We start from the raw sequence: 57,671 nt of genomic DNA on the forward strand, positions 1-57,671 counted from the left end.
GGCACCATCAAACTGTATGAGGCGAAAAACCGTCTGTTCAGCTCCATCAACCGCACGCTGGGGGAGGGGATCGCCCAGCTTCTTTCCGCGCAAATTCTGGCCGGGCAGTATGAACGGCAGAAAACCCTGCTGACGCAGTCTGAGATTAAGCTGCTGCATGCCCAGGTCAATCCGCATTTCCTGTTTAATGCCCTCAACACGCTCAAAGCGGTGATCCGCCGCGACAGCGATCAGGCCGCGCAGCTGGTGCAGTTTCTGTCGACCTTTTTCCGCAAAAACCTGAAGCGCCCGTCAGAAATCGTGACCCTGGCCGACGAAATTGAGCACGTGAATGCCTATCTGCAAATTGAGCAGGCGCGGTTTCAGTCCCGCCTGCAGGTGTCGCTCTCCGTTCCGGACGAGCTGGCGCATCAGCATCTTCCTGCATTTACCCTGCAGCCTATTGTGGAGAACGCCATCAAGCACGGTACCTCGCAGCTGCTGGGGACAGGAGAGGTCACCATCGCCGCCAGCCGTTTTAATCACCATCTGGTGCTGGATATTGAAGATAACGCCGGGCTTTACCAGCCTTCCAGCTCAGGTGGATTAGGGATGAGCCTGGTGGATAAACGCCTGCGCGCCCACTTTGGCGACGACTGTGGCATAACCGTTGCCTGCGAGCCTGACCGCTTTACCCGTATTACCGTTCGACTGCCGCTGGAGGAAAACGCATGTTAAGAGTGCTGATTGTGGATGACGAGCCGCTGGCACGGGAAAACCTGCGCGTTCTGCTGCAGGAGCAGCCAGACATTGAGATTGTGGGGGAGTGCGCCAACGCCATTGAGGCCATCGGTGCGGTGCACAAGCTGCGCCCGGACGTGCTGTTCCTCGACATTCAGATGCCGCGCATCAGCGGTCTGGAGATGGTCGGCATGCTCGACCCGGAGCATCGTCCCTACATCGTGTTTCTGACGGCGTTCGACGAATATGCCGTTAAGGCTTTTGAGGAGCACGCGTTTGATTATTTACTCAAGCCGATTGAAGAGAAGCGGCTGGAAAAAACGCTCACCCGTTTACGCCAGGAGCGAACCGTCCAGGACCTGACGCTGTTGCCGGAGAACCAGCAGCCGCTGAAATTTATCCCCTGCACCGGGCACAGCCGGATCTATCTTCTGCAGATGGATGATGTGGCATTTGTCAGCAGCCGCCTGAGCGGGGTGTTTGTCACCAGCGCGGAAGGGAACGAAGGGTTTACCGAGCTGACCCTGCGCACGCTGGAGAGCCGCACGCCGCTGATTCGCTGTCACCGTCAGTATCTGGTTAACATGGCGCACCTGAAGGAGATCCGCCTGGAAGATAACGGCCAGGCCGAGCTGGTGCTGCGCGCCGGGCAGACCGTCCCCGTCAGCCGCCGCTATCTGAAAAGTTTGAAAGAGGCGATTGGCCTGTAAAACTGGTACACTGCGCGCCATTGCATCATCGACATTCGAAGGCTCTATGCTAAGTAACGATATTCTTCGTAGCCTGCGCTACACCCTGAAAGCAAACAATAACGACATGGTGCGCATTCTTGCGCTGTCCGACATGGAATCCACGTCTGCAAATTTTGATACCTGGATGACCAAAGAGGACGAAGAGGGCTTCGTCCGCTGCCCGGACATCATTCTGTCGGGTTTTCTGAACGGACTGATTTACGATAAGCGTGGCAAAGATGACTCCGCGCCCGAGCTGGCGCTGGAGCGCCGCGTGAACAACAACACGGTGCTAAAAAAGCTGCGTATCGCCTTCTCGCTGAAAACGGACGATATCCAGGCGATCATGACCGAGCAGAAATACCGCGTGTCGATGCCGGAAATCACCGCCATGATGCGCGCGCCGGACCACAAAAACTACCGCGAGTGCGGCGACCAGTTTCTGCGTAATTTCCTGCGCGGGCTGACCCACCGGGTGCATCACCCGAAGGCGTAAATGCGGCATGGGTGCGGCATGATGCCCTCACCCCGGCCCTCTCCCACAGGGAGAGGGAGAACAAAAAAGCCGGAGATGATCTCCGGCTTTTTTGTTATTTCACCTGCTGGCCCGGCTTCGCGCCTTCGTCCGGGCTTAACAGGAAGATATCTTTCCCGCCTGGGCCGGCTGCCATCACCATCCCCTCGGAGATGCCGAAACGCATTTTGCGCGGCGCCAGGTTAGCGACCATCACGGTTTGACGGCCGATCAGCACCTGCGGGTCCGGATAGGCAGAACGAATGCCGGAGAAGACGTTGCGCTTCTCGCCGCCGAGATCCAGCGTCAGGCGCAGCAGCTTGTCAGAGCCTTCCACGAATTCTGCGTTTTCAATCAGGGCCACGCGCAGATCGACTTTAGCGAAATCATCAAAGGTGATGGTTTCCTGAATCGGATCGTCCGCCAGCGGGCCGGTCACCGGTGCTGCAGCCGCCTTCACCTCTTCTTTAGAGGCTTCGACCAGGGCTTCAACCTGCTTCATCTCGATGCGGTTGTACAGCGCCTTAAAGGTGTTCACCTTATGGCCGAGCAGCGGCTGCGCCATTGCATCCCAGGTCAGTTCGGTGTTCAGGAACGCCTCCGCGCGGGCTGCCAGCTGCGGCAGAACCGGCTTCAGGTACGTCATCAGCACGCGGAACAGGTTGATGCCCATGGAGCAGATGGCCTGCAGATCGGCATCGCGACCTTCCTGTTTGGCGACAACCCACGGTGCCTGCTCGTCCACATAGCGGTTAGCCAGGTCAGCCAGCGCCATGATTTCACGCACGGCTTTACCGAACTCGCGCGTTTCCCAGGCTTCGCCAATGGCGGCCGCCGCGTCGGTGAAGGTTTGGTACAGGGCAGGGTCCGCCAGCTCAGCCGCCATTACGCCGTCAAAGCGCTTGGCGATAAAGCCCGCGTTACGGGACGCCAGGTTCACTACCTTGTTGACGATGTCCGCGTTCACGCGCTGCACGAAATCTTCCAGGTTCAGGTCGATATCGTCGATGCGGGAAGAGAGCTTCGCGGTGTAGTAGTAGCGCAGGCTGTCCGCGTCGAAGTGGTTCAGCCAGGTGCTGGCCTTAATGAACGTCCCGCGAGACTTGGACATCTTCGCGCCGTTTACCGTCACGTAGCCGTGTACGAACAGGTTAGTCGGCTTGCGGAAGTTGCTGCCTTCCAGCATTGCCGGCCAGAACAGGCTGTGGAAGTAAACGATGTCTTTGCCGATGAAGTGGTAAAGCTCGGCGGTAGAGTCTTTCTTCCAGTATTCGTCGAAGCTCACGGTATCGCCGCGCTTGTCGCACAGATTCTTGAAGGAGCCCATGTAGCCGATTGGCGCGTCCAGCCAGACGTAGAAATATTTGCCCGGCGCGTTCGGGATTTCGAAGCCGAAGTACGGCGCATCGCGGGAGATATCCCACTGCTGCAGGCCGGATTCGAACCACTCCTGCATCTTGTTCGCCACCTGCTCCTGCAGCGCGCCGCTGCGGGTCCACGCCTGCAGCATTTCGCTGAAGGACGGCAGGTCGAAGAAGAAGTGCTCGGAGTCACGCATCACAGGCGTGGCGCCGGATACCACGGATTTCGGCTCGATAAGCTCGGTCGGGCTGTAGGTCGCGCCGCACACTTCGCAGTTATCGCCGTACTGGTCCGGGGATTTACATTTCGGACAGGTGCCTTTGACGAAACGGTCCGGCAGGAACATGCCTTTTTCCGGATCGTACAGCTGAGAGATGGTGCGGTTTTTGATAAAACCGTTCTCTTTCAGACGGGTGTAGATCAGCTCCGACAGTTCGCGGTTTTCGTCGCTGTGCGTGGAGTGATAGTTGTCATAGCTAATGTCAAAGCCAGCAAAATCGGTCTGATGCTCCTGACTCATTTCGGCAATCATCTGCTCCGGGGAGATCCCCAGCTGCTGCGCTTTCAGCATGATCGGCGTGCCGTGGGCATCGTCCGCGCAGATGAAGTTAACCTCGTGGCCGCGCATTCGCTGGTAACGGACCCAGACATCAGCCTGGATATGCTCCAGCATGTGGCCGAGGTGGATTGAGCCGTTGGCGTACGGCAGGGCGCACGTTACCAGAATTTTTTTCGCGACTTGAGTCATAGTAGGCATTACTTCTTTTAACTGTGAAAAGGGTTTTCGATATTACCAAAAGGGGCATTATTAAGTAAGCACAAACCACGGCCTTTCAGGTAAACTTGTTTGTCTAAAGTCTTATTCACAAGAACAAAGGAGTCGGGATGAGTTCTCAATCCCAGGCCAAATCACCGGAAGCCTTACGAGCAATGGTCGCCGGGACGCTGGCTAACTTTCAGCATCCAACCCTGAAGCATAACCTCACTGCGCTGAAAGCGTTGCACCACGTCGCATGGCTGGACGACACATTGCACGTTGAGCTGCAGATGCCGTTCGTCTGGACCAGCGCTTTTGACGCGCTGAAAGAGCAGACTAGCGCTGAGCTGCTGCGTATTACCGGCGCGAAAGCGATTGACTGGAAGCTGAGCCACAGCATCGCCACGCTGAAGCGTGTGAAAAATCAGCCGGGCGTCAACGGGGTGAAAAACATCATCGCCGTGAGTTCTGGTAAGGGTGGGGTGGGTAAATCGTCTACCGCCGTTAACCTCGCGCTCGCGCTGGCGGCGGAAAGGGCAAAGGTCGGTATTCTGGATGCCGATATCTACGGTCCGTCTATTCCAAACATGCTGGGTGCGGAAAATCAGCGTCCAACCTCGCCGGACGGCACGCATATGGCGCCGATCGTGGCGCACGGTCTGGCGACCAACTCCATTGGTTACCTGGTGACCGACGATAACGCCATGGTCTGGCGCGGCCCGATGGCCAGCAAAGCGCTGCTGCAAATGCTGCAGGAAACGATGTGGCCGGATCTGGATTATCTGGTGCTGGACATGCCGCCGGGCACCGGTGACATTCAGCTGACGCTGGCGCAAAACATTCCGGTAACAGGCGCCGTCGTGGTCACCACGCCGCAGGACATCGCGCTGATCGACGCCAAAAAAGGCATCGTGATGTTCGAGAAAGTGGAAGTGCCGGTACTCGGCATCGTCGAGAACATGAGCATGCACATCTGCAGCAACTGCGGACACCATGAGCCTATCTTCGGTACCGGCGGTGCGGAGAAGCTGGCGGTGCAGTATCACACCCAGCTGCTGGGGCAGATGCCGCTGCATATTTCCCTGCGTGAAGATCTGGACAGCGGAAAGCCGACGGTCGTGAGCCGCCCGGACAGCGAATTCGCGGAGATGTATCGCCAACTGGCGGGGCGCGTTGCGGCGCAGCTCTACTGGCAGGGTGAAGTGATCCCGGGTGAAATCGCCTTCCGCGCGGTGTAACGCCACTGCGCTTTAGTGCCGGGTGGCGGCTTCGCCTTACCCGGCCTACGAAATACGGTTTTGTAGGTCAGGTAGGCGAAGCGCCACCTGACGTTACCCAAGCCGATAATGCATCAGATAGTACTCTCCCTCAGGAGAATTCCCCGTCGCCTCAATGTGCCAGCCGTGCCGCTGGTAAAACGCAGTAGCCCGCGCATTCTTCACCAGACACTTGAGTGAGCCCGTGCTGGTAAACGTCTTCTGTACGTGCTCAAGCAACACATGTCCGACGCCCAGGCTCTGATACTGCGGATCGACAAACAGGTTGTGCAGAAAATTATCGTTCGTCCAGACTGAGGCGAAGCCGAGTCGGTGCCCATCCTGCTCCGCCACCCAAATCTCTTCGTCCAGGGTTGCCGCGTCAAAATCTTCCAACTGCCACGCAGAACTGTCCAGCCACGGCCAGGCTTCACGCCGGGCGTGGAGGTAGAGCGTGCGCAGGAAAGGGCGGTCGCTCTCCTGCCACGAACGGATTACGATTGAATCAGCGATGATAGAAAATATCTCCATTGTAGGCTTTGTAGATTTTGCCATCTGCATCGCCAATCAGGACGTAGTTTTCGCCCATGTATGTCCAGTGGGTACCGGCATCCGGCGCCGGAAGGTTACGCAGCTGGTACTGTTTGATGGTGTACTCCGGCGTTTGATACTGCGCCGGTGCCGTATCGCCGATTTTAAACTTCGTGAAATCGGCGATGAACTCTTGTTCTTCATAGGCCTTGATGCCCGATGGCGCAGCGGCGGTTTGCGGGGCAGAGAACGCGGAGCCCGCCAGAGACAGTAATACACCCAGAAGCAGCAATTTACGCTTAGCCATTTTTTCTCCAGTGATATCGTTGCAGATACTTTCGTCTGCAGGGCACACAGCACAAGGCAGACAGTCTATTTTAAGTATCAAAGCATGATGCGTTTGATAAAAAATGTAACAAAAGTGGAGGGGTTTGGGTAGTCGATTACGGTGATGTTTATCATTGCGGTGAATGTTAGTTGTGCGGAATATTTATTATTTTTATCATTTTATTAATCTATTCTGAAAATAACTTTTTACGTCAAAATTGCACCGTTAAGCGAATGCTTTCGCGAGGGATAACATTTAATATCGCGGCGCATAAACTGTTATTACTCTCCGTTTTCTTGCGCAATTGTGTGCTGTGTTTAACTTTTTAAACAACAGCGGGTTTGCGCTTTGTACTATTACGGGAAAATAATAAATAACTATATTTCAAGGTGTTGCTTGTATTTTTTTTGCAAGTTAAATGCCCGACGCAACGATAAATCAACAATTTATATAAATGAAAAATACAACTGCTTTTTTACTGTCCTTTCTGACGCTCAGCCAGCTAACAGGATGTGTATTTTCACCAGGCCAGAACTTAAGTCTTTCCGGTAAAAAAGTCACTACCGGTGAAGAAATTAACGATCCGCTGGACAAACGCGTGGAGGTTTTTCCTTTAACCCCGGAATTAATTGAAAAACTGCGCCCACCCGTTTCTAAATCTCAGGCAAATCCTAATCTGGATGAGCAGCTCAAAAACTGGGAATACCGCATTGGCCCAGGGGACATTCTGACGGTCACCGTCTGGGATCACCCCGAACTCACAACGCCTGCAGGGCAGTACCGTAGCGCGAGCGACGCGGGTAACTGGGTTAACGCCGATGGCACGCTCTTCTACCCCTACGTCGGCAGGCTGAAAGTGGCGGGCAAAACGGTTTCGCAGGTACGTGAGGAGATCACCGCGCGGCTGGATAAGGTCATTGAGAGCCCGCAGGTGGACGTCAGCGTTGCCTCCTTCCGTTCTCAAAAAGCCTATATCACTGGAGAGGTTGAGAAATCGGGCCAGCAGCCAATAACCAATATTCCATTGACGGTAATGGATGCGGTGAACGCCGCAGGCGGTCTCTCTGCGGATGCCGACTGGCGTAACGTCGTGCTCACGCATGATGGCCAGGACTCGCGCCTTTCACTCTATGCTCTGATGCAACATGGCGATTTGACCCAAAATAAGCTGCTTTATCCGGGCGATATCCTGTTTGTTCCCCGGAACGACGCGCTGAAAGTGTTCGTGATGGGCGAGGTGGTTAAACAGAGCACCCTTAAGATGGATCGTAGCGGCATGACGCTGGCCGAAGCCCTGGGGAATGCAGGCGGGCTGAACCAGAATATGGCCGATGCAACCGGGATTTTTGTTATTCGCCCGGTTTCACGAAAAGGCGAGAAAGACAAAATCGCCAACATCTATCAACTCAATGCGGAAGATGCCTCAGCCATGGTGCTGAGTACAGAATTCGAGCTGGAACCGTACGACATTGTCTATGTCACGACGGCACCGCTTTCACGCTGGAACCGCGTGATCGCCCAGCTGGTACCCACCATCAGCGGCGTACATGACCTGACCGAAACCGTCCGTTACATCAGGTCGTGGCCGCAATAATGTTCAATTCAATTCTCGTGGTTTGCACCGGCAATATTTGCCGTTCACCGATTGGTGAGCGGCTGTTGCGCCAGCAGCTACCCGACGCGCAGGTGACCTCGGCAGGCATTTTCGGGCTTGAAGGACATCCGGCGGATGCGGCTGCAAGGGCTGTCGCCTTACGTCATGGCGTTTCGCTGGAAGGTCACGTGGCGCGTAAGGTCACACGTTTTCTGTTACAAAAATCCGATTTGATTCTGGTGATGGAGCCAGAGCATCTCCGTTTTATTGCCTCAATCGCGCCGGAGAATCGAGGGAAATCGCTGTTGTTTGGTCAGTGGCTGGAAACAAAGGACATTCCCGATCCGTATCGCAAAAGCCGGGAAGCCTTCGAATATGTTTTCGAGCAGTTAGGAAAAGCCAGCCAGGAATGGGCTCGTCGTTTGCGTCAACAAGGAATGAAGCAGTAATGTCGTCTCATAAATCAGACAAGTTTGGTGCTGCGACACCGCATAATAATGAAATTGATCTCATTCAGCTGATGGCTGAGATGTTTGATCATCGTGTAATGATAGCGTGCATCACGCTCCTGTTCACCGTATGCGCCGGGATCTATGCGTATAGCGTCACACCGATCTATCAGGCTGATGCCCTTGTACAGATAGAAGCGAAGCAGGACAACTCCTTGCTCAAAAGCTTAAGCCAGTTTGGGACCGATCTTTCACCTGATGTAGCTCCCGAACTCCTGCTACTCAAGTCGCGGATGATTCTGGGAGAGACCGTTGACAAGCTGGGGCTAACGTACAGCGTTAAACGGCGCGTGCTGCCCGTCATTGGGCCGCTGCTTGAACGAGGGCGTAAAGCCGGTGAACTGACAATTGGCGCGCTTACCATCCCCCTCTTGGAAGACAAGCCACAGGAACTTTTACTGACCGTTCAGGAGCAGGGCCGGTATCACCTCGAAGGTAAAACGCTTGAGGCTGATGGCGTTGTTGGGAAAACGCTGGTTAAAGACGGAGTAACGCTGCTTGTTACCTCCCTCAGTGCGGTGCCAGGGACCCAGTTTGCCCTCAAAACCGTCACAAAGCTTGAAGCGATTAACGCCCTTCAGCGCCGACTCACTGTTTCGGAGTCGGCGAAGCAGAGCGGAATTGTCACCTTAACGCTGACGGGCGAGGACCCTGACAAGATTGCCGTGGTGCTCAACACCATTGCTGAAAATTATCTCAGCCAGAATATTGCGCGTCAGGAGGCTAAAGATACCCGCAGCCTGACGTTTTTACAGGATCAATTACCTAAAATCAGCCGTGAACTGGATGAAGCCGAAGCGCGACTGAACGCCTACAGAGAGCAGCGCGATTCTGTCGATCTCTCCCTTGAGGCGAAGACGGTTCTCGATCAGGTGGTTAATGTGGAAAACCAGCTTAACGAGCTGACGTTCCGCGAAGCAGAAGTTTCTCAGCTTTTCAAAAAGGATCACCCAACCTATCGCGCCTTACGGGAGAAAAAACAGACCCTGGAGCAGGAACGTACGCGCCTGAATAACCGCGTCTCATCCATGCCTTCTACGCAGCAGGAAATTTTGCGCTTAAGCCGTGACGTTGAGTCCGGGCGCACCATCTACCTGCAGCTGCTGACGCGTCAGCAGGAGCTGAATATCTCGCGCTCCAGCGCCATCGGAAATGTGCGGATCATTGACCCTGCAGTAACGCAGCCTGCCCCAGTCAAACCGCGCAAAGTGATTATCATTGTGCTCGGTATGCTGGTGGGATTGATGCTCTCGGCAGGAACGGTGTTGGTGCGCTCTGCGTTTAAACGGGGCATCACCTCGTCTGAACCGCTGGAAGCGCAGGGAATGCCTCTTCTGGCTACGCTCCCGCGTTCGGTGTGGCTATGGAAAAAAACGCATTTGCGCAGGAGGACGCTGTTTGCTTCCCACTGGAAGCACAGGACGACAAACGTACCTTTCCTGCCCGTTGAACGTCCGGCAGATATGTTTGTCGAGGCGGTGCGCGGGTTACGCACCAGTCTGCATTTCACCATGATGGATGCCGCTAACCGGATAGTCGCGGTTTCAGGCCCTTCGCAGGACTGCGGAAAGACCCTGGTGAGCACCTCGCTGGCGTCGATTGCGGCTCAGGCCGGACAGCGTGTGCTGTTCATTGATGCGGATATGCGCAAAGGATATGTCCACAACATTTTCAAACTGAACAACCGCCATGGGTTGTCCAGCGTGCTGGGGGGAAATGTAGAGTGGCAGGATGCGATTCAACGCTTCGAGAAAGGTGGCTTTGATGTGTTGACCTGTGGACCTCAGCCTTCGCATCCTGTCGAGCTGCTTATGAATGAGCGCTTCCAGACGGTAATGTCGCGAATAGACAAAGAATACGACATCGTGATTGTCGACACGCCACCGGTGCTGGCCGTGACGGATGCGCTACTCGTCGCCAGAGCCGCGGCAACCACGTTGCTGGTTGCCCGTTTCGGTAAAACCAGCGTCAAAGAGATCGAGAACTGCCGGAAGCGTCTGCAGCAGATGGGCGTACAGGTTGAAGGTGCGATTCTCAATGATATTGTGAAATCCGCTGCGTTCTATTACCACTCGGGTTATAGCCATTACGACTACGGCTATACCCCGGAATAAAAGCGGCGCGACACTTCTTTACAGCATAACGCCGGATAGCCCGTTAAGATGACCTCCGTTAAATCGAGAGGTCATAATGGATAACCGTAAATTGAGTCGCCTGCGCCGCTGGGCGCGGGAAGGGATCATACTCATTCTGCTTACGCTGGCGGTCATGTGGGGTGTGGATCAATACCGAAAGCCGTCATTACCCGCCAGCTTTAGCGCAACGCCAATGCAGAGCATCGACGGTAACATTCACTATATCGCGGCGCTTAGCCAGCAGCGCCCGCTGCTGATTTACGTCTGGGCAACCTGGTGCAGCATCTGTCGTTATACGACACCTGCGGTCGATAAGCTGGCTAAAGAGGGCGGTAACGTCGTGAGCATTGCCATGCGTTCCGGTGACGATGCTAAGCTCGCCCGCTGGGCTGAAAAGAAAAACCTGAGTATGCCGGTGATTAACGATGCAAACGGCGCCTTGTCGCAGCAGTGGCAGGTGAGCGTAACGCCGACGCTGGTGATTGTGTCAAAGGGGGAAGTAGTCAGTACCACAACGGGCTGGACGAGCTACTGGGGATTGAAAATCAGAATGTGGTGGGCAGGTGTATAAAGATAACCCCTCTTCCGACGGAAGAGGGGTTTTGTATTACTTAGCCAGAACTTCCTGCGCGGTGCGCTCAACCAGCGACAGCAGGATTTTGATATCCTCCAGCGTCACGGTTGGGTTCAGCAGGGTCAGCTTCAGGCAGGTGATGCCGTTATGCTCGGTCACACCGACGTTTGCACGGCCGGATTCCAGCAGCGCATCACCAATTTTCTGGTTCAGCAGGGCGATGCCCGCGTCGTCCATCTGCACCTGACCACGGAAGCGGAACAGCACGCTTGCCAGCTGTGGCTGCATAACCAGTTCCAGAGCAGGCTGCGCTTTCACGTAGGCCGCAACCTGCTGCGCCAGCGTTACGCCGTGATCGATGATCGCCGCGTATTGCTCCTGACCCAGCGCTTCCAGGCTCATCCACAGCTTCAGCGCGTCGAAACGGCGGGTGGTCTGCAGAGATTTGGACACCAGGTTAGGCACGCCCGCTTCTTCGTCGAACTCAGAGTTCAGGTATGCCGCCTGATAGCGCATCAGCTCATAGTGGCGCGCTTCTTTAAGCAGGAACGCGCCGCAGCTGATGGTCTGGAAGAACTGCTTGTGGAAGTCCAGGGTGACGGAATCCACCAGCTCAATGCCGTCCAGGTAGTGACGATACTGCTCAGACATCAGCAGCGCGCCGCCCCAGGCCGCATCAACGTGTACCCAGATGTTCTGCTTCGCCGCCAGTTCAGCGATCGCGCGCAGCGGGTCGATAGCGCCGGCATCGGTGGTACCTGCCGTCGCGACGATGGCCAGAATCTGCTCGCCGTTCGCGTTGCACTGTTCGATTTTCGCCGCCAGATCGGTCAGATCCATGCGGGAGAACTCGTCGGTTTTCACCTGCACCACGGACTGGTAGCCCAGGCCCATCAGCGCCATGTTTTTCTGTACGGAGAAGTGCGCGTTTTCGGAGCACAGCACGCGGATCTTGCGCAGATCGCCCACCAGACCGTCCTGCTGAACGGAGTGGCCCTGACACGCGAAGAACGCGTCACGGGCCAGCATCAGACCCATCAGGTTGCTCTGGGTACCGCCGCTGGTGAAGACACCCGCGTCGCCAGCCTGATAACCCACGCGGGTACGCAGCCACTCGATCAGTTTGATCTCAATAATGGTTGCGGACGGGCTTTGATCCCAGGAGTCCATACTCTGGTTAGTGGCGTTAATCAGCACTTCCGCCGCCTGGCTTACCACCAGGCTTGGGCAGTGCAGGTGCGCCACGCACTGCGGGTGATGAACGGACAAGCTGTCTTTCAGGAAGAACTCTACGGCGCGTTCAATCGCCGCTTCGTTGCCCAGCCCTTTCGGGTTGAAATCCAGCTTAATACGGTCGCGCAGCTCCGCGACCGTTTTGCCCTGGTACATCTCAGGCTGCTTCAGCCACTGCATCACAGCCTGAGTGCTTTGTTCAATCGCCTGCTGGTAAGCTTCAATGCTCTGCGCAGAGGAGAACAAAATTGGGTTTGAATCTGACATTGTAATCAACTACTCCGGTTACGCCGGGCGAACGCCCGCAGCAAGCAGTGCCTGCTCGAATTTATCCAGGAAGATTTTCAGCTCTTCATCGCTGATCAGCAGAGAAGGCAGCAGGCGCAGAACGATACCGTTACGACCACCACGCTCCAGAATCAGACCGGCTTCGAAGCACTTCTTCTGAATCAGCGCAGACAGTTCGCCGTCGCCAGGGAAGCAGCCCATGTGGTCAGCGGCTTCGTGCGGCTTAACAATCTCGATACCGATCATCATGCCCAGACCGCGAACGTGACCGATTACCGGATAACGTTTCGCCATCTCTTTCAGCTGGCCTTTCAGCCATTCGCCCTGAGCAGCCACTTTGCCTGCGATGTTTTGGTCTTTCAGGATTTTCAGCGTCGTCAGACCGGTTGCCATCGCCAGCTGGTTGCCGCGGAAGGTGCCGGTGTGGTGGCCTGGCGCCCATGCGTCGAACTGCTTTTTGATGCCGAGCACGGCCAGCGGCAGACCGCCACCGACTGCTTTAGACATCACGATGATGTCTGGCTCAATGCCAGCGTGTTCGAAGGCGAAGAATTTACCGGTACGGGCAAAGCCAGCCTGAACTTCGTCGAGGATCAGCAGAATGCCGTGTTCCTGAGTCACTTTACGGATGCGCTGCAGCCACTCGGCCGGAGCCGGGTTTACGCCGCCTTCACCCTGAACGGCTTCCAGGATCACCGCAGCAGGCTTACGCACGCCGCTTTCAACGTCGTTGATCAGGTTGTCGAAGTAGTAAGTCAGCGCTTTCACGCCCGCTTCACCACCGATACCCAGCGGGCAGCGGTACTCGTGCGGGTAAGGCATGAACTGCACTTCTGGCATCATGCCGTCAACCGCTTCTTTCGGAGACAGGTTGCCGGTCACGGACAGTGCGCCGTGGGTCATGCCGTGGTAACCACCAGAGAAGCTGATGATACCGCTGCGGCCGGTCACTTTTTTCGCCAGCTTCAGCGCCGCTTCAACGGCGTCGGCACCGGATGGACCGGTGAACTGCAGGCAATATTCTTTGCCCTGGCCTGGCAGCAGAGAGAGCAGGTATTCAGAAAACGCGTCTTTCAGAGGCGTAGTCAGATCCAGAGTGTGTAACGGCAAGCCGCTGGTAATGACATTTTGGATGCTTTTCAGCACATCAGGATGGTTATGGCCAAGCGCAAGGGTCCCTGCGCCTGCTAAACAGTCAAGGTATTCTTTATTATCTGCATCGGTGATCCACACGCCTTCTGCTTTAGTAATCGCTAAAGGCAGTTTGCGCGGATAACTCCTGACGTTAGATTCAAACTCGGCCTGACGGGCCAGATAGGTTTCGTTGCTTTTGTGGGCATCTACGGTGTCAATACGGACTTTATCCGTCATCATATCACTCCTACAACCGCCGCTTCGCTATGAGCCACGATTGAATAAAAAGTTAAAAAACAGATGGGGGCCTGAAAAAAACGCCGCCAATATAGAGCCTTTTGTCACGGGGCTCAATGGTTAATTTGTTTACTGTTTTGTGACATGGGGCACAGGAAGGGCAATATCACCATTTTCAAAAAGAAGATTGTATTTCATTTTCAATAAAAACAAATGGTTATGTTAGGTTTGTTCGGGGTGTTAAATGACAGAAAAGAGTGTGACAAATCGTGCCATTGACTGACAAAAAAAGACGGTATGCTGGCTTCATACCTCCTTATTTTTCCATCAACGACAAAAAGCGGCAGTCACATGGCGCGCGAAAGAGAATCACGCATTAAAAATGGACTTTCAACGCGCGTCGTTTCCCGGTGTTGGTCACTGTTAATAATGTGCAGGGCGCTCAGGCGGCCAATTTCGTAGTGGGGCAACTGAACTGTTGAAAGAGGCGGCAAAAATAGCTCGCCAATGCCCACCATATTGTCGTAGCCGATAACCGCGACATCTTCAGGAATGCGAAGCCCTTGCGCCAGCAGCGTCTGGTACACCATAAACGCGATACGATCGTTACCGCAGATAACGGAGTCAAACCGCGGAATGCCGTTCTGGATGCGCGCCAGCAATGCGGACGGAATATCACGATAATGCTCATCCCCGAGCGCCATATACTCATGTTCGAGGCTGTCCGGGTCGACCCCGGCTTCACGGCAGGCGCGTTCCAGCCCCTGGCGGCGTCGGGTTGTGGCCAGATGGCCCACAGGTAAATGCAGGCACAGGGGTTTCCGATAGCCTTCCGCGAGTAAGGCCCGGACGGCGGCGTACTGCCCCTGTTCATCATCCGGGATATAGCTGGCGACCTTTTCACCGACACTCTCACAGTTGGCCAGCACGCAGGGAAGGGTAAGCAGCTTGGCGGGAAGAGGAACCTGACGTAACCCCATCGTGGTGTAGATAATCCCGTCTGGCCGGTGGGAGAGCAGAAGATCGACGATGGCATCCGGGTTGTCGTCAGCAAACATATTCATGACGAAGCTATTCCAGCCGTGCATCCTGGCCGTCTCTTCAATGGACAGCGTAATCTCCACCGAAAAAGGTGTCGTGACCGTATCAAGCGCCAGCACGCCTATGGTTTTAGGCGAAGCATTCGCGCCGCGTATTTTCTTTGCGGACAGATCGGGGACGTAGCTGGTCTGCTCGATAGCCCACTGCACGCGCGCCAGCGTTTCCGGCTTGAGGCGCTCCGGGCTGTTAAGCGCGCGGGAAACCGTCATCAGCGAGACGTTAGCCAGCTTTGCGACGTCCTTCAGGGAAGCCATTTTCTTACTCCGTTAATGCTCTGTGAGAGGGTATACAACTAAGTCGCTGATGTAAAAGGAAGGCTGATGATCAGGTTAAGTCATGCTTACCTCAGTGATGAATTTTTGATCTCGATCTCACTCTCTTAATGTTAACGTTAACTTTCGTGATTAACATCTTAAATCTTAATCAAGCAGCATGAGAAAGCATGAATGTTAACGTTACCATTGGGTCATTACTCCAACAAGAGAATGCCATGATGAAAACGCATCACTCTCACAGCTACCCCTTATTAAGCGCTTTACTGTTTTTCTTTTTTGTCACCTGGTCATCTTCCGGTTCGTTGCTCTCTATCTGGCTCCATCAGGAAGTGGGCTTAAAAGCGGGGGATACGGGCGTTATCTATGCCGTGCTTTCCGTCTCCGCGCTGTTTGCTCAAATCTGCTATGGATTTATTCAGGACAAACTCGGCCTGCGCAAAAACCTGCTCTGGTTTCTGACCAGTCTGCTTATTCTTTCCGGCCCGGCCTTTTTGCTGTTTGGCTATCTTCTGCAAATTAACGTGTTGCTGGGCAGTATTTTCGGCGGGATTTTTATTGGCCTGACGTTTAACGGTGGGATTGGGGTGCTGGAATCCTATACCGAACGCGTCGCCCGTCAGAGCCAGTTTGAGTTTGGCAAGGCGAGAATGTGGGGATCGCTTGGCTGGGCGGTGGCAACCTTTTTTGCGGGGCTCCTGTTTAACATCAATCCGAAGCTGAATTTCGCTGTCGCGAGCTGCGCCGGGCTGGTGTTTTTTGTTTTGCTCGCGCGCCTCAGGGTCTCTTCCGCACCGCACGCCATGCAGGAAGCGGTGTCCGGTGGCAAGGTGACGCTGGAAGACGCATTGCGCCTGCTGACGCTGCCGCGTTTCTGGGCGCTGGTGTTTTTCGTTATCGGCACCTGCATTTACGGTGTTTACGATCAGCAGTTCCCGGTCTATTTCTCGTCACAGTTCCCGACGTTGCAGGAAGGGAACGCCATGTACGGCTATCTCAACTCCTTTCAGGTTTTCCTTGAGGCGGCGGGCATGTTTTGCGCCCCGTGGCTGGTGAACCGCCTCGGCGCGAAAAACGGCCTGATATTCGCGGGAATGGTGATGGCAATGCGTATGGTGGCATCCGGGCTGGTTGAGGGGCCAGTGCTCATCTCCATTACCAAGCTGCTGCACGCGGTTGAACTGCCCGTATTGCTGGTTTCCGTATTTAAATACAACAGCTTACATTTTGATAAGCGGCTCTCCTCCACCCTCTATCTGGTGGGCTTTGCCTGTACAAGCTCGGTGATTGCTTCGGTTCTGTCGCCGCTGGCGGGCTACAGCTATGAGAAATACGGCTTTGCCCAATCCTATCTCATCATGGGGCTGTTAGTTTTCAGCACCACGCTCATCTCCATCTTCCTGTTGCGCTCGGGTAAGTCTTCTTCTGACCCGCTCGTGCCGCAGCCATCCACTGTCTGACTGAAAAGAGTAAAAAATGATGTATTCCATTGCCAAAGCTGAACAGGCATTACAGGCCAAACGCGGCGATCTTAACCTGCGCTGGTATCCCCGTTACCACCTCGCCGCGCGTGCCGGCTGGATGAACGACCCGAATGGCCTGGTGTGGTTTGACGGCTGGTATCACGCCTTTTACCAGCATCATCCGTACTCGACCCAGTGGGGGCCGATGCACTGGGGCCATGCGCGCAGCAAGGATTTAGTTCGCTGGGAACACCTCCCGGTGGCGCTGGCACCGGAAGGGCCAGAAGACAAGGACGGCTGTTTTTCCGGCTCGGCGGTGGTGGATGGCGATACGCTGGCGCTGATTTATACCGGACACAAATTTCACGGCGATCCGGGTGACGAGGCTAACCTTTACCAGGTGCAGTGCCTGGCAACCAGCCGTGATGGCGTTCATTTTGTGCGGCAGGGAACGATCGTTGATACGCCGCCTGGCCTGCATCACTTTCGCGATCCGAAAGTGTGGCGGGAAGGGGAGCGCTGGTACATGGTTGTCGGCGCACGGGATGGCGAGACGGGCCAGGTGCGCGTTTACCGTTCTGACGACCTGCGCGAATGGCAGGATATGGGCGTGCTTGCGGTGGCTGAAAAAGAGATGGGTTACATGTGGGAATGCCCGGACTTTTTCACCCTCAACGGCAAACGCGTGCTGATGTTTTCACCCCAGGGGCTGGCTGCGGAGGGATTCAAAAATCGCAATCTTTTCCAGAGCGGTTACCTGCTGGGGGAGTGGCAGCCTGGCCAACCTTTCGTGCGTGAAGGTGAGTTTGTGGAGATGGACTGCGGGCATGATTTCTATGCGCCACAAAGCTTCCTGACGCCTGACGGCCGCCGTATCGTTATCGGCTGGCTGGACATGTGGGAATCCCCGCTTCCGGAACAGCAGGACGGGTGGGCTGGCATGCTCTCTTTACCGCGCGAGCTGACGCTAAGCGCGGATAACCGCCTGCAAATGTGGCCAGCCAGAGAAGTCGAAAGCCTGCGGGGGGCGTGGTTCCCCTGGCCAGTGAGTACGCTCAACAATCAGCAGATCGCTCAGGTGGAAAGCTGTGATGCGATGGAGGTCATTCTGCAGTGGGATTGCGCTAACAGCAGCGCGGAGCAGTACGGCATTCGTCTTGGCGACGGATTCCGTCTCTACGTCGATGCGCAGATGCAGGGCCTGGTGCTGGAGCGGCATTATCCGCAGTATGGCCTGTGTGGTACCCGAAGCGTCGCGCTTAACCTGAACGACACGCTAAGCCTGCGCCTGTTCTTTGACAGCTCGTCAGTGGAAGTGTTTGTCAATGAAGGGGAGGCCTGCCTGAGCAGCCGCATTTACCCTGATGAAGGGGCGCGCGAGCTGGCGCTGTTTGCCTGGACGGGAACCGCATCGCTTATTGATGCCGGGGCGTGGCAGCTAGAGTAATACGTTAAGGCCTGCAAATGAAAAAGGCGACAGGTGTCGCCTTTGTTTTCTATTTAATCTTTGTTGCGTAGCCTACAAACTTTCCTTCTTTAGTCACCGCTAGTTTGCCTTTAGCAGGATAGTAAATGAAGGTGTATAGCCCTTGTGAATAAACTTTTGCCTGAGGCTCATTTTCATCCAGCGCGCCCAATACGCCATCGACATCCAATATCTCGCCTTTAATCGTGATCTTCATCCCTTCCCATTTAAAGGCGTGAACCGCTTTGGCTGCCTGAGCATGTTGTTTCGCGTCTTTTTTAGCCCAGATACCCGTACCCGCTGCGGCATCACGCGCGTTCGCCCATGCTGCATTTTGTGCGGCTTCATTGTAAGCATTCTGGCGGTTTTGCTCAGCCAGGTAGCAGGTATCTTTGCTGATCCCCTGGCGCTCGTAATCGGCCATGCGCTGAGCAGGTGAAGTACACGCAGAAAGCAGGATGGCAGCACCAGCTATTAATACCGCTAATAATGACTTTTTCATTACAATGATACCTTAGATGAAATAATTTTTATAAAAGGAGGTTTAATAGCCGCAAATATAATAAGCCTGATACATCATACCTAACCATGCGCCAACGCTAATAAGCATCAGGTATAATATTACAGAGATAATAATGTATTTTGTCATGCTGGTTATTTATTAAAAGCCGATCCCTACGCCGACTGAAGCCCCCATGTTATTCGCTGTGTCATCAGAGAAGCTCACTTTACCAACCATATGTTCGTTAAAGTTAACCGACGCCCCAACCGCTAAAGCGCTTTCACCGTTGTAAGTCGCACCGCCAGCCGAGAACATCACGCGCTGATTCGTTTGCACCTGAGGTAAACCGGCCATCGCCATCGCGCCACTGATACCCGCGTTTGCTTCTTTCTTGTTATTATCGACTTCCTCACGCAGCGATCTAAATTGCTGGTTAGTGTTATTATTCAGAGCCTGTAATGTCTGTTGGGTAGCCTGCAGTTCCTGAGCCTCGGCAGTAATAGCCTGGCTATTAGTGGCAACTTTTGCCTGGGTTGCCGTGTCTACCTGCGTGCGTGTCACGGTGGTCATCACGCCATTTTTTCCATCTTTGCCGTCTTTACCATTCGCTCCGTCACGTCCGTTAACTCCAGCAACGCCCTGTGCGCCTGTAGAGCCGGTATCGCCCTTATCACCTTTAGCGCCATCTTTTCCATCTACGCCGTTAGTTGGTTTTGGTGCATTCTCAAGAGCTAACAGGCGGCCATCTTGTATACCGTTAGTAGCTTCAACAGTTGCAAGGCGGCTATCCTGGACAGCGTTAACAGTTTCAATATTAGTAATTGCAGTTCCGTTAGTAAGGACGCCTTTTAACGCCACATCACCTTTTGTATTAGCGGTGTCGGCAAGAATGCCTGCTAATTTAGCTTCCTGATCGACATTAGAAACAGAGGTCTGAAGAGAGGAAATATCGTTGGCGTTAGTGCTGATATTATCTTTACTTACGTCAATCTCGTTCTGCATACGGTCGCGATCGCCTTGTAAGTTAATGATCTGTCCATGCTGCGTTACGTTTTCAGCTATCATGTCATCCAGATTATAAGCGGTATTATTAGTACCATGAATCTGAATGAAAGTGCCTGAATTGAATACGTTATCGTTAAGGTTTACGTTTACATCAGCTGCTTGAGTTACATTCATAGAGCCAGTGGAAATAACACCAAATACAAAAGCAGCAACGGCATTTTTAACAACTTTCATTTGAAAAGCACTCATCATTTAAAAAGTAAAATGGGCAAGGCTGGCTATCCTGGCGCGTTGATGTAACGTCTGGTTACGCCTGATTAAAATAACGGGCGTTACGGAGAATTTTGAATAAATCACTTAATTCGTAACGTGCAGTAACTATCAATTAATGTGAGTTTTTGGATATTGATCTAAATCATAAATGGCATAAATAGCTAAAATGATTTTTGTGGGTGTGACGCAAAATATCTTAATGTTTACATTAACTTATAAGAGGTGAGGCCAAACGCGTGTTTCGCGGTAACTCTTTGATTGAGAGGCTAAACGTTTAGCGGGGTTAAACGGTTTGGAGCTCACTTTATATTTCATTCGAAATAAGTTTTAATGATTAATGAAACACAAAATAGACTGACTGAAAGCGGAAAAAATTATGTTGGTAGAGCTATTTCTTAAACGCTGAAAAAAGTGAGTGTTTTTTGGACGTAATGTAATTGTTATAGAGAATGGTGTTGATTTAAAGAAGTGGCATAATAGTCCTGTAATTATCGCTGCTAGCCTTTTCTTTCGCACCACCCCTGCATGAAGAAGCGATCCCCGAAAGGGCGCTTGCGTCAGCATGAAACTTCCCCTAATCTGGCAAAAAGTAAGTCAATGCTTACCAAATGACTCGGGGTGCCCTTCCTTGTGAAGGCTGAGAAATACCCGTATTACCTGATCTGGATAATGCCAGCGTAGGGAAGTCAGATGCCTTCCCGGTCATCGCTTCTTCACGCAAGGCAGGAGCGAACCCATGCAGCCTGACCTGCTCGATTTACACGTTTTACACCACTTCCGAACCCGTTCTCCGCTGACCCATTGTATGACCAACGATGTCGTACAGACCTTTACGGCCAACGTTTTGCTGGCGCTTAATGCATCTCCCGCGATGGTGATTGAGGCCGAAGAGGCTGAACAGTTCGCCGCCATTGCCGATGCGCTGCTGATTAACGTCGGCACGCTGACCTCGCCGCGCGCGCAGTCGATGCGTCGGGCGATTGAAAGCGCGGTGGCGGCAGGCAAACCCTGGACGCTGGACCCGGTTGCTGTGGGCGCCCTGACGTTCCGTACCCGTTTTTGCCATCAAATTCTGGCCCTGAAACCGGCCGCCATTCGCGGCAATGCCTCCGAAATCCTGGCCCTTGCCGGAATGAGCGCGGGCGGGCGCGGCGTTGATACCACCGACACCGCCGCCAGCGCGTTGCCTGCCGCTCAGGCGCTGGCCCGCCAGACCCATGCCATTGTGGTGGTCACCGGCGAGGTGGACTACATCACCGACGGAGAGCGGACCCGCACGGTCACGGGCGGTGACCCGCTGATGACGCGCGTAGTGGGAACCGGATGCGCGCTTTCCGCCGTTGTGGCGGCAAGCTGCTCGCTGCCGGGCGACCGGCTGGATAACGTTGCCGCCGCCTGCGGATGGATGAAGCGAGCCGGAACGGTGGCCGTTGCGCAGTCACAAGGGCCAGGCAGCTTTGCCAGCGCGTTCCTGGATGCGCTCTATACGCTGGAGGAGCAGGCATGAAACGGATTAACGCTCTCACCATAGCCGGTACCGACCCCAGCGGCGGCGCGGGCATCCAGGCCGATCTGAAAACCTTCTCGGCCCTTGGCGCGTACGGCTGCTCGGTGATTACCGCGCTGGTGGCGCAAAACACGCGCGGCGTGCAGTCGGTCTACCGCATCGAGCCGGATTTTGTTGCCGCGCAGCTGGATTCGGTGTTCAGCGACGTGCGTATTGATACCACCAAGATCGGCATGCTGGCCGAAACGGACATTGTGGAAGCGGTGGCCGAGCGGCTTAAACGCTATCAGGTGCAAAACGTGGTGCTGGATACCGTCATGCTGGCAAAAAGCGGCGATCCGCTGCTCTCCGCCTCTGCCGTTGAGACGCTGCGCAGTAAGCTGCTGCCGCAGGTGGCGCTTATCACGCCCAATCTGCCGGAAGCCGCCGCGCTGTTAGGCACATCGCACGCGCAAACTGAACGGGAAATGAAAGAGCAGGGGAACGCGCTGCTGGCGATGGGGTGCGGGGCGGTGCTGATGAAAGGCGGCCACCTGGATGACGCTGAAAGCCCGGACTGGCTCTTTACCCGCGACGGCGAGCAGCGTTTTACGGCTCCGCGCGTGCAGACCAAAAATACCCACGGCACGGGGTGCACCCTCTCCGCCGCGCTGGCGGCGCTGCGCCCGCGGCATGACGGCTGGGCTGAGACGGTGCGAGAAGCGAAAATCTGGCTCTCGGCGGCGCTGGCAAAAGCCGATACTCTGGAAGTCGGTCACGGTATTGGGCCGGTTCATCATTTTCATGCGTGGTGGTAACCCAGTATACTGGCAGGAAACACCACGCCTGAGAAAACAGAGATGGAACAAGCGCATACCCGGTTAATCGCTCAACTGACTGAACGGATCGCCGCGCCTGACAACACGCCGCTGTACCTGAAATTTGCCGAAACGGTAAAAAATGCGGTGCGCAGCGGCGTGCTGGAGCACGGGAACATTTTGCCAGGCGAGCGCGATCTGAGCCAGTTAACGGGGGTGTCGCGGATCACCGTGCGCAAAGCGATGCAGGCGCTGGAGGCCGAGGGTGTTGTCACGCGAGCCCGGGGTTACGGCACGCAAATTAACAATATCTTCGAATACTCGCTCAAGGAAGCGCGCGGGTTCTCTCAGCAGGTGGTGCTGCGCGGTAAAACGCCAAACACGCTGTGGGTCAACAAGCGCGTGGTGAAATGCCCGGAAGAGGTGGCGGGCCACCTGTCGCTGGAGCCGAACAGCGACGTCTTTTTGCTGAAGCGTATTCGCTATGTGGATGACGATGCGGTGTCGATTGAAGAGTCCTGGGTGCCGGTCGGGCTCATTCCCGAACCGGATGCGATAGGGATTTCGCTGTACGACTACTTCCGCAGTCAGAATATCTTCCCGCAGCGCACCCGTTCACGGGTCAGCGCCCGCATGCCGGACAGCGAGTTTCAGGCGCACATTAAGATGGACGAAAAAATACCGGTGCTGGTGATCAAGCAGGTTGCGCTTGACCAGCAGCACCGGCCGATTGAGTACAGCATCAGCTACTGTCGCAGCGACCTATACGTCTTTGTGTGCGAGGAGTAATTCCTCACGAGTGGGCGCGCAGTCCCCGCCGCGGTGGCTGACCACCCAGGACGCCACGGCATTCCCCAGCAGAACGGCATCCGCCAGTGACCATCCCGCCGCCAGCCCGGCAAGCGTGCCGCCCGCGTGGCTGTCGCCAGCGCCAATGGTGTCCACGACCGTGGCGGGAAACGCCGGAACAACGCCCGAGGCACCACCGTCATACCACGTAGCACCGTCTTTATCATGGCGCACAATCAGCGCGGCGCCGAAGCGCTGCTGCCACTCCACACCCAAGTTTTCAGCCTCCACGCCCAGCCTTTCAGCAGCGAGCTCCGCTTCCTGACGATTAAGCGACACGATCGGTTTACAGGCCATAATCCGCGCCATCAGCGCGTCGGGAATATCCGCGATGCGCGGGCCGAAATCGATAAGCGCCGTCACGTCCCGCAGCCCTTCAAGCCAGCCCGTCAGCAGCTCGCCGCACGGCGAGGCCAGCTGGTAGCCGGAAAGATAAACCAGGCTGTTTCGCGGAACGTTTAGTTCGTCAAGCCAGCGCTGCTGCCACTGGTTCTCCACGCCGCTAAAGGACATAAAGGTGCGCTCGCCGTCAGGCTCCACCAGCGCCAGACACCAGCCGTTGTCGCCGGTTTCGGCCTCCACGGCGCTGTGCAGATCCTGCTTCGCCATCGCGTTACGAATAATATCCGCCCACACGCCGTGGCCGACGGGGAGGGCGTTTTGCGCCGCAATGCCGAGCCGCTTCAGGGCGATGGCGATATTCAGCGCGCAGCCGCCGATATTCACCCCCTGCTGTTTAAGCTCGATATCGCATCCGCGCCAGGGCAGGGCGTAGGCGTCGGCGATGACGTCAATTACCGCCGCGCCCAGCACCGTCACCGGGCGCGTGGCGTGCAGGGTGTCGAGACGTTGGGCAAACGAATTCATACGCCCTCCCTTTGCTCCCTGAAGTGCAGCAGTTTTTCGCAGTAGTGACCGAAATCGAGCTGATTAACGGCGTCGAGCTCGGCCTTCAGCGCCGGGTCAATTGCCTGCACGCCGTGGAGCGCACCGCAGATGGCCGTCGCCATCGCGCCAATGGTGTCGGTATCGCCGCCCAGATTCGCGCATAAAATCGCGCAGCGGTTCGGGTCGGTTCCCGCCAGCTCCACCATCGCGATGGCTGCCGGAACGGACTCAATGGTGCTGGTACCCGCGCCAGTGAGCTGATAAATCTGCTCGCTGGCGGAGTCGATGCCGTTGGCTTCCCGCACGGTCTTAAGCGCCAGCTCAATGCGCGCCGCCAGCGACGCGCTGAAGGTGGTAGTTTTCGCCTCCTGCGCATAGCGGGCGATCCCCGGCAGGGCATCGACGATGTTCTGCCAGCGTTCCCCGTCGATGGCGCGGGAAACCGCCCAGGCAATCACCACCGCGCCGGCAATGGCGAGATCCGATTTATGCGTCGGGCTGGAGGCCAGCGCTACCTGTCCCACAAAGTGCTCCAGGCGCGTCGCCGGGAGCAGGCAGCCCAGCGGGGAGGCGCGCATCGCCGCCCCGTTAGTTACGCCGTTGTTGTCCAGCTCGCTGACCGGCTTCCCGTCACGGATCGCGTTAAGCGCGATTTTTGAGGTTGGGCCGAGCACGTTTTTGTTAAACGCGTCGAAGTCGAGCGCCCAGTTCAGGATATGCTTGCCGATAACGTCCGCGTTAATCTCCCCGTCGCACTCAACGATCGCATCGGCCAGGCACAGCGCCATCGAGGTATCATCGGTGAACTCTGCCTGTTTGAAATAGCAGGCCGCGTTATTCTCTGCCGGACCAGGTAAAAAACGGTCGATCCAGCCGAAGTGCGCCTTGACGCGCTTTCTCGGCCACAGCTCCGACGGCATGCCCATCGCATCCCCTAACGCCTGGCCGTAAAGGGCCCCGAGAATACGGTCTTGTTTCATTTAACTTCCCCTTGTGTCAGCGCGGTATCGCCATCAACCACCTCAATTGCGGTGATCTCTTTATCCGATTCGCGGAAAAACAGCATGAACAGCACGGCAATCACGGCAATCATGACTGCACCAAATGTCCACATTCCGGCCCAGTTGAAGGTCAGCCCATTCACCGGCTCTTTGTAGGCGAACATTTTTTCCATCATCACGCCGCCCAGGCGGTAACCCAGCAGGCTACCAAACCCCTGACAGCACAGCGTAATCAGGCCTTGCGCGGCGGTGCGCATGTGCACCGGCGCTTTTTTATCCACGTAGATGTACGCGGTCACGTAGTAGAAGTCGTAGCTCACGCCGTGCAGCAGAATGCCGAGGAACAGCAGGGCGTAGGTGAAGTACTGCTCCGCACCGCCATAGACGAAGAACCCGTAGCGGATGGCGGCGGTTATCAGGCCCAGCAGTAAGACCTTCTTAATACCAAAGCGTTTGGTAAAGAACGGCAGGGCGAGCATAAAGAAGATTTCAGAGAACTGGCCGAGGGTCATCCAGCCGGTGGCGTTTTTCATTCCCACTTCGGTGAGATAGCCGTTGGCGAAGATGTAGTAGAAGGCCAGCGGCATGGCGAACAGGAACGAGCAGAAGAAGAATACCAGGAAGTTTTTATCGCGCAGCAGGACCAGCGCATCCAGCCCCAGCATGACTTTGAAATCCAGCTTGCCGGTACTTTTCGGCGGCGTGTTCGGCAGGAACAGGGCAAAGACGCCGAGCAGGGCGGAGCTGGCTGCGGTCATCAGCAGCGGAATATTGGTATCGGAAATATCGCTGTAGCCGAGCATTTGCGGCAGGAACCCGCACGCCAGCCCGGAGGCGATCCAGCCGATGGTGCCCATCACGCGGATGCGCGGGAAATCGGCCTCAACGTCGTCCACGTTCGCGAAGGCAATGCTGTTGGTCAGCGCGATGGTCGGCATATAGGTCAGGGAATAGACCAGCAGCAGCGGGAAGAAGGTGCTGAACTGGGTTTGCTGGGCGGCGAAGTACATCAGAATGGCACCGGCAAACATCAGCACCGACAGCACTTTCTGCGCGGCGAAGAAGCGATCCGTCAGCGAGCCGACCAGAATCGGGGAGAGGATAGCGGCAATCGCGGTACAGGCGTAAGACCAGCCAATTTCCCCGGCGGTAAACCCGCTTTTGCTCAGCCACAGCCACAATGGCACAAACCACGCGCCCCAGATAAACCATTCAACAAACATCATGAATGACAGTTGGACTTTCGTTTTCATTTTTTAATCCTGCATGTCAGATAAGGTACGCCTTTAACATACCACTCAATAATACCTTTTAAATACCTTTGTGGCGATTGTTTGATCAATGTAACAGTTTTGTTGTACACGAATCGAGCCAGCAGATTGTGCTGAAAAAAAATGCAAATGGTGGAAAATCTGTTAAGTCGGTACCAGGCTTAGTCTGCCCATAAAAAATGGGACTGGATAAACACACACCGACACGACGTCGGACTTACGGGAGTATCACATGACTGATATTGCGCAGTTGCTTGGCAAAGACGCCGACAGCCTTTTACAGCATCGTTGTATGACCATTCCAGCCGACCAGCTTTACCTGCCTGGTCACGACTACGTTGACCGCGTGATGGTGGATAACAACCGTCCGCCTGCGGTTCTGCGAAACATGCAGACCCTCTACAACACCGGGCGACTGGGCGGCACCGGGTATCTCTCTATTCTGCCGGTGGACCAGGGCGTCGAGCATTCTGCGGGTGCCTCTTTCGCGGCGAACCCGCTCTACTTCGATCCGAAGAACATCGTAGAGCTGGCGATTGAAGCGGGCTGTAACTGCGTGGCGTCCACCTACGGCGTGCTGGCCTCGGTGTCGCGCCGCTACGCCCACCGCATTCCGTTCCTCGTGAAGCTGAACCACAACGAAACCCTCAGCTACCCCACCGAGTATGATCAGACCCTCTACGCCAGCGTCGAGCAGGCGTTCAATATGGGGGCGGTGGCTGTCGGGGCGACGATTTACTTCGGCTCTGAACAGTCTCGTCGTCAGATTGAAGAGATCTCCGCGGCGTTCGAGCGCGCGCACGAGCTGGGCATGGTGACCGTGCTGTGGGCCTACCTGCGTAATTCGGCGTTTAAAAAAGACGGGGTGGATTACCACGTTTCCGCCGACCTGACCGGCCAGGCGAACCATCTGGCGGCCACCATCGGCGCGGATATTGTGAAGCAGAAAATGGCCGAGAATAACGGCGGCTATAAGGCGGTGAACTTTGGCTACACCGACGACCGCGTCTACAGCAAGCTGACCAGCGATAACCCCATTGACCTGGTCCGCTACCAGCTGGCGAACTGCTATATGGGCCGCGCGGGGCTGATCAACTCCGGCGGGGCGGCGGGCGGTGATACCGACCTCTCAGACGCGGTACGTACGGCGGTTATCAACAAACGCGCGGGCGGCATGGGGCTGATCCTAGGCCGTAAGGCGTTTAAGAAATCCATGGCCGACGGCGTTAAGCTGATCAATGCGGTTCAGGACGTTTATCTGGACAGCAAAGTGACGATAGCCTGATGACTTTAACTCCCTCTCCCCGTGGGAGAGGGCTGGGGTGAGGGCATGATCGCGCACTATGCGAAACATCAGCGCAAAAGCACACAGTCCGGCGGCAGCCTGCACTGCAGCGCGCCGGGCAACACTTCAATGCGGAACTGCGTCCCGCTCAGCGGCTCTCCGTCGAGGTTAAAGGTCATCCCGTGCGGAGCATTCACCTCAAACCACGCCGATTTACCGTCAATGATATTCGGGCTCTCTTCCGGCTGCGTCAGCGTGGTAAACAGCGCGGGCAACAGGCCATCGCCCGTGAAAATACGCAGCTGTAGCTGACCGTCGTTAATCAGCGCCTCCGGGCAGAGCTGCTGCCCGCCGCCGGCCTGACGTCCGTTGCCAATTCCAATCACCAGCGCGTCACCCTGCCACTGAAAATCCTCGCCGCGAATTTCGCATCGGTCCGGCTTGAGGGTGTCCATGCGCATCAAACCGTGGATCAGGTATGACACGCCGCCCAGCGCCGCCTTCAGTTTTTCCGGCGTTTCGCTGGTGATGCGCGTGCCGAATCCGCCCGTTGCCATATTGATAAAGCAGGTTTTGTCATTCACCTGGGCAATATCCACGGCGGTGGCTTTGCCGAGGATAGCCAGCTGGAGCGCCTTCTCTAAATCTTCCGGGATCCCGGCGCTGGTGGCAAAATCATTGGCGGTGCCAAGGGGTAAAATGCCCATCACCGGGCGGTCTGCTGTGGGCAGGCCAATAAGCGCAGAGGCGATCTCATTGATGGTGCCATCCCCGCCGCCGGAAATAATGGTGCTGACGCCTAACGCTAAGCCTTCGTTGATATAGCGTGCCGCGTCGCCTTTTTCCCACGTCACGCGTACGTGGATGCGCGCGCCGTCGTCACGCAAACCCATAATCGCCTGACGCAGCGGATCGTTACCTGCACTTTTGCCGTTGAGAATCAATAAACTGTCTGGATAGGTTGCCATCCGCGCTGCTCCCTTTTTTAGCGTTAGTAAGAGTGTATAGCAGAGAGGAAAAAAGCGGGTAAGAACAGGATGAAAGGTAAAAAATAAGCCCGCGCAAAGGGCATTTACCTCTTATCCATCTTCAACTGCTTACGCCAAACCCGATTATGTAGCGTTAGCGCAATTGAACGGTAAAAGACCGATGTATTCATCCACACGATATTCAGGCAGAAAAAAATCAACCCTAACAAAGAGGTTATTTGCGGTGTGTAATTTTCTACCGAGCTGAATAAAAGCGAAATCCACGTCCAGATAAAATAAACGATGCTCATCAAGCCAGTCAGTGCAATAGCGGAAATATGCAGTTTATATCCAGTTAAGGATCCCCTGGCAGTCAGAAACATAGTGCTCATCACAACCATGCAATACACCACTGCTGCAAGGAATACTCCGATCATTACCTTAAATTCAGGTAGGCCGAGCAGGCGAAATAGCAACATCCAGACAGAAACTTGCAGCATAGCGTAGCAAAAAATCGTGAGTAATGTACTTACTGCCAAAGGAATGCCAGTCATATGTACCCCCACGGGCACACCGAACTGAGCTTTTAAACGATTCTTTAATGATTCAAGGCGTTGGCGATCGTCAGTCGCCATTTCACCTGTTATCACGGTGCTTAATGCAAGGCTCTTCTTGATGTAATTTAACATGTCCGGGTCAATAACTTCCTGTAAATGAAAAAGACTGAATCAAACCAAAAATGTATTTACCAGATCGGGTAATATTCTGAGGATTCCGGATTGTACCCGAGACAGCACTTCCAGCAAATGCTGAGGAGTTTGAAATAGCATTCAATAGCTCACGCTGTAAGAGCAACTGCAGCGCTTCCGATGGATAACGTTTAGGGTAAACCCCGGCCTTCATCGCTGCTTTAATACCTGAATTCGAGATCCCAGGATTTTGGATACGGATGATTTCCTCAGTTAAACGCGTACGGTCCGCTCGGCTCATTTTTTGTAATAGAGAGAGTAAACTTTCAGACGTCGAGCGATTAAGTAGGCGGTAGGTTAATACAGCACTTTTTAGACCCGCAGCTGCCCCGGCAAGTGAAATTGCATCAAGAGCAGTATTGGTTGCGGTATACCACTCCTGAGAATCCATCCAGGCAACATAGTCGTTATGATTCATGGCAATAAGTGATAAGCGGCCAAGTCCGTTTGCACATTGAATTCCTGTTGCTACGCCACCGGCGACAATCACAGCGGCAACAGCACCGGAAGAACCAGCGGTGAGAGGAATGGCCATACCTGCACCTGCTGCAAGTACGACGGTGAGAATTGCTGCTCCGCAAGAAATCGCTGTAGAGCCGATTTCAGTCGCTAATGAAGGAGACTGAATCGTACTGGTCGTTGCCTGGACAGGATTACTTGAGGAGGAATTTACTTTAGTTATGACGACATGGCTTACCGAACTTTCGTTTGGCGTCGCAATCCGTCTTGATGGTCTCACTAACCACTGACGTGCACCGTCTGAGTAGATGATCCCAACCTGACTAAAGTTACGGCTACAGTCCAGCTGGTTGGCAAGGGCGCTGAAATTAATATCTCCGCCGGACGCAAGACCCAGACTGCGTGCGAGTTCGTAATCAGGAATATCCTTTGAAATCTGACCAGGAAATGTCATGTTGTTTCTCCATCCATGTGAAATCGTTTGTCGCTAAGTTATTAAGAGTAAAGGGCATGTTTTGGCTGGCAATTAGGAATACTCCGAATGACGTTCATCCCCGCCAGTGTCGTTAAAGGTTGTGATGTCTGTCGTATGTACGCACGATTTTCATAACGGTACTCCAGCAGATGCTATCGCGAACCTACACCCTTCATATGGTTGGTTTTTGCAATTTCATTTTCAAAAAGGGGACTGAATAGGGCATAAAAAATAAGCCCGCGTAAGGGAGATTACGCGGGCTAAGGAGGTGGTTCCTGGTACAGCTAGCATTTATGGGTTATGTTTTTCAGCGCTGGGGATAATACCCGTATTGAACGAAGCGGTATGTGATCCGATTCTAAGAATTATCCCAGCGCGAAAAAATTTCCCTGATTAACTATTTGCCGTGTGGGTTTCGGGTGCTTTCACCGTTGAAGTTACGCATCAGCAGCGCGAACTTCAGCTCCACCTCTTCCGGAACCGGCAGCCAGACGGTATGGCCATCACCTGGCGCAACGTCAATCGCTTCGCCTTTGCCGTTTTCCAGATGTTCCAGCGTGAAGTTCATGTTGCCCTGCGGGGTCATCAGCTCCAGGCTGTCGCCTTTGGTGAACTTATTTTTCACCGCCACGGCAGCCAGCGCGCCTTTGCGCTCGCCGGTGAAGTCGCCGACAAACTGCTGGCGCTCGGATACGGAGTAGCCGTGCTCGTAGTTCTGGTAGTCGTCGTGGGTATGACGGCGCAGGAAGCCTTCGGTATAGCCGCGATGCGCCAGCCCTTCCAGGGTTTCCAGCAGGCTGGTGTCGAACGGTTTACCGGCTGCCGCATCGTCGATGGCCTTGCGGTACACCTGCGCGGTACGCGCGCAGTAGTAATAGGATTTGGTGCGGCCTTCGATCTTCAGGGAGTGCACGCCCATCTGGGTCAGACGCTCAACGTGGGCGATGGCGCGCAGGTCTTTCGAGTTCATGATGTAGGTGCCGTGCTCGTCTTCGAAGGCGGTCATGTACTCGCCCGGACGTTTGGCTTCCTCAATCATAAACACGCTGTCGGTTGGCGCGCCGATGCCCAGCGTAGGCTCAACGTTGGTCACCGGAATAGGCTCATGCTTGTGGACGATATTGCCGATATCGTCCTCTTTGCCTTCCTGGACGTTATATTCCCAGCGGCAGGCGTTGGTGCAGGTACCCTGGTTCGGGTCGCGCTTGTTGATATAGCCGGAGAGCAGGCAGCGGCCGGAGTAGGCCATGCACAGCGCGCCGTGAACGAAGATTTCAATTTCCATGTCCGGCACCTGAGTGCGGATCTCTTCGATCTCTTCCAGCGAAAGCTCGCGAGAAAGAATGACGCGGGTCAGCCCCATCTGCTTCCAGAACTTCACCGTTGCCCAGTTGACGGCGTTAGCCTGCACGGAGAGGTGAATATCCATCTCCGGGAAGTTCTCCCGAACCAGCATGATTAAACCCGGGTCCGACATGATCAGCGCGTCCGGCCCCATATCCACCACCGGCTTCAGGTCGCGGATGAACGTTTTCAGCTTGGCGTTGTGCGGCGCGATATTCACCACCACGTAGAATTTTTTGCCCAGGGCATGCGCTTCGTTGATGCCGAGCTGCAGGTTCTCGTGGTTGAATTCGTTGTTTCGCACGCGCAGCGAGTAGCGCGGCTGGCCCGCGTAAACGGCGTCGGCGCCATAGGCGAAAGCGTAACGCATATTTTGCAGCGTTCCCGCCGGGGAAAGGAGTTCCGGTTTAAACATGTTTGTTCTCGTTCTGATGACAGGTCAGATCCGCATGCAGCAGGTGCAGCGGTAAGGGGAGATCCCCCACTTTAAGGGCGGGCATTGTAGCGCTGCGGAGAAGACAGGTAAAGCTTTGCCCCTCACCCTAACCCTCTCCCCAAAGGGGCGAGGGAACTCAAACACCCTCTCCCCTTTGGGGAGAGGGTTAGGGTGAGGGGGGGGTTATTTACGCAATCCTGCACGCATCCGCTTCCCACCGATACCCCACGCCATACACCGCGCGGATAAACGACTGTTCGGCGTCGAGCGCCTCCAGCTTGCGGCGCAGGTTTTTGATGTGGCTGTCGATGGTGCGGTCGGTCACCACGCGGTAATCGTCATACAGGTGGTTCAGCAGCTGTTCGCGGGAGAAAACTTTTCCCGGCTCGTGGGAGAGGGTTTTCAGCAGGCGGAACTCCGCAGGCGTCAGGTCCAGCAGCTTGCTGCGCCAGCTCGCCTGGAAGCGGCTCTCATCCACAATCAGCGGGCTTTCGGCGTCGAGCACCTGAAGCTCGCGCTGCGGCCTGCAGCGGCGCAGAATGGTTTTCACGCGGGCCACCACTTCACGCGGGCTGTAGGGCTTGCAGATGTAATCGTCCGCGCCAATTTCGAGCCCCAGCAGGCGGTCAATCTCTTCAATTTTGGCGGTGACCATGACGATCGGCACGTCGGAGAAGCGACGAATCTCCCGGCACAGGGTCAGGCCGTCGGTACCGGGGAGCATCAGATCCAGCAGGATCAGATCCGGCGGCGTCTGGCGCACGTAAGGCAGTACCTGGTCGCCGTGGCTTATCAGTGACGGGGCGTAGCTGGCCGCGCGTAAATAGTCGATCAGCAGCTGCCCCAGCTTGGGTTCGTCTTCGACAATCAAAATGCGCGGCGTGTTTTCGTCAATCGGTAACTCGGTCATGCTTCCCTCGATAAATCCCGTTCCAGAGGTAACTCTACTGTAATGCTAACCCCGCCAAAAGGCGAATGGGCGGCGCGAATGGTGCCATTATGCGCCTCGACGATGTTAACGCAAATCGCCAGCCCCAGGCCGGAACCGCCGCTGGCGCGGTTGCGGGAGCCTTCGGTGCGGTAAAAGCGCTCAAACAGTTTTTCCAGCTGCGCGTCCTGCACGCCGGGGGCGGAATCGGCGAAGGTGAGGGCGAAGCGTCCGTTTTCCTGTCTGCCGGAGATATGCAGCCCGCCGCCGCTGTCGGTGTAGCGCAGGCTGTTCTCCAGCAGGTTGTTGAATAGCTGCATTAGCCGGTCTTTATCGCCAAACACCACCGCGCTGTCCGGCAGGGAGAGGTCAATTTTCAGGTTGCGGCTGGCAAACCGTTCCCGGAAGGCGCCGCTGGCCACTTCGAGCACGTTAATCACATCGACGGGCGCCTTCTGGTAGGCCAGCGCCCCTTCGTCGGACATGGAGAGCTGGTGGAGATCGTCCACCAGCTTGGTGAGCGTGCCCACCTCCGCCTGCAGAGAGGCCACCGATTCGGGCGTAAACTGGCGCACGCCGTCCTGAATCGCCTCCAGCTCGCCGCGCAGTACCGCCAGCGGGGTGCGCAGCTCGTGGGAAATATCGGCCATAAAGTCGCGGCGCATCTGCTGGTTTTTCTCAAGCGTGCTGGCAAGCTGGTTAAAGTCCTGCGCCAGCTTGCCCAGTTCGTCCTGACTGCGAGTGTCGACGCGGGTGGTGAAATCCCCGGCGGCCAGCTTGTGCGTGCCTTCCACCAGCCGTTTCACCGGCGCGAGCAGACCGCGCGCCAGCGGGAAGGTGGCGAGCGCGGCGAGCAGGGTGGAGAGGGCGACGATCAGCCAGCTGGTCCGGCGCTGCTGGCGGTCAAAGTTAATGTCGGTGTTGCGCGTCAGGCGCTCCACCGGCGAGGCGATTACCCAGCCGACGGTCGCGTTATTCACCTTAATCGCCCGGCGGGTGCCGTCCGGCGGTATCGGCGCGCGCGGGCCCACCAGCGTGCGCATATCCTGATCGATTACCCAGAACTGGGTGCGCCAGCCGTGCGGCGGCATGCCCGGCCCCGGGCGATCGTCGCCGGTGTCGTGCTCCAGCGAGCGCAGGATCTGGAAAATAAAGCGGTCGTTATTGCGCAGAAAACGCCAGTTGCCGTGCTGGGCGTACTGCTCACTCAGCGCATCGCTTAAGCCCTGCAGGCGCTGCTCGTTGCCATGCTTGATGTAGTCAATAAAGCCGCGCTCGAAGCTGACCCGCACCGCCCAGTGCATGGTGATCAGCAGGACGATACAGGTGGCAAAAATCGCCACAAAGAGCTTGCCGGTAATGCCCGGACGCCAGAATTTCATGAGCCACTCCTTTTGCCGCGCTTAATCACGACGTTCTTGCTGGTATCATCCGGCACCCGGGCGAAGATGACGGCGGGCAGGGCGATAATCACCGCCATGCTGAGATAAGTGTATAAAAAGACCTGATGCGCCACGGGCGTGTCGACGCTGAGGTGATGCTGGCCGTACATGCCGAGCAGTAAACCCGCGATGGTCACGCCGACGCTCATGGAGAGCTGCATGATCATCGACAGCAGGCTGTTGCCGCTGCTCGCCAGCTCGTCAGGGAGATCCTTCAGCGTCAGGGTATTCATCGACGAGAAGCGCATGGAGTTGACGATCCCCTGACAGAACAGCACCAGCGGCAGGACGTAGTACCAGCCCATCAGCGCCACGGCCATAAACAGCAGGCTCACCAGCGCCAGCCCCAGCGTGGCGGCCACCAGCACGTGGCGGTAGCCAAAGCGGTTCACCACCTGCACCACGATGCGCTTCATCCCCATGCTGCCAAGCACCATCGGGATCATCATCAGGCCCGCGTGAAACGGCGAAAAGCCCATGCCAATTTGCAGAAACACGGGCGTCATAAACGGCAGCATGCCGCTGCCGATGCGTCCGGCGAAGCTGCCGAACAGGCCAAGACGGTAGGTGGGGTTTTTAAACAGATTCAGGCTGAACAGCGCCTGTTCATTCCCACGCGCATGCCACAAATACCATCCAACGGCGGTAAGGCCGAGGGCAACCAGAGCGCCCAGCGTCAGGGACGAAATGCCCAGCCCCTTTTGCCCGTCGAGCGCCAGGGTCAGCGTCGCCATGCCCGCCGCCAGCAGAATAAAGCCGAAGAAATCAAAGCGCCGCGTCTGCATTTTGTAATTCGGCATCAGCGCCAGGGTGGCGATAGCGCCGATGATGCCAACAGGAAGATTGATTAAGAAAATCCAGTGCCAGGAGGCGTACTCCACCAGCATCCCGCCGAGCGCCGGGCCCAGCAGCGGCCCCACCTGACCGGGCAGGGTGACGAAGGTCATCGCCGCCATGTACTGCTCGCGCGGCACGATCTTCATCACCGTTAAGCGCCCGACGGGCACCATCATCGCGCCGCCGACGCCCTGCAGCACGCGCGCCATCACCAGCTGGTCGAGGGTGCTGGCCTGCGCGCAGAACAGCGAGCCGGCGGTAAACAGCACGATGGCGGTAAAAAAGATATTCCGCACGCCCACTTTGTCCGCCAGCCAGCCGCTGGCGGGCAGCATCACCGCGACCGTCAGCACGTAGGCGACAATCACCATATGCATATGCAGCGGACTCTCCCCCAGGCTTTTCGCCATCGAGGGGAGGGCAGTGTTAACGATGGTCGTATCCAGCGACTGCATAAAGAAGCCGAAGGCGACTATCCACAATTGCCAGCGGACGTTGCTGGGAAGCTCAGTCATTTACCCGGTCACCGTGGTTCTGTTTTTACGCGCAAAGCGCAGCCGCAGGCGGTCAAAGAACAGATAGACCACCGGCGTGGTGTACAGCGTCAGCAGCTGGCTCATGACCAGCCCGCCGACGATGGTGATCCCCAGCGGCTGGCGCAGCTCTGAGCCATCGCCGCCGGATATCACCAGCGGCAGCGCGCCAAACAGCGCCGCCAGGGTGGTCATCATGATCGGACGAAAACGCAGCAGGCAGGCCTGGAAGATCGCCTCCTCCGGCGACAGGCTGCCGTTGCGCTGGGCGTCCAGCGCGAAGTCCACCATCATGATGGCGTTTTTCTTCACTATGCCGATTAACAGCATGATCCCGATGAGCGCGATCAGGCTGAACGGCGCGCCGAACAGCTCCAGCGCCAGCAGCGCCCCTACGCCCGCGGACGGCAGCGTCGAGAGAATGGTCAGCGGGTGAACGTAGCTCTCGTACAGCACGCCCAGCACAATATAGACCGTGGCGATGGCCGCCAGAATCAAAATCACCTGCGAGTTCATCGTCTCCTGGAATACCTGCGCGGTACCGGCAAAGCTGCCGCGCACGGTGGACGGCACGCCAAGCTGCGTCATCGCGCGGTTGATCGCGTCGCTGGCCTCGGAAAGCGACGAACCGGCGGGCAGGTTAAAGGAGATGGTCGACGCTGCCGAAAGCCCCTGGTGGTTCACCGACAGCGGCGCGTTGGCCGGCCGCCAGCTGGCGAAGTAGGAGAGCGGAATCGCCTTGCCGTCGCTGTTAATCACAAACATTTTATCCAGCGCGCTGATGTCCTGGGTGTAGCGCGGATCCACCTCCATCACCACCTTGTACTGGTTCATCGGCTGATAGATGGTGGAAATTTCGCGCTGGCCGAAGGCGTTGTTCAGCAGGCTGTTGGCGGCTTCAACGTTAATGCCCAGCCGCGACATGGTTTCGCGGTCGTAGGTGAGCGCCATCTCGGCACCGTTATCCTGCTGATCGGAGTTCACGTCCGCCAGCTGGGGCAGGGCAGCCAGCGCCTTGCGGATCTTCGGCTCCCACTCGCGCAGGGCGGCTAAATCGTCCGAGAGCAACGTGTACTGGTAGCTGGCGTTCGCCTGTCGCCCGCCGACGCGGATATCCTGAACGGCCATCAAAAACAGGTTTGCGCCCGGCTCTTTGGCGAGCTTTACCCTCAGGCGATCAATCACCTGCTGCGCCGTTTCGTTGCGCTCGCCGCGCGGCTTAAGGGTAATGAACATCATCCCGCTGTTAACGCGCGACCCGCCGGTAAAGCCGGTCACGTTATCTACGGCGTTGTCTTCCCGAATGATCTTCATAAAGTCCTGCAGCTTGCCGCGCATCGCCTGGAATGAAATGCTCTGGTCCGCCTGGATGCCGCCCATCAGCACGCCGGTGTCCTGCTCCGGGAAGAAGGTTTTCGGGATGGTGATGTACATCCAGACGTTGAGCCCAATGGTGGCGATCAGCACCAGCCCGACCAGCCGCGTATGGTTCAGCACCCACTTCAGCGATTTGCCGTAGCCTTCCTGCATCGCCATCAGAAAACGACCAAAGCCTTTGCGGCGCGGCTGCGAATGGGGTTTGCTGCGCTTGAGCATCCAGCCGCACATCATCGGCGTGAGCGTCAGGGAAATCACCAGCGAAATCCCGATAGCGACGGAAAGGGTGACGGCAAATTCCCTCAGCAGCCGCCCCGGCAGCCCGCCCATCAGCAGCAGCGGCAGGAACACCGCCACCAGCGACAGGCTCATGGAGAGCACCGTAAAGCCCACCTCGCGCGTGCCCTGCAGCGCGGCCTGCAGCGGCTTCACGCCCGCTTCAAGGTGGCGGGAAATGTTCTCCAGCACCACGATGGCGTCATCCACCACGAATCCTGTGGCAATCGTCAGGGCCATCAGCGACAGGTTGTTAAGGCTAAAGCCGCACAGGTACATGGCGGCAAAGGTCCCAATCAGCGACACCGGCACGGCCACCGCCGGGATCAGCGTCGCGCGGCCGGAGCGCAGGAACAGGAATACCACCAGGATCACCAGCGCGACGGAGATAATCAGGGTTTGCTCCACCTCTTCAAGCGAGGCGCGAATGGTCGGGGAGCGATCCTGGGCAATCTGCAGATCGATTGCCGCCGGGATGGTCTCCTGCAGCTCCGGGAGGCGGGCGCGAATGCTGTTCACCGTCTCAATAATGTTCGCCTCCGGCAGCTTGCGGATCATCAGCAGAATGGCCGGTTTGGCGTTGGTCATCCCGGCGTTGCGCACGTCCTGCACCGAGTCGGTGACGCTGGCAACGTCGCTCAGGCGTACCGCCGCGCCGTTGTTGTAGTGAATAATCAGCGGCTGGTATTCCGCGGCGGTTTTTAGCTCGTCGTTGGTGTGGATCTGCCAGCGATGGCTAGCGTCCTCAATCGCCCCCTGCGGTTTACGCACGTTGGCGTTGCTGATGGCGGATCGCACGTCGTCCAGCGACACGCCCTGGTTAAACAGCGCCTGCGGGTTCAGGCCCACGCGCACGGCGGGCAGGGAACTGCCGCCAACGCTCACGTCACCCACGCCGTTTATTTGTGAGATCGTCTGCGCCAGCTGGGTCGACGCAAAATCGTAGAGCTGCCCCTGAGAATAGGTGTCTGAGGTCAGCGTCAGGATCATGATCGGCGCATCGGACGGGTTGGCCTTACGGTAGGTCGGACGGCTCGGCATCCCGCTCGGCAGCAGGCTTTGCGCGGCGTTGATCGCCGCCTGCACGTCACGCGCCGCACCGTTAATATCCCGGTCGAAGCTGAATTCCAGAATGATGCGCGTGCTGCCCAGCGAGCTGCTGGAGGTCATCTCGTTGACCCCCGCAATCCGCCCGAGCGAACGCTCCAGCGGCGTGGCGACCGACGACGCCATGGTTTCCGGTGACGCGCCCGGCAGCGAGGCGCTGACCATGATCACCGGGAAATCCACCTGCGGCAGCGGGGCGACGGGCAGCAGCCGGAAGCCCAGCACGCCGCACAGGGTGATGGCGACGGAGAGTAAAATCGTCGCCACCGGACGGTAAATGAAGAGGGCGAAAAACTTCACTTATGCCTCCTCTTCACGCTTCGGGAAACGGCTTTTGGTCCACAGCGCCAGGCGGTCAAACAGCAGGTAGATCACCGGCGTGGTGAAGAGCGTCAGCACCTGACTCACCAGCAGGCCCCCGACCATACCGATACCCAGCGGGCGGCGCAGCTCCGCGCCGACGCCGGTGCTGAGCATCAGCGGCAGCGCCCCCAGCAGGGCGGCCAGCGTGGTCATCAGGATCGGGCGGAAACGCAGCAGGCAGGCCTGGAAGATGGCATCGCGCGGCGACATGCCCTGTTCGCGCTCGGCGGCCAGCGCAAAGTCGATCATCATGATGGCGTTTTTCTTCACGATCCCGATAAGCAGAATAATGCCGATGATGGCTATGACGTCCAGCTCGCTGCCCGCCAGCATCAATGCCAGTAGCGCCCCCACGCCCGCCGTCGGCAGGGTAGAGAGGATGGTGATCGGGTGGATAAAGCTTTCGTACAGCACGCCAAGCACGATGTACATCGCCACGACCGCCGCGACGATCAGCCAGACGGTGTTACCCAGCGCGGCCTGGAACGCCAGCGTGCTGCCCTGGAACTGGGTCTGAATATCGGACGGGAAGCTGAGCGCTTTTTCAGCAGCCTGGATGGCTTCCACCGCCTCGCCCAGCGAGTAACCGTCCGGCACGTTGAAGGAAATGGTGGTGGACGGGAACTGATCCAGGTGGTTAATCGACAGCGGGGTATAGCGCTCCTCCACCGTGGCGATGGCGCTCAGCGGCACAATCCCGCCGTCTTTGCTGGTCAGGCGCACCGAGTCCAGCGCGGCCAGGCCGGGGGTGTTCTCGGTGTTGTGCTCCAGCACCACGCGGTACTGATTCGCCTGGGTGTAGATGGTGGAGATCAAGCGCTGACCGAAGGCGTTGTACAGGGCGTTGTCCACATCAGACATGGTAATGCCCAGACGGCTGGCGGTGTCGCGGTTGACGTTCACGTAGGCCGCCAGCCCTTTGTCCTGCCAGTCGCTGCTGACGTCGGCGAGCTGTGGCAGGGTGTTAAGTTTCTCCACCAGCTGCGGCACCCAGGTGCTGAGGGCATCAAGCGACGTAGCCTGGAGCGTGAACTGATACTGCGTGCGGCTGACCTGGGTATCGATGGTCAAATCCTGAATCGGCTGCAGGTAAAGCTCAACGCCCGGCAGGCGGGCCACGGCGCTTTGCAGCCGCTCGATGACGGCGTTCACGCGGTCGTCGCGCTCATCCAGCGGCTTGAGGTTGATCTGCAGACGAGCGCTGTTGAGCGACGGGTTGGTGCCATCCACGCCGACGTAGGACGTCAGGCTCTCCACCGCCGGATCCTTCATGATGATCTCCGACACCTGCTGCTGGCGCTGGGCCATGTTCGCGAAGGAGACCGACTGCGGAGCCTGCAGCGTGCCCTGAATAATGCCGTTGTCCTGGATGGGGAAGAAACCTTTCGGAATAAAAATCCACAGCATCACGCTGAGCGCCAGCGTTCCCAGCGCCACGCCGAGCGTGGCCCACGGATGGTTCAGCACTTTCGCCAGCACGCGACCGTAGGCGGCAATAATCCGCTCGAACATTCGCTCGGAGGCGCGGGAGAAGCGGTTTTGCTTGCGCAGGGACTCGTGGCTCAGCATGCGGGCGCACATCATCGGGGTCAGGGTCAGCGACACCACGGCGGAGATCAAAATGGCGACCGCCAGCGTCACGGCAAACTCGCGGAACAGCCGCCCGACGATATCGCCCATAAACAGCAGCGGGATCAGCACCGCAATCAGCGAGAAGGTGAGTGAGATAATGGTAAAGCCGATTTCCCCCGCGCCCTTCAGCGCGGCGGCCAGCGGCTTTTCGCCTTTCTCGATATAGCGCGAGATGTTCTCGATAACGACGATGGCGTCATCCACCACAAACCCGGTGGCGATGGTGAGCGCCATCAGCGTCAGGTTGTTAATCGAAAAGTCGAGGAACACCATCACCGCAAAGGTGCCGACCAGAGAGAGCGGCACGGCGACGGCGGGAATAATGGTTGCCGGAACGTTGCGCAGGAACAGGTAGATGATCATTACCACCAGCGCAATCGCCAGCATCAGCTCGAACTGGGTATCGGTGACCGACGCGCGAATGTTGGTGGTGCGGTCAGAAAGCACCTTCACGCTGACCGATTTTGGCAGGCTTTCAATCAGCTGCGGCAGCATGGTGCGAATGCTGTCGGCGGTTTCGATGATGTTGGCGCCCGGCTGGCGCTGCACGTTCATCACGATCGCCTGCTGCTTGTTCGCCCACGCGCCGAGCCAGCTGTTTTCCGCGCCTTGTTCCACGGTGGCGATGTCGCCCAGGCGGATCGGCGCGCCGTTCTGGTAGGCCACAATCAGCTGACGGTATTCGTCGGCGGACTGCATCTGGTCGTTTGCCGAGAGGGTGACCGCGCGGGTCGGGCCGTCCAGCGAGCCTTTCGCCGAGTTGACGTTGGCACTGCTGATGGCGGTGCGGATGGTTTCGCTGGTCAGCCCCAGCGCGGCAATCGCCTGCGCGTTAAGCTTCACGCGCACGGCCGGGCGCTGGCCGCCCGCCAGCGTGACGAGGCCGACGCCGGAAACCTGAGAAATTTTCTGCGCCACGCGCGTTTCGACCATGTCTTCGACCTGGGTCATCGGCATGGCGGAGGAGGTGACGGCGAGCGTCATGATCGGCGGATCCGCCGGGTTCACCTTGCTGTAGACCGGCGGGTTAGGCAGGTCCGGCGGCAGCAGGTTGGTGGCGGCGTTGATGGCGGCCTGTACTTCCTGCTCGGCGACGTCCAGCGACAGCGTCAGCTGGAACTGCAGCGTCACGACGGATGCCCCGCCGGAACTCTGGGAGGACATCTGTTTTAACCCGGACATCTGGCCAAACTGGCGCTCCAGCGGGGCGGTAATGGCGGACGTCACCACGTCCGGGCTGGCGCCAGGGTAGAGCGTCACCACCTGAATGGTGGGGTAATCCACCTCCGGCAGCGCCGACACGGGCAGGAAGCGGTAGCCAATGATCCCGGCCAGCAGGATCGCCACCATCAACAGCGTGGTGGCGACAGGGCGGAGGATAAACAGGCGTGACGGCCCACCTGTAGAGCTCGGGGGCATAACCTGCATCAGGAGGTCGCTCCCTGTTTCGCAGGTTCAACCACCTCAACTTTCGCGCCTTCGGTGAGGCGGTCGATGCCGTCGGTGACCACGCGGTCGCCGGCGGAGAGCCCGGCGCTGATGACCACCGTCTGGCTGTCCTGAATCCCGGTTTTCACCAGATGCTTGCTCACTTTATTGTCGCTGTTCAGCACCCAGACAAAGCTTCCTTCGTTACCCATCTGCAGCGCTGCGGTGGGGATCACCACCGCGTTCTCTTCGGTAGCGACCAGCATTCGCGCGTTGACGAACTGGTTCGGGAAGAGGGCATCGTCCTGGTTGTTAAAGCGCGCCTTCAGCTTGATGGTGCCGGTGGTGGTATCGATCTGGTTATCCAGGCTAAGCAGGGAACCCTCGCTCAGCTTCTGCTTGTTGGTGCGGTCCCAGGCTTCCACCACCAGGCCTTTACCGGCCTTTTGCGCCTGCATGACGGTCGCGATATCGCTTTCCGGCAGGGTAAAGACTAAATCAATCGGGTGGGTCTGGGTGATCACCACGATGCCCGTGGTGTCGCCACTGGAGATCTGGTTACCAATATCGACCTGCTTCAGGCCCACGCGCCCATCAATCGGCGCGGTGATGCGGCTCCAGTCCAGCTGCAGCTGCGCGCTGGCGACGGCGGCCTCGTCGGCTTTGATGGTGCCCTGCGTTTCGCTGACCAGCGACTGCTGGGTGTCCAGCTCCTGACGAGAAACGAGGTTGGTTTTCACCAGCTGCTGGTAGCGCGCCAGATCGCGACGGGCGTTGGCGAGGGTGGCTTTGTCTTTCGCGAGCTGCCCCTGCGCCTGGGCGAGGGCAACTTTAAACTGGCTCGGGTCGATTTCCGCCAGCAGATCGCCCGCTTTAACCTGCTGACCTTCCTGGAAGTGGATCGCGATGAGCTGACCGTCAACGCGGCTGCGCACCGTGGCGGTGTTGGCGGCGGTGATGGTTCCGAGCCCCGTCAGATAACGTGGAACGGCTTTGCTCACCGCCGTTGCCGCCTGAACCGGCGCCAGCGCGCCGCCGCGCATGCCGTGACGGCCGCCGCCAGCCGGGCGCTGTGGTGCACTATTGGCACCGGCGGGAGCGGCGGAGTTCGCGGATTGACTGTGCCAGTACCAGGCGGCGGCAACGGCCACCACAATGATGCCAGCGGCGATTGCCCAGCGGGATTTGTTACTGCCTTTCATCGTTATACGTTCTCATCCTGAATACTTCGGGGAATGATACTAGTTTAGTCAGCTAACACAGCGGAAAAATGGAGGAAATATGGAAGACTGTCAGGAATGGTCTGAGAGTAGCGCCGCGGTTTTCTCCCTCTCCCTGTGGGAGAGGGCCGGGGTGAGGGCATCAGACCGCACCGCAACAACACTAGCTAAACATCACCTGCGCCCAGCGCGCCAGCCCTGCGGTAACGGAGCCAAAGTCATCCCCGCCAGCAATCGGAATGCCCGGCAGCTGTTCCGCCAGCGCTTTCTTGATCAGCGGCGAGCGGGCGCTACCGCCGGTCAGGTAGATCACATCCGGCTTCTCTTTACCGTTCTCCAGCGCCAGCTGCACCTGCTCCAGAATACGCTGCAGCGGCTGCGCGAGCGCCGTCTCCAGCCCCTCCTGAGAGATCGCCGTGGCCAGATCGTCGCTGATGAAGGGCAGCGAAACCGCATGTTCAGGACGATCCGAAAGGGCAATTTTGCTCTCTTCGGCGGTGCGCACCACGCGGTAGCTCAGGCGCTGACGCCACACTTTATAGAGCAGGGCGACCTTCTCGGCGTCCTGCGCGTCGCGCACCAGATCGTTAAGGAAGCGCCCGTTCGCGGTGCTGTAAAAATCACTCTGCGCCGGAACGTCGTTGATGGCAATCGCGTTCCACCACGGCAGGATCGGCAGGGCGATGCCTTTTTCCGTTTGCCCGCCCATGCCCAGCAGCGGCATCAGGCTCTTGAAGGCCAGCGCGATATCCAAATCGTTACCGCCTACGCGGCAGCCGCTGTGCCCGAGCAGGCTGTTTTCACGATCGCGACGGTTATGCCACTGCGGCCCCATCAGCAGCAGCGAGCAGTCGGTGGTTCCCCCGCCGATGTCCACGACCAGCACGCGCTTCTCTTCCGTCAGCGTGGCTTCAAAATCCAGCCCCGCCGCAACCGGCTCGTACTGGAACACCACGTCGCGGAAGCCTGCCCGGTGCGCGGCGCGTTCAAGGATCCCCTGCGCCTGCTGGTTGGCTTCGTCGCCGCCCAGCCCCTGGAAGTTGATTGGGCGGCCAATCACCGCCTGGGTAATCTCCTCGGAAACCTGCGTCTGCGCCTGATGACGGATATGCAGCATCATGGCGCACACCAGGTCCTCAAACATCGCCACCTGCTGCGGCTTCAGGCCGCTGGCGCCGAGGAAGGACTTCGGTGACTTAACAAAGTAAACCTCTTCCGGGTCTTCAATGTAGTGCCCGAGCGAAGAGAGGCCGAACTGCACGCTGGACGGGGTAACGTCGATATCTTCCTCGCGGTTGAAGCTGACCGCCCGACGCAGCAGCGCCTGGCTCTCCGCCGCGGTGGCAGGAACCTGATGGTGGCGGAACAGCCACTCGCTCACCGCCTCACGCGTCGGCGCGCAGAGCATTGACGGCAGCAGCGTGCTCTCTTTTTCCATTTTCAGGAGCTGCGGTTGTCCGTTCTGCATAATCGCAACCGAGCAGTTTGCCGTACCGTAGTCAAATCCAATAAACACGATTAATCCCCATGCCGGTGAGAAGGGGCGAGACTTTAACGAAATGTCTGCATGGCGACAACAGGAATATGAAAGCAAGGCGAAACACCGCTTTTCCGTTTATCCTGAGAGGAATAAAAAAGGAGCAATAATGTATACCCTGACCTGGCAACCTCCCTACGACTGGCAGTGGATGTTTGGCTTTCTCGGCGCGCGTGCGGTGACGGGCATTGAAACCGTCACGAGCGACTACTACGAGCGCAGTTTTGCCTGCGACGGCCATCAGGGGATATTTCGCGTGACGCCGGATATCGCCACCCATACGCTGACCGTGACGCTCAGCCCCGGGCTGGTCCCGGTTGCGAAGACGTGTCTTGAACGCATCGCGCGCCTGTTCGATCTCGCCTGCAACCCGCAGCGCGTCGCGGATACGCTGGGGGATCTCGGCGCTGCCCGGCCCGGCCTGCGTTTGCCGGGGGCGATGGATGCGTACGAGCAGGGCGTACGGGCGATTCTCGGACAGCTGGTCAGCGTGGCGATGGCGGCGAAACTGGCTTCCCGCGTTGTCGCCCTGTGCGGTGAGCCGGTGAAGGATGCACCGGGCTATGTCTGCTTTCCCTCCCCGCAAGCGCTGGCCGCTGCCGATCCGCTGGCGCTCAAGGCGCTCGGAATGCCGGTAAAACGCGCGGAGTCGCTGATTCATCTGGCGCAGTCGGTTGTTGACGGGACGTTTCCGCTGACGCCGCCTGAGGACGTTGAGGCGGGCATGAAGGCGCTACAGCAGCGGCCCGGCATCGGGCGCTGGACGGCAAATTACCTGGCCCTGCGCGGCTGGCAGGCGAAAGACGTGTTCCTGCCGGATGATTATCTGATTAAGCAACGCTTCGCCGGGATGACCCCGGCGCAGATCCGTCGTTACGCCGAACGCTGGCAGCCGTGGCGCTCCTACGCGCTGCTGCACATCTGGTATACCGACGGCTGGACGCCGTCAGTTGATGGCGAAATAGCTGGTGTTGAGCAGTAGATCCAGCGGCTGCGGCTCGGCGATGGTGTCGCCATAGATAAAATCAATGCCGATGCCGGAAAGCGTATCCATCATAATGGGCTGGTTACAGGGGCCTGCGATGGTTTTCATCCCCAGACGCTGGGCGTGGCCCTGAACGATGGTCACCATCATCTCATCCATCAGATTGCCGTACACGTTGCTCACCACCTCGGCATCCAGCATCAGATAATCGGCCATGTTCGGGCTCAGGTGGGTAAAGACGTTCATGTCGCGCCCTATCTGGCTGAAGATCAACCGGCAGCCCGCCTGGCGAAGCTTTTGCAGCCCTCGCTGCAGATTCTCATCCGGGTTACATACCACGTCGGCCGCGATGACCAGATGCAGCAGACGGCCCGGCATAGGGCTGTTATCGAGCAGGTCGAGGAGTTCATCGACCAGCGTTACGCTGGCTAATCCGGCGGCAGAAAGCGGTAGCGCTACCCCCATTCCTTTACGGGCGACCTGCGCGGCAGAGGTGCGGAAAAACTCGCCAAAGATACGTCTGTCGAGGGCATGCAGCAGCTCGGGCTCCGCCAGGCCGGAACGGAAGGCGTGCTCCTCCTGAACTTCACCCTGGCTGGTCCACAGGCGTAGCGAAACCAGCCAGAAGTTACAGCTTTCCGGTATGCGCGGGGAGGCGACGCTGCGGGCTATCATCATCAGGTGATTGTCTTTGATCATATGCCACTGTTCGTCCAGCGACATCATGCTGCGCGCGCTCCGATCCCGCTCCTGCTGCGGTTCGTACACCGTCACGATGCCGCGGCCACTGTTTTTCGAGGCATAACAGGCAATATCCGCCTGCGACATCACTTCTGACGCCTGGTTATTATGCTCATCAATCAGCGTGATCCCTGCGCTGGCGCCAATCCGGTGCAGGCGGCCTTCCCACATAAAGTGATAGTCATTGATGGTATGGATCAGACGACCGGTGATATAGCGCGCGCTCTCAATATTGCAGTCCGGCAGAAGCAGCCCAAACTCGTCGCCGCCCAGGCGCGCCAGCACGTCGCTGGAGCGAAGCATGGTTAACATCATGGAAGAGAGTTCCCGCAGCAGGGCATCTCCCGCCGCATGGCCTGCGGTATCATTGACGGCTTTGAAGCGGTCCAGATCGATAAAGACCAGCGCATGACGCTGACGCGTCTCGCGAACGGTTTGCAGAAGTCGTTTGAGATGGTTTTCGAAGCTGACCCGGTTTGCCAGGTGGGTGAGGGCATCGTGCGACGCGCTGTAGCTCAGCTGACGCAGCATTTTGCGCGACTCGGTAACGTCCTGAATAACGATCACCGAGCCAATGCTGTGCCCGTCAAGGGTACTGAGTGGCGTAATGCTGTAGTGGATATCAAACGATCCGCCGGTGCGGCAGTTCAGCACTACGTCCTGGTCGATATCGGAGCGTGACATATCGCCGCTGTGAATGTTTTCCATCAGCGGGCCGCGTTCCCCAAAGGTGATGTGTAACACCTTCAGGATCGGCTGGCCGATGGCCTCGGTCTGCAGCCAGCCGCTCATTTTCTCGGCGACCGGGTTCATAAAGGTGACGTTCATGTCGATATCGGTACAGAGCACCGCTTCGCCGATGGAGTCGAGCGTGATGTGCAGACGCTCTTTTTCCTGGAACAGCGCTTCGTTAAGCTCCTTCACCTCGGTCATGTCCATATTGATGCCGAGTAAACGCTCCACTTCACCCTCTTTATTCAGCACCCGGTTTGCCAGGGAGCGAATATGGCGCACGCCTTCCTTCACGCGGATACGGAATTCAAGCTTAAACGGCAGACGAGAGACCAGTGAATCCCGCAGCACCTGCTCCGCATGGGCGCGATCCTCCGGCAACATTCTTTCGTGCCAGAGCTGCCAGGTGGGCTTGATGTGCGGCGGAATTTCATATAGCTCAAACATCCGCTTATCCCAGCTGATAATGTCGGGCTCCAGATCCCACTCCCAGATGCCGATGCCGCCCGCTTCGTTGGCCAGCGTAATGCGCTCCATCAGGCGTTTATTGACCCACTCGGTCTGCTTCAGGTCGTTAATGTCTTCAATCTGGGCGATAAAATAGAGCGGCGAGCCGTCGGCATGGCGCACGACGGAGACGGCCAGAAGCGCCCAGACGACCTCGCCGTTGCGCGTGTAATAGCGCTTTTCGAGGGTGTAGGTGTTGATCTCGCCGTTGACCAGCTGCTCCAGCTGTTCCAGGTCGGTATGCAAATCTTCCGGCCAGGTGAGCTGCTGGAAGGTGAGCGACTGCAGCTCGGTCTGACTGTAACCGAGGAAATTGCACAGCGCCTTGTTGGCCTGAAGCCACTGGCCTTCCATGCTGACTAACGCCATGCCGATGGCGGAATACTCCATTGCATTGCGAAAGCGCTCTTCGCTCTCGGTGATGTGTTTGCGTTCGGCACGGAAGGCATACATCACCATGGTCATCACGTTAGCGGGGAGAAGCAGCATCAGGAACGGCAGCCACGGCGCGTTCATCATCGGCCCGGCATGTTGGGTGGTCAGCGCCGAAGGGTTATGGGCAATCATCAGGGAAACGACCATCACGGTAACCAGAAACACCATGAACGCTTCCATCCGCGGCAAGCGCACGGCGCTCCACATCAGCAGGACAATCACGCAGGTAAAAGGCCACGGCAGCCAGGTGATGGATGCCCAGCTGAGCGCCAGCGTCACGGCCATGGTAACCAGCGTTTCCAGCAGCAATCTCGGATCACGGTGGCGGAGCAGGTAGTGGGATTTAAACAGCAGCCCCAGCGGCACCAGCGCCAGCGCGCCAATGGATTCAGATAGCACCCAGACGATGAAATTACGCAGCGGCTCAGGGCCGGGGATCAGAAGCGTCATCAGAATACCGCCCACCAGCGGCGGCACCAGCGCGCTGCCTATGGCCAGGCGGATCCAGTCGTTTAAATTTTGCAGCGGGTTGTACCACGGAAGAAGCTTGCGCAGTAACACGGCACCGATGACGGCCTCAATAATGTTTATTGCGGCGTAGGTGAGGTTTATCGACGCCCAGGAGAACACCATCCACGAGGCCAGAATATTGCCGAATGAACAGGCCAGGGCAATCCCGGGCCACATTTTTCCCGCATGACGGTAAAACGCCACCATCATAATGGCGGTAGGAAACCAGAGCGGCGCCAGCAGGGTACCGAAGCGGGTAAGCTCCAGCGAAAATAAGGTAAAGATAAAGGTGACCAGGCCCAGACAGACAAGTCGTAATAAAGGATGTGGGGTGGTAACCAAAACCCGCTGGTATTGTTTATTCATTACCGCTTTATCCAGAGACGCCATGCCGTCAGGAGAGAAGTGCGCACGAGTGAATTTGATAATTTGGTTTATGCTAGTACAAACAATTTACAATTCATATGGCGACTGCTCATAATTTGACATCATAGACTTATTAAATAGTTACTCGCTAAAAAATCCCTGTTAAACGCTGAAAAAACGGTCATTAAAATTTCTCTCAGGGAGCAATGTGCCACTTTTCAGCCTGTCTCGCAGAACCTGCGCATTCGACTGGTATCACGCCCGCGAAATCCCTATAATTGCCGCGTTTGACGCTCCGGCGTCGTCCTTCCTTAACATCCAGGTTATTCAGGTCGCTAAATTTATGACTGATAAGTCTCATCAGTGCGTCATTATAGGCATCGCCGGCGCATCGGCTTCAGGTAAAAGTCTAATTGCCAGTACGCTTTATCGCGAACTGCGTGAACAAGTAGGTGATGAGCATATCGGCGTCATTCCCGAAGACAGCTATTACAAAGATCAATCCCATCTGTCGATGGAAGAGCGCGTAAAAACCAACTACGACCACCCGAATGCGATGGATCACAGTTTACTGTTCCAGCATCTAGAAGCCCTAAAGAGCGGCCAGGCCATTGAGCTGCCCGTTTACAGTTACGTAGAACACACCCGAACCCAGGAAACGATCCGCATCGAGCCGAAGAAGGTCATTATCCTTGAAGGCATCCTGCTCCTGACCGACGCTCGCCTGCGTGAATCCATGAACTTCTCCATCTTCGTCGATACCCCGCTGGATATCTGCCTGATGCGCCGCATCAAGCGTGACGTTAACGAGCGCGGTCGTTCGATGGACTCCGTCATGGCGCAATACCAGAAAACGGTGCGTCCGATGTTCCTGCAGTTTATTGAACCATCCAAACAATACGCCGATATCATCGTGCCTCGCGGGGGCAAAAACCGCATTGCGATTGATATCTTAAAAGCGAAAATCAGCCAGTTTTTTGAATAAGCCGCGCGAATTGTGTACCGTTCAGAGATAACCTGGTTTTACCCTGAGTGTTTAAGGCCTCAGGGTACGATGCATGAAAGGAGAAAGTGCCATGCGTCTTTGCGATCGTGATATTGAAGCTTGGCTGGATGAAGGCCGCTTGTCTATTACCCCGCGTCCCCCCGTGGAGCGTATCAATGGGGTGACCGTTGATGTACGGTTGGGGAATAAATTCCGCACCTTTAGTGGCCATACTGCGCCATTCATCGACCTCAGCGGGCCGAAGGATGAAGTCAGCGCCGCGCTCGATCGCGTCATGAGTGATGAAATCGTCATTGACGAAGGCGAAGCTTTTTATCTGCACCCGGGTGAACTGGCGCTGGCGGTGACGTATGAATCCGTGACCCTGCCTGCGGATCTCGTCGGCTGGCTTGATGGCCGTTCTTCTCTGGCACGCCTGGGCCTGATGGTTCACGTGACCGCGCACCGTATCGACCCAGGCTGGTCCGGCCGTATCGTGCTGGAGTTCTTCAACGCCGGCAAACTGCCGCTGGCGCTGCGCCCCGGAATGATGATTGGTGCGTTAAGCTTTGAACCGCTGACAGGCCCGGCAGACAGGCCTTATAACCGCCGCCAGGACGCAAAATACCGCGACCAGCAGGGTGCGGTTGCCAGCCGTATTGATAAAGACTGATCGTTAGTCCATTGAGGATGCCATGAGAAGAGTTCTGACAACGCTGATGATTTTGCTGGTGGTGCTGGTTGCTGGCCTTTCGGCGTTGGTTCTGCTGGTTAACCCGAATGATTTCCGCGCTTACATGGTGCGGCAGGTCGAGGCACGCAGTGGTTACCAACTGAAGCTTGACGGGCCGCTGCGCTGGCACGTCTGGCCGCAGCTCAGCATTCTCTCTGGCCGAATGTCGTTAACCGCGCCGGGCGCCGCACAGCCGCTGGTCTCTGCGGACAACATGCGTCTTGACGTGGCGCTGATCCCGCTCATCTCCCATCAGTTGCAGGTTAACCAGGTGATGCTGAAGGGCGCGGTCATTCAGCTTACCCCGCAGACCGAAGCCGTGCGCGACGCGAATGCGCCGGTTGCGCCGCGCGAGAATACCTTACCGGATGAACCGTCCGATACGGGCTGGTCCTTTGATATAGGCAAACTGAAAGTTGCCGATAGCGTGCTGGTGTTCCAGCATGAGGATCAGGAACAGGTCACCGTTCGCAACATCAACCTGCAGATGGAACAGGATGAACACCATCTTGCGTCGCTGGAATTTAGCGGACGGGTGAATCGCGACCAGCGCGATCTGACCCTCTCGTTGAATGCAAACGTGAATGCGTCGGACTACCCGCATCAGCTGACGGCCGACATCCAGCAGCTCAACTGGCAGCTGACGGGGGCGGATCTCCCTACCCAGGGGATTACCGGGCAGGGGACGCTGCAGGCCGTTTGGCGCGAAGAGCAAAAACAGCTGGCGCTGGATAACCTCAATCTGCAGGCCAACGACAGCAGCCTGAAAGGGCAGGCGAGCGTCACGCTCGACGATAAGCCGAAGTGGGTGCTGAACCTGCAGTTTGACAAGCTCAACCTGGAGAACATCCTGCCACCGGTGCCGACAAGCTCAACGGACAGCGATGCCGTACAGACGGGGCAAAGCCAGTCACCGGTGTCGCGTCCGGTTATCTCGTCCAACCTTGAACAGCCTGACTATAACGTGCTGCGCGGCTTCACGGCGGATATTCTGCTGAAAGCCAACAGCGTGCGCTGGCGCGGTATTGATTTCACCGACGTGAACGGCCAAATGTTCAACCACAACGGGTTGCTGGTGATTTCAGAACTGAGCGGCAAAATGGGGGCGGGTCACCTGTCACTTCCGGGTACGCTGGACGTGCGTAAGGACGTTGCCAGCGCTGAATTCCAGCCGCGTCTCGACAACGTTGAGATTGGCAGCATCCTCAAAGCCTTTAACTATCCGATATCCCTGACGGGTCAGCTGACGCTGGCGGGGGATTTCTCAGGCACCAAAATTGATGCCAACGCCTTCCGCCGTGAGTGGCAGGGCGAGGCGCACGTTGACCTGAAAGATTCGCGAATAGAAGGGCTCAACTTCCAGCAGCTGGTCCAGCAGGCGGTAGAGCGCAGCAGCGATGTTAAAGCCCAGGAAAACTATGACAGCGCAACGCGCCTCGACAGCTTCACCACAGATCTGACGCTGGATAACGGAGTACTGACGATGGCCGGAATGCAGGGAATCTCGTCTATGCTGTCGTTAACCGGAGAAGGCTCGCTGGATCTGGTCAAAGAGACGGCGGACACGCGCTTTAACGTCCGGGTTCTTTCCGGCTGGCAGGGCGAAAGCAAGCTGATTGACTTCCTCAAAGAGACGCCGGTTCCGCTTAGCGTATACGGCAAATGGCAGGCGCTGAACTACAGCCTTCAGGTGGATCAGATCCTGCGTAAGCACCTGCAGGATGAAGCGAAGCGTCGGCTTAACAGCTGGGCGGATCGTAATAAAGATTCCCAGAACGGCAAGGACGTGAAGAAGCTGCTGGATAAGCTTTAAGGTTCGTGGTGCAGGCGGTGCAGCCTGATGCCATCACCCCGACCCTCTTCCGCGGGAGAGGGAGCAAACACGAAAACGGCAACGAGGTTGCCGTTTTGTTTTACCTAAACCTCAAAATCCAGCTCTTCCTCATCCCGCAGTGGAATAAGCTGCACTTTCTGCACGCGATGGTTTTCAATCTGCAGGGTTTTAAGCAGATAGTCGCCCACCTGAACCTCTTCCCCCGGCTGCGGGATGCGCTGTAAATACTCCATCAGCAGACCGGCAATGGTGTGGTATTCCCGTTTTTCATCCAGCGGCAGCGGCACGTACTGCACCAGGTCTTCCAGCGGCATGTGGCCGTTGGCCGTCCACGAGCCGTCTGCGTTTTTCTGAATGTCGTGGCGGGCATCAATCTCATCCACCTCGTTTGGCAAATTACCGGCGATGGTTTCCATCACGTCGCTGAGCGTGACCAGCCCTTCCACCGAACCAAACTCATCCACTACGAAGGCGAAGTGCGTGCGAGCGTTGCGGAACTGCTCCAGCGCGGAAAGCAGCGGAAGCGCTTCCGGGAAGACCAGCGGCTGGCGCACCAGCGCGCGCAGGTTGAGCGGCTCGCCGTGAAGCTGCTGCTGGAGCAGATCAATCACGTGCACCACCCCCAGCAGCTCCTCTTCCTCTTCACCGCCGGTGACCACCACGCGGGTATGCTGGTTTTTATCCAGCAGGGCGCGGATCTGCTCTTCCGGTGCCGTGAGGTCAATATGCTCAATGTCATGCCGGGAGGTCATGATGCTGCTGACCGTGCGCTGATTCAGGTTAAGCACCCGCTCGATCATCAGCCGCTCCTGCGGGTTAAAGATCTGCCCGTCGCTGTGATCGGCAAGCAGGGCGGAGGATTCTGCGTCCAGCTCGGCATCCTCTTTCCTGCCGCTCAGCAGGCGCATGACGGTTTCGGCCGTGCGCTGGCGCAGGGTCTGATTCGCGGAGAGAAACCGGCGGCGGTTAAATATCGCCAGCTGGTTGAGGGCTTCAATCATGACGGAGAAGCCAATGGCGGCGTACAGATAGCCTTTCGGAATGTGGAACCCGAAACCGTCGGCGACCAGGCTAAAGCCAATCATCAGCAGGAAGCTCAGACAGAGGATCACGATGGTCGGGTGACTGTTCACAAAGCGGGTCAGCGCTTTGCTCGCCATCACCATCAGCGTGATGGCGATGATTACCGCGGCCATCATGACGGCGAGATGGTCCACCATCCCGACGGCGGTAATCACCGAATCCAGGGAGAAGACCGCATCGAGCACCACAATTTGCGCCACCACTGGCCAGAATTTCGCCCCGCGTCGCTGGGTTGGGTTCTCGCTGTCTTTGCCTTCGAGCCGCTCGTTAAGCTCCACCGTGGCTTTGAACAGCAGGAACAGCCCGCCGAAGAGCATGATCAGGTCGCGCGCGCTAAAGCTCAGACCGCGAACGGAGAACAGAGGCTGAGTGAGCGTGACCATCCAGGAGATAGAGGCCAGCAGCAGTAAACGCATCACCATCGCCAGCAGCAGACCCGTCACGCGCGCGCGGTCGCGCTGGGAAGGGGGCAGTTTTTCAGCGAGGATGGCGATAAAGACCAGATTATCAATCCCGAGCACTAATTCGATGACGACCAGCGTCACCAGCCCGGCCCAGATTGATGGATCGGCAATCCATTCCATAGTAATAGCAATACCTTCTGTTATATGACGAATGTCACACTTCGATCATGGATAAAGCTGCGGGAAAATGCAATGTCGGGCTGAGATTTCTCTTAATACGATGCGTAAAAAAGAGAGCAATCTCAGGTGGGTGTAAATAAGCGAAATACGTATATTTTATTATTCAGAGAACATTTTAGGATATATCGCAGATAATGGTTTTTGCTCTCTTTTTGTCAATATAAAGAAAATCCTAAAAGGTCAAAACTTTGCTCTTAATATTAATCTTAAAAACCGATATTAGGACAGTTGTCTCCTTGCCTGCTATTAGGTTAGCTGCAACAATTCTCCCAGCATCAAATGTTAAATCTTGTTGTTGCTATTATTGTTTTGGTCTTCGGAATGGTCATTCATTATCCGTTGTGTATTTCAAGCGGCTGATATATTTCCAGAAGACCTTACTCAAGAGGGTGTCTATCCATAACACATTGTTTAGTCAGTGGATTGGTAACTGAAAGCCAAGGGCGGTAGCGTGCCTGAAAGCGTGTGAATCAGCCTCGATTATTCTGTCAATAGCCAATGGATGAATAAGCTTTTTTTAGGACTGATGCCAGTTATATTTCTATTTGATTAACTGCATGCTGAAACCCAATACGTCTCAAGCTTATTTAAATTGCACAGGATAATTACTCTGCCAAAGTGATAAATAATCAATGATGAAATCCAAAATGAAATTGATGCCATTATTGGTGTCTGTGACCTTGATGAGTGGTTGCACGGTCTTTCCCGGCAGCAATATGTCAACAATGGGTAAGGATGTGATCAAGCAACAGGATGCCGATTTTGATCTCGACAAAATGGTGAATGTTTATCCACTTACGCCACGTCTGGTCGAACAATTACGTCCACGTCCGAACGTTGCCCAGCCGAATATGTCTCTGGATCAGGAAATTGCCTCCTATCAGTATCGCGTGGGGCCGGGCGACGTGATCAACGTGACCGTCTGGGATCACCCTGAACTGACCACGCCAGCGGGCCAGTACCGCAGCTCAAGCGACACCGGGAACTGGGTACAGTCAGATGGCACCATGTTCTATCCGTACATTGGTAAAGTGCATGTCGCCGGGAAAACGCTTGCCGAGATCCGTAGTGATATTACCGGCCGCTTAGCGCAGTACATCGCCGACCCGCAGGTGGACGTTAATATCGCCGCATTCCGCTCGCAAAAAGCCTATATCTCCGGTCAGGTGAACAAATCCGGCCAGCAGGCCATCACCAACGTTCCGCTCACGGTACTGGACGCCATTAACGCCGCGGGCGGCTTAACCGACGGCGCCGACTGGCGCAACGTGGTGCTGACCCACAACGGCAAAGAGCAGCGCATTTCGCTGCAGGCGCTGATGCAAAATGGCGATCTGACCCAGAACCGCCTGCTCTATCCGGGCGATATCCTCTACGTACCGCGCAACGACGATCTGAAAGTCTTCGTGATGGGTGAAGTGAAGAAACAGAGCACCCTCAAAATGGACTTCAGCGGCATGACCCTGACCGAAGCGCTGGGCAATGCTGAGGGTATCGATCTGACGACCTCTAACGCGACCGGTATCTTCGTCATCCGTCCGCTGAAAGGTGAAGGCAGCGCGAAGGGCAAAATTGCCAACATCTACCAGCTGGATATGTCCGATGCGACGTCTCTGGTAATGGCGACGGAGTTCCGTCTCCAGCCATACGATGTGGTTTACGTCACCACCGCGCCGGTTGCCCGCTGGAACCGTCTGATCAACCAGTTGCTGCCAACCATCAGTGGCGTTCGCTACATGACGGATACGGCGCGCGACATTCATACCTGGTAATCCGCGATGTTTAACAAAATTCTGGTGGTATGCGTGGGGAACATTTGCCGTTCCCCCACGGCTGAACGGCTGTTGAAACAGTACCAGCCCGAGTTAACGGTCGAGTCCGCAGGGCTGGGCGCGCTGGTGGGCAAAAGTGCCGACGAGCGCGCAACGAGCGTGGCCCGCGATCACAACCTCTCTCTTGACGGGCATATTGCCCGCCAGGTCACCGGCCGCATGTGCCGGGAGTATGACCTGATTCTGGCAATGGAAAAACGCCATATTCATGCGCTATGCGATATCGCTCCGGAGATGCGCGGCAAGGTGATGCTGTTTGGTCACTGGGACAACGAACGCGAAATCCCCGATCCGTATCGCAAGAGCCATGAAGCCTTCGAGGCGGTTTACACCTTACTTGACCAGTCTGCCCAACAGTGGGCGCAGGCACTGAAAGCTCAGCAGGGATAACAATGACAGAAAAAACAAAACCTTCTGCCGCCCCGACTTCGGGCAGTGATGAAATTGATATTGGTCGCCTGGTCGGCACGGTTATTGAGGCAAAGTGGTGGGTGCTCGGCATCACCGCCGTCTTTGCCGCGGCGGCCGTTATCTATACGCTCTTTGCGACGCCTATCTACAGCGCCGACGCGCTGGTGCAGATTGAACAGAATACCGGCAACTCCCTGGTGCAGGATATCGGCTCCGCGCTGGCGAACAAGCCGCCGGCATCCGACGCTGAAATTCAGCTGATTCAGTCACGTCTTGTGCTGGGTAAAACGGTTCACGACCTCGGCCTCGACATCTCCGTCACCAAAAATACGTTCCCGATCTTTGGTGCCGGCTGGGATCGGCTGATGGGGCGCAGCAATGACACCGTCAAAGTCACTGACTTTGTGCTGCCGAAAGGGGCGGGGGATCAAACCTTTACCCTGACGGTGCTGGGCCCTAAACAGTACCAACTGACCAGCGATGCGGGCTTTAGCGCACGCGGCGAAGTGGGGCAGATGCTGAATAAAGACGGCGTTAGCATGATGGTTAGCGCGATCCACGCCCAGGAGGGCGGTGAATTCACCGTGACCAAATTCTCCACGCTGGGAATGATTAACAATCTGCAGAACAACCTGACCGTCACGGAAAACGGTAAGGACACCGGCGTGCTGAGCATGACCTTTACCGGTGAAGATAAGGATCAGATCCGCGACATCCTGAACAGCATTACCCGCAACTACCTTGAGCAGAACGTCGAGCGCAAGTCGGCGGAAGCGGCGAAAAGCCTGGCGTTCCTCTCTAAACAGCTCCCGGAAGTGCGTGCCCGTCTGGACGATGCCGAGAACAAGCTGAACGCCTTCCGTCAGGATAAAGACTCCGTCGACCTGCCGCTGGAGGCCAAATCGGTTCTCGACTCCATGGTCAACATTGATGCGCAGCTCAACGAGCTGACCTTCAAAGAGGCGGAGATTTCCAAGCTTTACACCAAACGCCACCCGGCCTACCGCACGCTGCTGGAAAAGCGCCGCACTCTCGAAGAGGAGAAGGCGAAGCTGAACGACCGCGTGACCGCGATGCCGAAAACGCAGCAGGAGATCGTGCGTCTGACCCGCGACGTGGAGTCCGGACAGCAGGTTTACATGCAGCTGCTGAACAAGCAGCAGGAGCTGAAAATCACCGA

45 protein-coding genes and 1 riboswitch (2 of these 46 cut by a window edge) are annotated in these 57,671 nt (G+C 56.9%); of the genes, 21 read left to right on the forward strand and 24 right to left on the reverse strand.

All coding sequences use genetic code 11. The annotated features are described in order from the left end of the window. The 3 genes in view from USG84_RS13695 to USG84_RS13705 are tightly spaced (at most 46 nt apart) and all read left to right on the forward strand, a layout consistent with a single transcriptional unit that may run on beyond the window. On the forward strand, positions 1-717 hold the end of the coding sequence (locus USG84_RS13695; protein ID WP_253542791.1) for a LytS/YhcK type 5TM receptor domain-containing protein. It extends 969 nt beyond the left edge of the window; only the last 717 of its 1,686 coding nucleotides appear in the window; its start codon lies off the left edge, out of view; its stop codon occupies positions 715-717. After that, on the forward strand, positions 711-1,430 hold the full coding sequence (gene btsR / locus USG84_RS13700) for a two-component system response regulator BtsR (protein WP_253542789.1): 720 nt from the start codon (positions 711-713) through the stop codon (positions 1,428-1,430). Before USG84_RS13695 ends, btsR begins: the two co-directional genes overlap by 7 nt. Before the next feature lie 46 nt (positions 1,431-1,476). Continuing rightward, positions 1,477-1,947 carry a DUF1456 family protein gene (locus tag USG84_RS13705; RefSeq protein WP_061097639.1) on the forward strand — a complete coding sequence of 157 codons (471 nt, stop codon included), beginning with the start codon at positions 1,477-1,479 and terminating at the stop codon, positions 1,945-1,947. Positions 1,948-2,041: 94 nt separating this feature from the next. On the opposite strand, the gene metG is transcribed toward USG84_RS13705, so the two are convergent. After that, positions 2,042-4,075, reverse strand: a complete 2,034-nt coding sequence (gene metG, locus USG84_RS13710; protein ID WP_151413993.1) for a methionine--tRNA ligase — start codon at positions 4,073-4,075, stop codon at positions 2,042-2,044. Between the two features lie 137 nt (positions 4,076-4,212). Here metG and apbC point away from each other — a divergent pair, with 137 nt between their 5' ends. Continuing rightward, entirely contained in the window at positions 4,213-5,322 is a 1,110-nt protein-coding gene (gene apbC / locus USG84_RS13715; protein WP_151413994.1) for an iron-sulfur cluster carrier protein ApbC, read from the forward strand. Between the two features lie 93 nt (positions 5,323-5,415). On the opposite strand, the gene USG84_RS13720 is transcribed toward apbC, so the two are convergent. Together USG84_RS13720 and USG84_RS13725 are read right to left on the reverse strand one after the other, a co-directional pair. After that, entirely contained in the window at positions 5,416-5,895 is a 480-nt protein-coding gene (locus USG84_RS13720) for a GNAT family N-acetyltransferase (protein WP_151413995.1), read from the reverse strand. Then, positions 5,846-6,178: an RcnB family protein gene (locus USG84_RS13725; protein WP_008500887.1), complete on the reverse strand. Its 333-nt coding sequence runs from the start codon at positions 6,176-6,178 to the stop codon at positions 5,846-5,848. The genes USG84_RS13720 and USG84_RS13725 overlap by 50 nt, the downstream gene beginning before the upstream one ends. A gap of 475 nt (positions 6,179-6,653) precedes the next feature. Between USG84_RS13725 and USG84_RS13730 the strand changes: the two genes are divergently transcribed. The 4 genes from USG84_RS13730 to USG84_RS13745 all read left to right on the forward strand — a co-directional run bounded on the left by USG84_RS13730 (position 6,654) and on the right by USG84_RS13745 (position 11,008). Continuing rightward, positions 6,654-7,793 carry a polysaccharide export protein gene (locus USG84_RS13730; protein ID WP_151413996.1) on the forward strand — a complete coding sequence of 380 codons (1,140 nt, stop codon included), beginning with the start codon at positions 6,654-6,656 and terminating at the stop codon, positions 7,791-7,793. Next, positions 7,793-8,242 (forward strand): protein tyrosine phosphatase, encoded by a 450-nt coding sequence (locus USG84_RS13735; protein WP_316330594.1) that lies wholly within the window; start codon positions 7,793-7,795, stop codon positions 8,240-8,242. The genes USG84_RS13730 and USG84_RS13735 overlap by 1 nt, the downstream gene beginning before the upstream one ends. Continuing rightward, positions 8,242-10,416: a polysaccharide biosynthesis tyrosine autokinase gene (locus USG84_RS13740; RefSeq protein ID WP_253542783.1), complete on the forward strand. Its 2,175-nt coding sequence runs from the start codon at positions 8,242-8,244 to the stop codon at positions 10,414-10,416. The genes USG84_RS13735 and USG84_RS13740 overlap by 1 nt, the downstream gene beginning before the upstream one ends. A 76-nt stretch (positions 10,417-10,492) precedes the next feature. Then, positions 10,493-11,008 (forward strand): protein disulfide oxidoreductase, encoded by a 516-nt coding sequence (locus tag USG84_RS13745; RefSeq protein ID WP_266178741.1) that lies wholly within the window; start codon positions 10,493-10,495, stop codon positions 11,006-11,008. Positions 11,009-11,044: 36 nt separating this feature from the next. Here the strand turns inward: USG84_RS13745 and USG84_RS13750 are convergent, their stop codons facing one another. From USG84_RS13750 to USG84_RS13760, 3 genes are all read right to left on the reverse strand, one after another. Next, positions 11,045-12,511 (reverse strand): pyridoxal phosphate-dependent decarboxylase family protein, encoded by a 1,467-nt coding sequence (locus USG84_RS13750; protein WP_253542779.1) that lies wholly within the window; start codon positions 12,509-12,511, stop codon positions 11,045-11,047. 18 nt (positions 12,512-12,529) lie between these two features. Next, positions 12,530-13,906, reverse strand: coding sequence for a diaminobutyrate--2-oxoglutarate transaminase (locus USG84_RS13755; protein ID WP_014884533.1), 1,377 nt, complete (start codon positions 13,904-13,906; stop codon positions 12,530-12,532). A gap of 344 nt (positions 13,907-14,250) precedes the next feature. After that, complete coding sequence (locus tag USG84_RS13760; RefSeq protein WP_320738309.1) at positions 14,251-15,258, reverse strand: LacI family DNA-binding transcriptional regulator; 1,008 nt, start codon at positions 15,256-15,258, stop codon at positions 14,251-14,253. 236 nt (positions 15,259-15,494) lie between these two features. On the opposite strand from USG84_RS13760, the gene USG84_RS13765 reads away from it, so the two are divergent. Both USG84_RS13765 and USG84_RS13770 read left to right on the forward strand, forming a co-directional pair. Next, positions 15,495-16,736 carry an MFS transporter gene (locus USG84_RS13765; RefSeq protein WP_061097647.1) on the forward strand — a complete coding sequence of 414 codons (1,242 nt, stop codon included), beginning with the start codon at positions 15,495-15,497 and terminating at the stop codon, positions 16,734-16,736. A 16-nt stretch (positions 16,737-16,752) separates the two neighbouring features. Continuing rightward, entirely contained in the window at positions 16,753-18,186 is a 1,434-nt protein-coding gene (locus tag USG84_RS13770) for a glycoside hydrolase family 32 protein (protein ID WP_253542774.1), read from the forward strand. 49 nt (positions 18,187-18,235) lie between these two features. Here the strand turns inward: USG84_RS13770 and USG84_RS13775 are convergent, their stop codons facing one another. Together USG84_RS13775 and USG84_RS13780 are read right to left on the reverse strand one after the other, a co-directional pair. Beyond that, entirely contained in the window at positions 18,236-18,706 is a 471-nt protein-coding gene (locus tag USG84_RS13775; protein ID WP_151413998.1) for a hypothetical protein, read from the reverse strand. Positions 18,707-18,865: 159 nt separating this feature from the next. Then, on the reverse strand, positions 18,866-19,945 hold the full coding sequence (locus USG84_RS13780) for a YadA C-terminal domain-containing protein (RefSeq protein ID WP_253542771.1): 1,080 nt from the start codon (positions 19,943-19,945) through the stop codon (positions 18,866-18,868). Between the two features lie 643 nt (positions 19,946-20,588). Then, positions 20,589-20,685: riboswitch (TPP riboswitch) on the forward strand. Positions 20,686-20,720: 35 nt separating this feature from the next. Between USG84_RS13780 and thiM the strand changes: the two genes are divergently transcribed. From thiM to USG84_RS13795, 3 genes are read left to right on the forward strand one after another with little or no spacing between them, the layout of a single operon-like run. Further along, complete coding sequence (thiM, locus tag USG84_RS13785) at positions 20,721-21,491, forward strand: hydroxyethylthiazole kinase (protein ID WP_253542768.1); 771 nt, start codon at positions 20,721-20,723, stop codon at positions 21,489-21,491. After that, entirely contained in the window at positions 21,488-22,288 is an 801-nt protein-coding gene (gene thiD / locus USG84_RS13790) for a bifunctional hydroxymethylpyrimidine kinase/phosphomethylpyrimidine kinase (RefSeq protein WP_061097651.1), read from the forward strand. The genes thiM and thiD overlap by 4 nt, the downstream gene beginning before the upstream one ends. Before the next feature lie 42 nt (positions 22,289-22,330). Next, complete coding sequence (locus USG84_RS13795) at positions 22,331-23,077, forward strand: GntR family transcriptional regulator (protein WP_028013821.1); 747 nt, start codon at positions 22,331-22,333, stop codon at positions 23,075-23,077. On the opposite strand, the gene USG84_RS13800 is transcribed toward USG84_RS13795, so the two are convergent. Genes USG84_RS13800 through USG84_RS13810 form a run of 3 tightly spaced genes read right to left on the reverse strand, consistent with a single transcriptional unit; the run spans position 23,051 to position 26,279 of the window. Then, on the reverse strand, positions 23,051-24,004 hold the full coding sequence (locus tag USG84_RS13800) for a PfkB family carbohydrate kinase (RefSeq protein ID WP_151413999.1): 954 nt from the start codon (positions 24,002-24,004) through the stop codon (positions 23,051-23,053). The two genes, USG84_RS13795 and USG84_RS13800, sit on opposite strands and share 27 nt — an antisense overlap. After that, positions 24,001-25,005, reverse strand: a complete 1,005-nt coding sequence (locus tag USG84_RS13805) for an ADP-ribosylglycohydrolase family protein (RefSeq protein WP_253542764.1) — start codon at positions 25,003-25,005, stop codon at positions 24,001-24,003. Before USG84_RS13805 ends, USG84_RS13800 begins: the two co-directional genes overlap by 4 nt. After that, positions 25,002-26,279 (reverse strand): nucleoside permease, encoded by a 1,278-nt coding sequence (locus USG84_RS13810; RefSeq protein ID WP_028013818.1) that lies wholly within the window; start codon positions 26,277-26,279, stop codon positions 25,002-25,004. The genes USG84_RS13805 and USG84_RS13810 overlap by 4 nt, the downstream gene beginning before the upstream one ends. A gap of 250 nt (positions 26,280-26,529) precedes the next feature. Here USG84_RS13810 and fbaB point away from each other — a divergent pair, with 250 nt between their 5' ends. After that, a complete protein-coding gene (fbaB, locus tag USG84_RS13815; RefSeq protein ID WP_008500869.1) occupies positions 26,530-27,582 on the forward strand; it encodes a class I fructose-bisphosphate aldolase in 1,053 nt (350 codons plus the stop codon). 68 nt (positions 27,583-27,650) lie between these two features. Here the strand turns inward: fbaB and yegS are convergent, their stop codons facing one another. The 11 genes from yegS to yegD all read right to left on the reverse strand — a co-directional run bounded on the left by yegS (position 27,651) and on the right by yegD (position 44,672). Next, on the reverse strand, positions 27,651-28,550 hold the full coding sequence (yegS, locus tag USG84_RS13820) for a lipid kinase YegS (RefSeq protein ID WP_151414000.1): 900 nt from the start codon (positions 28,548-28,550) through the stop codon (positions 27,651-27,653). Between the two features lie 104 nt (positions 28,551-28,654). Beyond that, positions 28,655-29,239: a hypothetical protein gene (locus USG84_RS13825; protein ID WP_253542763.1), complete on the reverse strand. Its 585-nt coding sequence runs from the start codon at positions 29,237-29,239 to the stop codon at positions 28,655-28,657. 7 nt (positions 29,240-29,246) lie between these two features. Next, positions 29,247-30,212 (reverse strand): hypothetical protein, encoded by a 966-nt coding sequence (locus tag USG84_RS13830; RefSeq protein ID WP_320738310.1) that lies wholly within the window; start codon positions 30,210-30,212, stop codon positions 29,247-29,249. 418 nt (positions 30,213-30,630) lie between these two features. After that, a complete protein-coding gene (gene yegQ, locus USG84_RS13835; protein ID WP_032652696.1) occupies positions 30,631-31,992 on the reverse strand; it encodes a tRNA 5-hydroxyuridine modification protein YegQ in 1,362 nt (453 codons plus the stop codon). 208 nt (positions 31,993-32,200) lie between these two features. Next, on the reverse strand, positions 32,201-32,923 hold the full coding sequence (baeR, locus tag USG84_RS13840; RefSeq protein ID WP_024908120.1) for a two-component system response regulator BaeR: 723 nt from the start codon (positions 32,921-32,923) through the stop codon (positions 32,201-32,203). Then, positions 32,920-34,323, reverse strand: coding sequence for a two-component system sensor histidine kinase BaeS (baeS, locus tag USG84_RS13845; protein ID WP_061097656.1), 1,404 nt, complete (start codon positions 34,321-34,323; stop codon positions 32,920-32,922). The genes baeR and baeS overlap by 4 nt, the downstream gene beginning before the upstream one ends. Continuing rightward, entirely contained in the window at positions 34,320-35,735 is a 1,416-nt protein-coding gene (locus USG84_RS13850; RefSeq protein WP_151413092.1) for an MFS transporter, read from the reverse strand. Before USG84_RS13850 ends, baeS begins: the two co-directional genes overlap by 4 nt. Continuing rightward, positions 35,736-38,813, reverse strand: a complete 3,078-nt coding sequence (gene mdtC / locus USG84_RS13855) for a multidrug efflux RND transporter permease subunit MdtC (RefSeq protein WP_253542759.1) — start codon at positions 38,811-38,813, stop codon at positions 35,736-35,738. Continuing rightward, the gene (locus USG84_RS13860; RefSeq protein WP_320738311.1) at positions 38,814-41,936 is read right to left on the reverse strand and encodes an MdtB/MuxB family multidrug efflux RND transporter permease subunit; all 3,123 of its coding nucleotides are present in this window, start codon (positions 41,934-41,936) and stop codon (positions 38,814-38,816) included. Next, complete coding sequence (locus USG84_RS13865) at positions 41,936-43,138, reverse strand: MdtA/MuxA family multidrug efflux RND transporter periplasmic adaptor subunit (protein ID WP_151413086.1); 1,203 nt, start codon at positions 43,136-43,138, stop codon at positions 41,936-41,938. The genes USG84_RS13860 and USG84_RS13865 overlap by 1 nt, the downstream gene beginning before the upstream one ends. A 181-nt stretch (positions 43,139-43,319) precedes the next feature. Then, entirely contained in the window at positions 43,320-44,672 is a 1,353-nt protein-coding gene (gene yegD, locus USG84_RS13870; protein WP_253542755.1) for a molecular chaperone, read from the reverse strand. Positions 44,673-44,802: 130 nt separating this feature from the next. Here yegD and alkA point away from each other — a divergent pair, with 130 nt between their 5' ends. Then, positions 44,803-45,675, forward strand: coding sequence for a DNA-3-methyladenine glycosylase 2 (gene alkA / locus USG84_RS13875; RefSeq protein ID WP_253542753.1), 873 nt, complete (start codon positions 44,803-44,805; stop codon positions 45,673-45,675). Here the strand turns inward: alkA and USG84_RS13880 are convergent. Beyond that, on the reverse strand, positions 45,640-48,969 hold the full coding sequence (locus tag USG84_RS13880) for a diguanylate cyclase (protein WP_253542751.1): 3,330 nt from the start codon (positions 48,967-48,969) through the stop codon (positions 45,640-45,642). The genes alkA and USG84_RS13880 overlap by 36 nt on opposite strands. A gap of 343 nt (positions 48,970-49,312) precedes the next feature. On the opposite strand from USG84_RS13880, the gene udk reads away from it, so the two are divergent. The 3 genes from udk to asmA all read left to right on the forward strand — a co-directional run bounded on the left by udk (position 49,313) and on the right by asmA (position 52,500). Continuing rightward, a complete protein-coding gene (gene udk / locus USG84_RS13885) occupies positions 49,313-49,954 on the forward strand; it encodes a uridine kinase (protein ID WP_008500855.1) in 642 nt (213 codons plus the stop codon). 91 nt (positions 49,955-50,045) lie between these two features. Continuing rightward, on the forward strand, positions 50,046-50,627 hold the full coding sequence (gene dcd, locus USG84_RS13890; RefSeq protein WP_020883257.1) for a dCTP deaminase: 582 nt from the start codon (positions 50,046-50,048) through the stop codon (positions 50,625-50,627). A 22-nt stretch (positions 50,628-50,649) separates the two neighbouring features. Then, positions 50,650-52,500 (forward strand): outer membrane assembly protein AsmA, encoded by a 1,851-nt coding sequence (gene asmA, locus USG84_RS13895; RefSeq protein WP_253542748.1) that lies wholly within the window; start codon positions 50,650-50,652, stop codon positions 52,498-52,500. A gap of 104 nt (positions 52,501-52,604) precedes the next feature. Here the strand turns inward: asmA and USG84_RS13900 are convergent, their stop codons facing one another. Next, complete coding sequence (locus USG84_RS13900; protein ID WP_253542745.1) at positions 52,605-54,188, reverse strand: TerC family protein; 1,584 nt, start codon at positions 54,186-54,188, stop codon at positions 52,605-52,607. Between the two features lie 692 nt (positions 54,189-54,880). Here USG84_RS13900 and USG84_RS13905 point away from each other — a divergent pair. The 3 genes in view from USG84_RS13905 to wzc are tightly spaced (at most 6 nt apart) and all read left to right on the forward strand, a layout consistent with a single transcriptional unit that may run on beyond the window. Continuing rightward, positions 54,881-56,020 (forward strand): polysaccharide export protein, encoded by a 1,140-nt coding sequence (locus tag USG84_RS13905; RefSeq protein ID WP_014170829.1) that lies wholly within the window; start codon positions 54,881-54,883, stop codon positions 56,018-56,020. Between the two features lie 6 nt (positions 56,021-56,026). Continuing rightward, positions 56,027-56,470, forward strand: a complete 444-nt coding sequence (gene wzb / locus USG84_RS13910) for a low molecular weight protein-tyrosine-phosphatase Wzb (RefSeq protein WP_061097666.1) — start codon at positions 56,027-56,029, stop codon at positions 56,468-56,470. A gap of 2 nt (positions 56,471-56,472) precedes the next feature. Continuing rightward, positions 56,473-57,671, forward strand: partial view of a tyrosine-protein kinase Wzc gene (gene wzc / locus USG84_RS13915; RefSeq protein ID WP_061097667.1) — the 5' portion only. The gene runs 964 nt beyond the window's last position; 1,199 of the gene's 2,163 nt are visible here — the first part of the coding sequence; it begins with the start codon at positions 56,473-56,475; the stop codon falls past the right edge of the window.

The organism is Enterobacter sp. 168J2 (assembly GCF_034107265.1).
Taxonomy (GTDB): Bacteria; Pseudomonadota; Gammaproteobacteria; order Enterobacterales; family Enterobacteriaceae; genus Enterobacter; species Enterobacter nematophilus.

Excerpts from the sequence above, each read along its gene's own strand:
- btsR (WP_253542789.1), top strand. The coding sequence starts at position 711 with ATGTTAAGAGTGCTGATTGTGGATGACGAGCCGCTGGCACGGGAAAAC.
- USG84_RS13705 (WP_061097639.1), top strand. The coding sequence starts at position 1,477 with ATGCTAAGTAACGATATTCTTCGTAGCCTGCGCTACACCCTGAAAGCA.
- metG (WP_151413993.1), bottom strand. The coding sequence starts at position 4,075 with ATGACTCAAGTCGCGAAAAAAATTCTGGTAACGTGCGCCCTGCCGTAC.
- apbC (WP_151413994.1), top strand. The coding sequence starts at position 4,213 with ATGAGTTCTCAATCCCAGGCCAAATCACCGGAAGCCTTACGAGCAATG.
- USG84_RS13720 (WP_151413995.1), bottom strand. The coding sequence starts at position 5,895 with ATGGCAAAATCTACAAAGCCTACAATGGAGATATTTTCTATCATCGCT.
- USG84_RS13725 (WP_008500887.1), bottom strand. The coding sequence starts at position 6,178 with ATGGCTAAGCGTAAATTGCTGCTTCTGGGTGTATTACTGTCTCTGGCG.
- USG84_RS13730 (WP_151413996.1), top strand. The coding sequence starts at position 6,654 with ATGAAAAATACAACTGCTTTTTTACTGTCCTTTCTGACGCTCAGCCAG.
- USG84_RS13735 (WP_316330594.1), top strand. The coding sequence starts at position 7,793 with ATGTTCAATTCAATTCTCGTGGTTTGCACCGGCAATATTTGCCGTTCA.
- USG84_RS13740 (WP_253542783.1), top strand. The coding sequence starts at position 8,242 with ATGTCGTCTCATAAATCAGACAAGTTTGGTGCTGCGACACCGCATAAT.
- USG84_RS13745 (WP_266178741.1), top strand. The coding sequence starts at position 10,493 with ATGGATAACCGTAAATTGAGTCGCCTGCGCCGCTGGGCGCGGGAAGGG.
- USG84_RS13750 (WP_253542779.1), bottom strand. The coding sequence starts at position 12,511 with ATGTCAGATTCAAACCCAATTTTGTTCTCCTCTGCGCAGAGCATTGAA.
- USG84_RS13755 (WP_014884533.1), bottom strand. The coding sequence starts at position 13,906 with ATGATGACGGATAAAGTCCGTATTGACACCGTAGATGCCCACAAAAGC.
- USG84_RS13760 (WP_320738309.1), bottom strand. The coding sequence starts at position 15,258 with ATGGCTTCCCTGAAGGACGTCGCAAAGCTGGCTAACGTCTCGCTGATG.
- USG84_RS13765 (WP_061097647.1), top strand. The coding sequence starts at position 15,495 with ATGATGAAAACGCATCACTCTCACAGCTACCCCTTATTAAGCGCTTTA.
- USG84_RS13770 (WP_253542774.1), top strand. The coding sequence starts at position 16,753 with ATGATGTATTCCATTGCCAAAGCTGAACAGGCATTACAGGCCAAACGC.
- USG84_RS13775 (WP_151413998.1), bottom strand. The coding sequence starts at position 18,706 with ATGAAAAAGTCATTATTAGCGGTATTAATAGCTGGTGCTGCCATCCTG.
- USG84_RS13780 (WP_253542771.1), bottom strand. The coding sequence starts at position 19,945 with ATGAAAGTTGTTAAAAATGCCGTTGCTGCTTTTGTATTTGGTGTTATT.
- thiM (WP_253542768.1), top strand. The coding sequence starts at position 20,721 with ATGCAGCCTGACCTGCTCGATTTACACGTTTTACACCACTTCCGAACC.
- thiD (WP_061097651.1), top strand. The coding sequence starts at position 21,488 with ATGAAACGGATTAACGCTCTCACCATAGCCGGTACCGACCCCAGCGGC.
- USG84_RS13795 (WP_028013821.1), top strand. The coding sequence starts at position 22,331 with ATGGAACAAGCGCATACCCGGTTAATCGCTCAACTGACTGAACGGATC.
- USG84_RS13800 (WP_151413999.1), bottom strand. The coding sequence starts at position 24,004 with ATGAATTCGTTTGCCCAACGTCTCGACACCCTGCACGCCACGCGCCCG.
- USG84_RS13805 (WP_253542764.1), bottom strand. The coding sequence starts at position 25,005 with ATGAAACAAGACCGTATTCTCGGGGCCCTTTACGGCCAGGCGTTAGGG.
- USG84_RS13810 (WP_028013818.1), bottom strand. The coding sequence starts at position 26,279 with ATGAAAACGAAAGTCCAACTGTCATTCATGATGTTTGTTGAATGGTTT.
- fbaB (WP_008500869.1), top strand. The coding sequence starts at position 26,530 with ATGACTGATATTGCGCAGTTGCTTGGCAAAGACGCCGACAGCCTTTTA.
- yegS (WP_151414000.1), bottom strand. The coding sequence starts at position 28,550 with ATGGCAACCTATCCAGACAGTTTATTGATTCTCAACGGCAAAAGTGCA.
- USG84_RS13825 (WP_253542763.1), bottom strand. The coding sequence starts at position 29,239 with ATGTTAAATTACATCAAGAAGAGCCTTGCATTAAGCACCGTGATAACA.
- USG84_RS13830 (WP_320738310.1), bottom strand. The coding sequence starts at position 30,212 with ATGACATTTCCTGGTCAGATTTCAAAGGATATTCCTGATTACGAACTC.
- yegQ (WP_032652696.1), bottom strand. The coding sequence starts at position 31,992 with ATGTTTAAACCGGAACTCCTTTCCCCGGCGGGAACGCTGCAAAATATG.
- baeR (WP_024908120.1), bottom strand. The coding sequence starts at position 32,923 with ATGACCGAGTTACCGATTGACGAAAACACGCCGCGCATTTTGATTGTC.
- baeS (WP_061097656.1), bottom strand. The coding sequence starts at position 34,323 with ATGAAATTCTGGCGTCCGGGCATTACCGGCAAGCTCTTTGTGGCGATT.
- USG84_RS13850 (WP_151413092.1), bottom strand. The coding sequence starts at position 35,735 with ATGACTGAGCTTCCCAGCAACGTCCGCTGGCAATTGTGGATAGTCGCC.
- USG84_RS13860 (WP_320738311.1), bottom strand. The coding sequence starts at position 41,936 with ATGCAGGTTATGCCCCCGAGCTCTACAGGTGGGCCGTCACGCCTGTTT.
- USG84_RS13865 (WP_151413086.1), bottom strand. The coding sequence starts at position 43,138 with ATGAAAGGCAGTAACAAATCCCGCTGGGCAATCGCCGCTGGCATCATT.
- alkA (WP_253542753.1), top strand. The coding sequence starts at position 44,803 with ATGTATACCCTGACCTGGCAACCTCCCTACGACTGGCAGTGGATGTTT.
- USG84_RS13880 (WP_253542751.1), bottom strand. The coding sequence starts at position 48,969 with ATGAATAAACAATACCAGCGGGTTTTGGTTACCACCCCACATCCTTTA.
- udk (WP_008500855.1), top strand. The coding sequence starts at position 49,313 with ATGACTGATAAGTCTCATCAGTGCGTCATTATAGGCATCGCCGGCGCA.
- dcd (WP_020883257.1), top strand. The coding sequence starts at position 50,046 with ATGCGTCTTTGCGATCGTGATATTGAAGCTTGGCTGGATGAAGGCCGC.
- asmA (WP_253542748.1), top strand. The coding sequence starts at position 50,650 with ATGAGAAGAGTTCTGACAACGCTGATGATTTTGCTGGTGGTGCTGGTT.
- USG84_RS13900 (WP_253542745.1), bottom strand. The coding sequence starts at position 54,188 with ATGGAATGGATTGCCGATCCATCAATCTGGGCCGGGCTGGTGACGCTG.
- USG84_RS13905 (WP_014170829.1), top strand. The coding sequence starts at position 54,881 with ATGATGAAATCCAAAATGAAATTGATGCCATTATTGGTGTCTGTGACC.
- wzb (WP_061097666.1), top strand. The coding sequence starts at position 56,027 with ATGTTTAACAAAATTCTGGTGGTATGCGTGGGGAACATTTGCCGTTCC.